Annotated in this window: 74 protein-coding genes, 2 tRNA genes and 2 pseudogenes (2 of these 78 only partly in view); 39 read left to right on the forward strand and 39 right to left on the reverse strand. The window is 43.4% G+C overall.

Features of this window, described 5'->3' with window-relative positions:
- On the forward strand, positions 1-421 hold the 3' portion of the coding sequence (locus NSS79_RS25375) for an SMI1/KNR4 family protein (protein WP_342436646.1). The gene continues 167 nt to the left of window position 1, outside the view; 421 of the gene's 588 nt are visible here — the last part of the coding sequence; the start codon falls outside the window, past its left edge; it ends in the stop codon at positions 419-421.
- Between the two features lie 124 nt (positions 422-545).
- On the opposite strand, the gene NSS79_RS25380 is transcribed toward NSS79_RS25375, so the two are convergent.
- The gene (locus NSS79_RS25380; protein ID WP_342436647.1) at positions 546-1,766 is read right to left on the reverse strand and encodes an IS256 family transposase; all 1,221 of its coding nucleotides are present in this window, start codon (positions 1,764-1,766) and stop codon (positions 546-548) included.
- A gap of 444 nt (positions 1,767-2,210) precedes the next feature.
- A complete protein-coding gene (locus NSS79_RS25385; RefSeq protein ID WP_342436648.1) occupies positions 2,211-2,423 on the reverse strand; it encodes a helix-turn-helix transcriptional regulator in 213 nt (70 codons plus the stop codon).
- A gap of 135 nt (positions 2,424-2,558) precedes the next feature.
- Here NSS79_RS25385 and NSS79_RS25390 point away from each other — a divergent pair, with 135 nt between their 5' ends.
- The gene (locus NSS79_RS25390) at positions 2,559-2,849 is read left to right on the forward strand and encodes a hypothetical protein (protein WP_342436649.1); all 291 of its coding nucleotides are present in this window, start codon (positions 2,559-2,561) and stop codon (positions 2,847-2,849) included.
- A gap of 90 nt (positions 2,850-2,939) precedes the next feature.
- Here NSS79_RS25390 and NSS79_RS25395 read toward each other — a convergent pair.
- The 3 genes from NSS79_RS25395 to NSS79_RS25405 all read right to left on the reverse strand — a co-directional run bounded on the left by NSS79_RS25395 (position 2,940) and on the right by NSS79_RS25405 (position 4,391).
- A tRNA-Leu gene (locus NSS79_RS25395) sits at positions 2,940-3,025 on the reverse strand.
- Between the two features lie 136 nt (positions 3,026-3,161).
- Positions 3,162-3,641, reverse strand: a complete 480-nt coding sequence (locus NSS79_RS25400; protein ID WP_342436650.1) for a WGxxGxxG family protein — start codon at positions 3,639-3,641, stop codon at positions 3,162-3,164.
- 69 nt (positions 3,642-3,710) lie between these two features.
- Complete coding sequence (locus NSS79_RS25405; RefSeq protein WP_342436651.1) at positions 3,711-4,391, reverse strand: M15 family metallopeptidase; 681 nt, start codon at positions 4,389-4,391, stop codon at positions 3,711-3,713.
- 128 nt (positions 4,392-4,519) lie between these two features.
- On the opposite strand from NSS79_RS25405, the gene NSS79_RS25410 reads away from it, so the two are divergent.
- From NSS79_RS25410 to NSS79_RS25420, 3 genes and pseudogenes are all read left to right on the forward strand, one after another.
- Positions 4,520-4,681 (forward strand): hypothetical protein, encoded by a 162-nt coding sequence (locus NSS79_RS25410; protein ID WP_179091674.1) that lies wholly within the window; start codon positions 4,520-4,522, stop codon positions 4,679-4,681.
- A gap of 173 nt (positions 4,682-4,854) precedes the next feature.
- A pseudogene (locus tag NSS79_RS25415) lies at positions 4,855-5,846 on the forward strand (ATP-binding cassette domain-containing protein).
- Positions 5,847-6,081: 235 nt separating this feature from the next.
- Complete coding sequence (locus tag NSS79_RS25420) at positions 6,082-6,666, forward strand: hypothetical protein (protein WP_342436652.1); 585 nt, start codon at positions 6,082-6,084, stop codon at positions 6,664-6,666.
- Positions 6,667-6,692: 26 nt separating this feature from the next.
- Here the strand turns inward: NSS79_RS25420 and NSS79_RS25425 are convergent, their stop codons facing one another.
- On the reverse strand, positions 6,693-7,034 hold the full coding sequence (locus NSS79_RS25425) for a YolD-like family protein (RefSeq protein WP_038595306.1): 342 nt from the start codon (positions 7,032-7,034) through the stop codon (positions 6,693-6,695).
- Between the two features lie 284 nt (positions 7,035-7,318).
- Positions 7,319-7,963 (reverse strand): hypothetical protein, encoded by a 645-nt coding sequence (locus NSS79_RS25430; protein WP_342436653.1) that lies wholly within the window; start codon positions 7,961-7,963, stop codon positions 7,319-7,321.
- Positions 7,964-8,155: 192 nt separating this feature from the next.
- Here NSS79_RS25430 and NSS79_RS25435 point away from each other — a divergent pair, with 192 nt between their 5' ends.
- A complete protein-coding gene (locus NSS79_RS25435; protein ID WP_342436654.1) occupies positions 8,156-8,656 on the forward strand; it encodes a PH domain-containing protein in 501 nt (166 codons plus the stop codon).
- A gap of 17 nt (positions 8,657-8,673) precedes the next feature.
- Here the strand turns inward: NSS79_RS25435 and NSS79_RS25440 are convergent, their stop codons facing one another.
- The 3 genes from NSS79_RS25440 to NSS79_RS25450 all read right to left on the reverse strand — a co-directional run bounded on the left by NSS79_RS25440 (position 8,674) and on the right by NSS79_RS25450 (position 11,074).
- Positions 8,674-9,237 carry a PA14 domain-containing protein gene (locus NSS79_RS25440; RefSeq protein WP_342436655.1) on the reverse strand — a complete coding sequence of 188 codons (564 nt, stop codon included), beginning with the start codon at positions 9,235-9,237 and terminating at the stop codon, positions 8,674-8,676.
- A gap of 51 nt (positions 9,238-9,288) precedes the next feature.
- Positions 9,289-10,149 carry a glycosyl hydrolase gene (locus NSS79_RS25445; protein WP_342436656.1) on the reverse strand — a complete coding sequence of 287 codons (861 nt, stop codon included), beginning with the start codon at positions 10,147-10,149 and terminating at the stop codon, positions 9,289-9,291.
- A 508-nt stretch (positions 10,150-10,657) separates the two neighbouring features.
- On the reverse strand, positions 10,658-11,074 hold the full coding sequence (locus NSS79_RS25450; RefSeq protein WP_038595311.1) for a cytidine deaminase: 417 nt from the start codon (positions 11,072-11,074) through the stop codon (positions 10,658-10,660).
- A 148-nt stretch (positions 11,075-11,222) separates the two neighbouring features.
- Between NSS79_RS25450 and NSS79_RS25455 the strand changes: the two genes are divergently transcribed.
- Positions 11,223-11,660, forward strand: coding sequence for a NucA/NucB deoxyribonuclease domain-containing protein (locus NSS79_RS25455; RefSeq protein WP_340896999.1), 438 nt, complete (start codon positions 11,223-11,225; stop codon positions 11,658-11,660).
- Positions 11,661-11,729: 69 nt separating this feature from the next.
- On the opposite strand, the gene NSS79_RS25460 is transcribed toward NSS79_RS25455, so the two are convergent.
- Both NSS79_RS25460 and NSS79_RS25465 read right to left on the reverse strand, forming a co-directional pair.
- Positions 11,730-11,993 carry a hypothetical protein gene (locus NSS79_RS25460; protein ID WP_342436657.1) on the reverse strand — a complete coding sequence of 88 codons (264 nt, stop codon included), beginning with the start codon at positions 11,991-11,993 and terminating at the stop codon, positions 11,730-11,732.
- A complete protein-coding gene (locus NSS79_RS25465; protein ID WP_342436658.1) occupies positions 11,983-12,195 on the reverse strand; it encodes a hypothetical protein in 213 nt (70 codons plus the stop codon). Before NSS79_RS25465 ends, NSS79_RS25460 begins: the two co-directional genes overlap by 11 nt.
- A 757-nt stretch (positions 12,196-12,952) precedes the next feature.
- Between NSS79_RS25465 and NSS79_RS25470 the strand changes: the two genes are divergently transcribed.
- The 3 genes from NSS79_RS25470 (at position 12,953) to NSS79_RS25480 (ending at position 14,030) form a co-directional block, all read left to right on the forward strand.
- Positions 12,953-13,129 carry a YjfB family protein gene (locus NSS79_RS25470; RefSeq protein WP_076109072.1) on the forward strand — a complete coding sequence of 59 codons (177 nt, stop codon included), beginning with the start codon at positions 12,953-12,955 and terminating at the stop codon, positions 13,127-13,129.
- Positions 13,130-13,240: 111 nt separating this feature from the next.
- Complete coding sequence (locus NSS79_RS25475; RefSeq protein WP_342436659.1) at positions 13,241-13,783, forward strand: ImmA/IrrE family metallo-endopeptidase; 543 nt, start codon at positions 13,241-13,243, stop codon at positions 13,781-13,783.
- 82 nt (positions 13,784-13,865) lie between these two features.
- Positions 13,866-14,030 (forward strand): hypothetical protein, encoded by a 165-nt coding sequence (locus tag NSS79_RS25480; RefSeq protein WP_156130946.1) that lies wholly within the window; start codon positions 13,866-13,868, stop codon positions 14,028-14,030.
- Between the two features lie 241 nt (positions 14,031-14,271).
- Here the strand turns inward: NSS79_RS25480 and NSS79_RS25485 are convergent, their stop codons facing one another.
- A complete protein-coding gene (locus NSS79_RS25485) occupies positions 14,272-14,451 on the reverse strand; it encodes a hypothetical protein (protein ID WP_342436660.1) in 180 nt (59 codons plus the stop codon).
- A 145-nt stretch (positions 14,452-14,596) separates the two neighbouring features.
- On the opposite strand from NSS79_RS25485, the gene NSS79_RS25490 reads away from it, so the two are divergent.
- Positions 14,597-15,292 carry a hypothetical protein gene (locus NSS79_RS25490; RefSeq protein WP_342436661.1) on the forward strand — a complete coding sequence of 232 codons (696 nt, stop codon included), beginning with the start codon at positions 14,597-14,599 and terminating at the stop codon, positions 15,290-15,292.
- A gap of 57 nt (positions 15,293-15,349) precedes the next feature.
- Positions 15,350-15,496 (forward strand): hypothetical protein, encoded by a 147-nt coding sequence (locus NSS79_RS25495; RefSeq protein WP_342436662.1) that lies wholly within the window; start codon positions 15,350-15,352, stop codon positions 15,494-15,496.
- 324 nt (positions 15,497-15,820) lie between these two features.
- On the opposite strand, the gene NSS79_RS25500 is transcribed toward NSS79_RS25495, so the two are convergent.
- The 3 genes from NSS79_RS25500 to NSS79_RS25510 form a co-directional block, all read right to left on the reverse strand.
- Positions 15,821-16,069, reverse strand: coding sequence for a hypothetical protein (locus NSS79_RS25500; protein WP_038595321.1), 249 nt, complete (start codon positions 16,067-16,069; stop codon positions 15,821-15,823).
- Positions 16,070-16,236: 167 nt separating this feature from the next.
- Positions 16,237-16,599 (reverse strand): YmaF family protein, encoded by a 363-nt coding sequence (locus NSS79_RS25505; protein WP_342436663.1) that lies wholly within the window; start codon positions 16,597-16,599, stop codon positions 16,237-16,239.
- A gap of 150 nt (positions 16,600-16,749) precedes the next feature.
- A tRNA-Met gene (locus tag NSS79_RS25510) sits at positions 16,750-16,815 on the reverse strand.
- 182 nt (positions 16,816-16,997) lie between these two features.
- On the opposite strand from NSS79_RS25510, the gene NSS79_RS25515 reads away from it, so the two are divergent.
- The 9 genes from NSS79_RS25515 (at position 16,998) to NSS79_RS25555 (ending at position 20,903) form a co-directional block, all read left to right on the forward strand.
- Positions 16,998-17,192 carry a type II toxin-antitoxin system HicA family toxin gene (locus NSS79_RS25515; RefSeq protein ID WP_340896986.1) on the forward strand — a complete coding sequence of 65 codons (195 nt, stop codon included), beginning with the start codon at positions 16,998-17,000 and terminating at the stop codon, positions 17,190-17,192.
- A gap of 67 nt (positions 17,193-17,259) precedes the next feature.
- Complete coding sequence (locus tag NSS79_RS25520; protein ID WP_342436664.1) at positions 17,260-17,646, forward strand: type II toxin-antitoxin system HicB family antitoxin; 387 nt, start codon at positions 17,260-17,262, stop codon at positions 17,644-17,646.
- Between the two features lie 253 nt (positions 17,647-17,899).
- The gene (locus NSS79_RS25525; RefSeq protein WP_342436665.1) at positions 17,900-18,250 is read left to right on the forward strand and encodes a helix-turn-helix transcriptional regulator; all 351 of its coding nucleotides are present in this window, start codon (positions 17,900-17,902) and stop codon (positions 18,248-18,250) included.
- Between the two features lie 42 nt (positions 18,251-18,292).
- Complete coding sequence (locus NSS79_RS25530; protein WP_342436666.1) at positions 18,293-18,925, forward strand: hypothetical protein; 633 nt, start codon at positions 18,293-18,295, stop codon at positions 18,923-18,925.
- Positions 18,926-19,073: 148 nt separating this feature from the next.
- On the forward strand, positions 19,074-19,688 hold the full coding sequence (locus tag NSS79_RS25535; RefSeq protein WP_342436667.1) for an ImmA/IrrE family metallo-endopeptidase: 615 nt from the start codon (positions 19,074-19,076) through the stop codon (positions 19,686-19,688).
- A 57-nt stretch (positions 19,689-19,745) separates the two neighbouring features.
- Entirely contained in the window at positions 19,746-20,054 is a 309-nt protein-coding gene (locus NSS79_RS25540; protein ID WP_342436668.1) for an Arm DNA-binding domain-containing protein, read from the forward strand.
- A gap of 1 nt (position 20,055) precedes the next feature.
- Complete coding sequence (locus tag NSS79_RS25545) at positions 20,056-20,241, forward strand: hypothetical protein (RefSeq protein WP_342436669.1); 186 nt, start codon at positions 20,056-20,058, stop codon at positions 20,239-20,241.
- Positions 20,226-20,549 carry a site-specific integrase gene (locus NSS79_RS25550; RefSeq protein ID WP_342436670.1) on the forward strand — a complete coding sequence of 108 codons (324 nt, stop codon included), beginning with the start codon at positions 20,226-20,228 and terminating at the stop codon, positions 20,547-20,549. Before NSS79_RS25545 ends, NSS79_RS25550 begins: the two co-directional genes overlap by 16 nt.
- Before the next feature lie 105 nt (positions 20,550-20,654).
- Positions 20,655-20,903, forward strand: coding sequence for a hypothetical protein (locus NSS79_RS25555; RefSeq protein WP_340896980.1), 249 nt, complete (start codon positions 20,655-20,657; stop codon positions 20,901-20,903).
- A 453-nt stretch (positions 20,904-21,356) separates the two neighbouring features.
- Here the strand turns inward: NSS79_RS25555 and NSS79_RS25560 are convergent, their stop codons facing one another.
- Positions 21,357-22,145 (reverse strand): FRG domain-containing protein, encoded by a 789-nt coding sequence (locus tag NSS79_RS25560; RefSeq protein ID WP_342436671.1) that lies wholly within the window; start codon positions 22,143-22,145, stop codon positions 21,357-21,359.
- 339 nt (positions 22,146-22,484) lie between these two features.
- Between NSS79_RS25560 and NSS79_RS25565 the strand changes: the two are divergent.
- The 3 genes and pseudogenes from NSS79_RS25565 to NSS79_RS25575 form a co-directional block, all read left to right on the forward strand.
- Positions 22,485-22,595: pseudogene (locus NSS79_RS25565) on the forward strand (YHYH domain-containing protein); the annotation flags it as partial.
- Between the two features lie 457 nt (positions 22,596-23,052).
- The gene (locus NSS79_RS25570; RefSeq protein WP_342436672.1) at positions 23,053-23,802 is read left to right on the forward strand and encodes a hypothetical protein; all 750 of its coding nucleotides are present in this window, start codon (positions 23,053-23,055) and stop codon (positions 23,800-23,802) included.
- Positions 23,803-23,963: 161 nt separating this feature from the next.
- Positions 23,964-24,170 (forward strand): DUF5316 family protein, encoded by a 207-nt coding sequence (locus tag NSS79_RS25575; RefSeq protein WP_342436673.1) that lies wholly within the window; start codon positions 23,964-23,966, stop codon positions 24,168-24,170.
- A 143-nt stretch (positions 24,171-24,313) separates the two neighbouring features.
- Here the strand turns inward: NSS79_RS25575 and NSS79_RS25580 are convergent, their stop codons facing one another.
- The 3 genes from NSS79_RS25580 to NSS79_RS25590 all read right to left on the reverse strand — a co-directional run bounded on the left by NSS79_RS25580 (position 24,314) and on the right by NSS79_RS25590 (position 24,969).
- Positions 24,314-24,463 carry a hypothetical protein gene (locus tag NSS79_RS25580; protein WP_342436674.1) on the reverse strand — a complete coding sequence of 50 codons (150 nt, stop codon included), beginning with the start codon at positions 24,461-24,463 and terminating at the stop codon, positions 24,314-24,316.
- Between the two features lie 3 nt (positions 24,464-24,466).
- Positions 24,467-24,643, reverse strand: a complete 177-nt coding sequence (locus NSS79_RS25585; protein ID WP_342436675.1) for a hypothetical protein — start codon at positions 24,641-24,643, stop codon at positions 24,467-24,469.
- Between the two features lie 104 nt (positions 24,644-24,747).
- Positions 24,748-24,969 (reverse strand): hypothetical protein, encoded by a 222-nt coding sequence (locus NSS79_RS25590; RefSeq protein WP_342436676.1) that lies wholly within the window; start codon positions 24,967-24,969, stop codon positions 24,748-24,750.
- A 198-nt stretch (positions 24,970-25,167) separates the two neighbouring features.
- Here NSS79_RS25590 and NSS79_RS25595 point away from each other — a divergent pair, with 198 nt between their 5' ends.
- Positions 25,168-25,434: a hypothetical protein gene (locus NSS79_RS25595; protein WP_342436677.1), complete on the forward strand. Its 267-nt coding sequence runs from the start codon at positions 25,168-25,170 to the stop codon at positions 25,432-25,434.
- Positions 25,435-25,688: 254 nt separating this feature from the next.
- Positions 25,689-26,618, forward strand: a complete 930-nt coding sequence (locus NSS79_RS25600; RefSeq protein WP_342436678.1) for a tyrosine-type recombinase/integrase — start codon at positions 25,689-25,691, stop codon at positions 26,616-26,618.
- Positions 26,619-26,926: 308 nt separating this feature from the next.
- Here the strand turns inward: NSS79_RS25600 and NSS79_RS25605 are convergent, their stop codons facing one another.
- Complete coding sequence (locus NSS79_RS25605) at positions 26,927-27,598, reverse strand: hypothetical protein (RefSeq protein ID WP_342436679.1); 672 nt, start codon at positions 27,596-27,598, stop codon at positions 26,927-26,929.
- Between the two features lie 123 nt (positions 27,599-27,721).
- Between NSS79_RS25605 and NSS79_RS25610 the strand changes: the two genes are divergently transcribed.
- From NSS79_RS25610 to NSS79_RS25630, 5 genes are all read left to right on the forward strand, one after another.
- Positions 27,722-27,916, forward strand: coding sequence for a hypothetical protein (locus tag NSS79_RS25610; protein ID WP_342436680.1), 195 nt, complete (start codon positions 27,722-27,724; stop codon positions 27,914-27,916).
- Between the two features lie 224 nt (positions 27,917-28,140).
- The gene (locus NSS79_RS25615) at positions 28,141-29,226 is read left to right on the forward strand and encodes a hypothetical protein (RefSeq protein ID WP_342436681.1); all 1,086 of its coding nucleotides are present in this window, start codon (positions 28,141-28,143) and stop codon (positions 29,224-29,226) included.
- Between the two features lie 173 nt (positions 29,227-29,399).
- On the forward strand, positions 29,400-30,140 hold the full coding sequence (locus NSS79_RS25620; RefSeq protein ID WP_342436682.1) for a thermonuclease family protein: 741 nt from the start codon (positions 29,400-29,402) through the stop codon (positions 30,138-30,140).
- Between the two features lie 99 nt (positions 30,141-30,239).
- Entirely contained in the window at positions 30,240-30,542 is a 303-nt protein-coding gene (locus NSS79_RS25625) for a transposase (protein ID WP_342436683.1), read from the forward strand.
- Entirely contained in the window at positions 30,539-31,405 is an 867-nt protein-coding gene (locus NSS79_RS25630) for an IS3 family transposase (protein ID WP_342436684.1), read from the forward strand. Before NSS79_RS25625 ends, NSS79_RS25630 begins: the two co-directional genes overlap by 4 nt.
- Here the strand turns inward: NSS79_RS25630 and NSS79_RS25635 are convergent.
- Complete coding sequence (locus tag NSS79_RS25635) at positions 31,402-31,806, reverse strand: YolD-like family protein (protein WP_342436685.1); 405 nt, start codon at positions 31,804-31,806, stop codon at positions 31,402-31,404. The genes NSS79_RS25630 and NSS79_RS25635 overlap by 4 nt on opposite strands.
- Before the next feature lie 14 nt (positions 31,807-31,820).
- Positions 31,821-32,120 (reverse strand): hypothetical protein, encoded by a 300-nt coding sequence (locus NSS79_RS25640; protein WP_342436686.1) that lies wholly within the window; start codon positions 32,118-32,120, stop codon positions 31,821-31,823.
- Between the two features lie 212 nt (positions 32,121-32,332).
- On the opposite strand from NSS79_RS25640, the gene NSS79_RS25645 reads away from it, so the two are divergent.
- The 4 genes from NSS79_RS25645 to NSS79_RS25660 all read left to right on the forward strand — a co-directional run bounded on the left by NSS79_RS25645 (position 32,333) and on the right by NSS79_RS25660 (position 36,176).
- Positions 32,333-33,244: a discoidin domain-containing protein gene (locus NSS79_RS25645; protein WP_342436687.1), complete on the forward strand. Its 912-nt coding sequence runs from the start codon at positions 32,333-32,335 to the stop codon at positions 33,242-33,244.
- 343 nt (positions 33,245-33,587) lie between these two features.
- Positions 33,588-34,538, forward strand: coding sequence for a kelch repeat-containing protein (locus NSS79_RS25650; RefSeq protein ID WP_342436688.1), 951 nt, complete (start codon positions 33,588-33,590; stop codon positions 34,536-34,538).
- A 68-nt stretch (positions 34,539-34,606) separates the two neighbouring features.
- Complete coding sequence (locus tag NSS79_RS25655) at positions 34,607-35,467, forward strand: ATP-dependent DNA ligase (protein ID WP_342436689.1); 861 nt, start codon at positions 34,607-34,609, stop codon at positions 35,465-35,467.
- 37 nt (positions 35,468-35,504) lie between these two features.
- A complete protein-coding gene (locus NSS79_RS25660) occupies positions 35,505-36,176 on the forward strand; it encodes an SOS response-associated peptidase (protein WP_342436690.1) in 672 nt (223 codons plus the stop codon).
- Between the two features lie 36 nt (positions 36,177-36,212).
- Here the strand turns inward: NSS79_RS25660 and NSS79_RS25665 are convergent, their stop codons facing one another.
- Both NSS79_RS25665 and NSS79_RS25670 read right to left on the reverse strand, forming a co-directional pair.
- On the reverse strand, positions 36,213-36,431 hold the full coding sequence (locus NSS79_RS25665) for a hypothetical protein (RefSeq protein WP_342436691.1): 219 nt from the start codon (positions 36,429-36,431) through the stop codon (positions 36,213-36,215).
- A 95-nt stretch (positions 36,432-36,526) separates the two neighbouring features.
- Positions 36,527-38,035: a kelch repeat-containing protein gene (locus tag NSS79_RS25670; protein ID WP_342436692.1), complete on the reverse strand. Its 1,509-nt coding sequence runs from the start codon at positions 38,033-38,035 to the stop codon at positions 36,527-36,529.
- 457 nt (positions 38,036-38,492) lie between these two features.
- Between NSS79_RS25670 and NSS79_RS25675 the strand changes: the two genes are divergently transcribed.
- Complete coding sequence (locus NSS79_RS25675; protein ID WP_342436693.1) at positions 38,493-39,191, forward strand: hypothetical protein; 699 nt, start codon at positions 38,493-38,495, stop codon at positions 39,189-39,191.
- Between the two features lie 39 nt (positions 39,192-39,230).
- Here the strand turns inward: NSS79_RS25675 and NSS79_RS25680 are convergent, their stop codons facing one another.
- The gene (locus tag NSS79_RS25680; RefSeq protein ID WP_342436694.1) at positions 39,231-39,491 is read right to left on the reverse strand and encodes a hypothetical protein; all 261 of its coding nucleotides are present in this window, start codon (positions 39,489-39,491) and stop codon (positions 39,231-39,233) included.
- Between the two features lie 303 nt (positions 39,492-39,794).
- On the opposite strand from NSS79_RS25680, the gene NSS79_RS25685 reads away from it, so the two are divergent.
- Positions 39,795-40,568 (forward strand): DUF5677 domain-containing protein, encoded by a 774-nt coding sequence (locus NSS79_RS25685; RefSeq protein WP_342436695.1) that lies wholly within the window; start codon positions 39,795-39,797, stop codon positions 40,566-40,568.
- 126 nt (positions 40,569-40,694) lie between these two features.
- Here NSS79_RS25685 and NSS79_RS25690 read toward each other — a convergent pair whose 3' ends face one another.
- Positions 40,695-41,372: a hypothetical protein gene (locus NSS79_RS25690; protein WP_342436696.1), complete on the reverse strand. Its 678-nt coding sequence runs from the start codon at positions 41,370-41,372 to the stop codon at positions 40,695-40,697.
- Between the two features lie 373 nt (positions 41,373-41,745).
- Between NSS79_RS25690 and NSS79_RS25695 the strand changes: the two genes are divergently transcribed.
- Together NSS79_RS25695 and NSS79_RS25700 are read left to right on the forward strand one after the other, a co-directional pair.
- Positions 41,746-42,180, forward strand: coding sequence for a hypothetical protein (locus tag NSS79_RS25695; protein ID WP_342436697.1), 435 nt, complete (start codon positions 41,746-41,748; stop codon positions 42,178-42,180).
- 18 nt (positions 42,181-42,198) lie between these two features.
- Positions 42,199-42,966, forward strand: a complete 768-nt coding sequence (locus NSS79_RS25700) for a DUF1829 domain-containing protein (protein WP_342436698.1) — start codon at positions 42,199-42,201, stop codon at positions 42,964-42,966.
- Between the two features lie 60 nt (positions 42,967-43,026).
- Here NSS79_RS25700 and NSS79_RS25705 read toward each other — a convergent pair whose 3' ends face one another.
- The 12 genes from NSS79_RS25705 to NSS79_RS25760 form a co-directional block, all read right to left on the reverse strand.
- Positions 43,027-43,278 carry a phage holin, LLH family gene (locus NSS79_RS25705; protein ID WP_342436699.1) on the reverse strand — a complete coding sequence of 84 codons (252 nt, stop codon included), beginning with the start codon at positions 43,276-43,278 and terminating at the stop codon, positions 43,027-43,029.
- A gap of 100 nt (positions 43,279-43,378) precedes the next feature.
- Positions 43,379-43,492: a stalk domain-containing protein gene (locus NSS79_RS25710; protein ID WP_342440437.1), complete on the reverse strand. Its 114-nt coding sequence runs from the start codon at positions 43,490-43,492 to the stop codon at positions 43,379-43,381.
- A 3-nt stretch (positions 43,493-43,495) separates the two neighbouring features.
- Positions 43,496-43,909, reverse strand: a complete 414-nt coding sequence (locus tag NSS79_RS25715) for an A24 family peptidase (protein WP_342436700.1) — start codon at positions 43,907-43,909, stop codon at positions 43,496-43,498.
- A 162-nt stretch (positions 43,910-44,071) separates the two neighbouring features.
- Entirely contained in the window at positions 44,072-46,462 is a 2,391-nt protein-coding gene (locus NSS79_RS25720; RefSeq protein WP_342436701.1) for a CARDB domain-containing protein, read from the reverse strand.
- Positions 46,463-46,547: 85 nt separating this feature from the next.
- Entirely contained in the window at positions 46,548-47,444 is an 897-nt protein-coding gene (locus NSS79_RS25725; protein ID WP_342436702.1) for a copper amine oxidase N-terminal domain-containing protein, read from the reverse strand.
- The gene (locus NSS79_RS25730) at positions 47,428-47,793 is read right to left on the reverse strand and encodes a hypothetical protein (RefSeq protein ID WP_342436703.1); all 366 of its coding nucleotides are present in this window, start codon (positions 47,791-47,793) and stop codon (positions 47,428-47,430) included. The genes NSS79_RS25725 and NSS79_RS25730 overlap by 17 nt, the downstream gene beginning before the upstream one ends.
- A gap of 157 nt (positions 47,794-47,950) precedes the next feature.
- Positions 47,951-48,265: a type II toxin-antitoxin system PemK/MazF family toxin gene (locus NSS79_RS25735; protein WP_341377993.1), complete on the reverse strand. Its 315-nt coding sequence runs from the start codon at positions 48,263-48,265 to the stop codon at positions 47,951-47,953.
- Between the two features lie 29 nt (positions 48,266-48,294).
- The gene (locus NSS79_RS25740) at positions 48,295-48,453 is read right to left on the reverse strand and encodes a hypothetical protein (RefSeq protein ID WP_342436704.1); all 159 of its coding nucleotides are present in this window, start codon (positions 48,451-48,453) and stop codon (positions 48,295-48,297) included.
- A gap of 287 nt (positions 48,454-48,740) precedes the next feature.
- Positions 48,741-51,650, reverse strand: a complete 2,910-nt coding sequence (locus NSS79_RS25745) for a hypothetical protein (RefSeq protein ID WP_342436705.1) — start codon at positions 51,648-51,650, stop codon at positions 48,741-48,743.
- Positions 51,651-51,662: 12 nt separating this feature from the next.
- Complete coding sequence (locus NSS79_RS25750) at positions 51,663-52,250, reverse strand: hypothetical protein (RefSeq protein WP_342436706.1); 588 nt, start codon at positions 52,248-52,250, stop codon at positions 51,663-51,665.
- Between the two features lie 131 nt (positions 52,251-52,381).
- Positions 52,382-53,497, reverse strand: coding sequence for a DUF916 domain-containing protein (locus tag NSS79_RS25755; protein WP_342436707.1), 1,116 nt, complete (start codon positions 53,495-53,497; stop codon positions 52,382-52,384).
- Between the two features lie 21 nt (positions 53,498-53,518).
- Positions 53,519-53,927 carry the 3' portion of a hypothetical protein gene (locus NSS79_RS25760; protein ID WP_342436708.1) on the reverse strand. The gene runs 224 nt beyond the window's last position, so only the last 409 of its 633 coding nucleotides appear in the window; its start codon lies off the right edge, out of view; the stop codon is at positions 53,519-53,521.

Raw genomic sequence — 53,927 nt, forward strand, 5'->3', positions numbered from 1 at the left:
TGGTACATATTGGAGGAAATATGGAGAAAAAGAAATTGCGGTTTGTATTCTTGGCTCAGATGTTGAAGAAGGCAAATATCCATATTATTTACTGTCTACCCAACAGATGCTCGAAAGTTCAAAAGAAGAAGAAGACATCTCCTATCTCTCAGAATACCAAGATGACGAGGATGCCGTTGACCCTAAGATAAATCCAGAGGGACTTCTTCCAGGGAGGTATATTCATTTTTCAGACTGTATGAACAATGGTGGAACATCAAGACTTTATATTGATTTTAACCCTTCTGATGAAGGTGTATGCGGTCAAATAGTTCGCTTTTTGCACGACCCTGACCAATATGAAGTGATCGCGAAGAGCTTTGATGAGTATTTACAGGAGCTTCTTGACGGTGGTTTTGTTTTTCTAGACGAAGAAGAGTAAGATCGATAGTTTGTAGAGAGTTGCACTTAAACTGGTGTTAGTTGAATCAGCACCATCCGGGTCTGTCAATAATTTTGTGTAAACTCTTTTAAGCATAGATTCCCCCGAGGGGGAAGTCGCGAATCTAACGCAAGTGTTGACCGACCCGATCAGGAAAGAAGACGGACAACTGGAGCAGCATTTGCCCCCAGTTTTGTACACGTCCCGTCCATTTCCGAGTGACGTCAACGGTAGCTAAATAGAGCATCTTCAGCAATGCCTCATCCGTAGGAAAGATGCTTTTTCCTTTCGTTACTTTGCGTAGCTGGCGGTGGTAACTCTCGATCATATTGGTGGTGTAGATGAGTTTGCGGATCTCAGGCGGGTACTTGAAAAAGGTAGCAAGTTCGTCCCAATTTGTCCGCCAGGAACGGATAATAAGAGGATATTTAGCGCCCCAGACTTCCTCAAAACGGTCGAGTTCAAGCAAGGCGCCTTCCTCAGTAGCGGCCTTGTATATAGGCTTTAAGTCGGCGGTCACCTTCTTAATGTCCTTGTACGACACGTACCGTGTGGAACTGCGGATCTGGTGAATAATACACTTCTGGATTTCAGTTTGGGGGTAGCAGGCTGCAATCGCTTGAGAGAACCCGGACAGGTTGTCCACGCAGATAATGAGAATGTCCCCCACCCCGCGATTTTTCAGCTCATTGAGCACGCTCAGCCAGAACTTGGAGGACTCGTTCTCCCCGATCCACATGCCCAGCACATCTTTGTTTCCGTCCAAATCAATGCCAATGACCATGTAGGCGGCCTTGTTGATAATGGCCCCGTCTTGTTTGACTTTAAAGTGGATGGCGTCCAGATAGACGACCGCATAGACGCCCTGCAGAGGCCGGTTCTGCCATTCTTTAATGAGAGGAACAATCTTGTTCGTGACATTGGAAATGAGCGTAGGAGAGACTTCAATGCCATACATCTGTCCTAGATGATCCTGGATTTCTCTTGTACTGACGCCTTTGGCATACAGGGCAATGATTTGTTCTTCGATGCCCGTTACGTTCGACTGATGCTTCTTGACGACAAGTGGCTCAAACTCACCCAGACGGTCCCTAGGGATAGCGATTTCCTGTTCACCGTACTCACTGACGACCGTTTTGCGGCTCTTTCCATTGCGACTATTTGGAGTGAGTTTGGCCTTTACTTCATGCTTTCCATAGCCTAAGTGAGTATCCATTTCGGCTTCCAGCATCTCCTGTATCGTCTCTGCAAACAGGTCTTTCAAGGCATTCTGTGCATCTTGAGCGGTGACCAGATTGTTCTCCTTTATGAATTCCCGAAGTTGCTGTTTTGACCAAAGTCCCATGTGTTCTCCCCAACCTTTCTCTTACTTCCATTTTAATGGGTTTGAGAGTTTACACAATATATTTTACAGACTCCACCACCCGTCAAACGGGTGGTTTGCTCTGCGGCTATAAGCCTTTGATACTGACTGCGCCTAAAGGCGCTTGCTCTCCCCTTGGTCGAGTGATCTTGGTCTAGGTCTATAGCCTTCTTTTCCTGTTCTATTATTCCGTTTGTGTACAGCCGTGTAAACGTTCATGAGCACAAACGCCCTCGGCCTTTATGGCAAAAATTTTCATCTTCCCAGTCGTGCTGAAACGAAGGTTTTAAAACTAAACCCTTTTGGGCAATAAGCCTGGACTACACCACCCGCATAGCAGGTGGTTTTTTGTTTCCCACGCTTCGCGTGCTCAACTGGCTAAAGCCATAATAAAAGCACTCTCCCGAGTGCTCCTTTAATAACCATCTATTCTTCTGGCACATACTCAATTAATTCTGACAGCTTGCATTGAAACGTATCACAAAGTTTGAATAGCGTCTCCAACTTAATAGTCTCCAGTTGCGTTTCTTTGTACAGCTTATTGATTGAATTTCGACTTAAACCCGATTTCTCCATTAATTCGGTGATGTCGTCTATGCGATGTTTAGCCATTAGAACTCTTAAATTGCTTTTCAACAAAATGTTCCCCTCCAACTATTATGTATGATAATTGCAGACAACAATTGACCTTATAGAGTTAAAATTTAGCTTTACAATTAACTCCATAAGGTTATATAATGACCTTATGGAGTTAAAAACCTGGAGGTGTCCTGTTTGTTTGAATCTTTAGAAGCTTTAACTGATCCATTGATTCGTATACGGGTTGAAGCGATGTACCGTGAACTGTTGGACACCGATTCTAGCTATAAAGTGCTTTTACTGGAAAGCGATCAGTGCTTTCAGCAACTTAGGAATGCTCTGCCCGAGGAACAGCAGAAAGCTGCATTCCTGTATGAGGACACTCAGTTGTCGCTTCAAGCCATTCTTGAGCGCTCCATCTATTTGCAGGGATTTAAAGATGCTCTTTATCTTTTTAATGAACTACAGATTTCAACACATTCTTAATTCGATTCTCTAATTACATTATCCTTTTTCTAACTTACGTGCAAAGAAAAGGCGCATTCACTTGAATGCGCCTTTTACTGTTGCTATTGATGCCGAGGACGGGGGTCGAACCCGTACGGTACTCACGTACCGCAGGATTTTAAGTCCTGTGCGTCTGCCTGTTCCGCCACCCCGGCATGAAATGTGCGTTGTAACGCGACAAGAAATATAATATCACGTATCCCGCAAACACGCAATCAAAATCCAAAAAAATTATTTGCAAAAAAACATCCCGGCCGGAGCCGGGACGGGTCAAGATCAAGCGTACGGGTGCTAGTGGCGATCGCGTTCACCGCTTCTGCTGCGCATACCGGCCAGCCCCAGGAGTCCCAGGAGTCCGAGCCAGCCCCAGTTGGAGCCTCTGCCGTTGGTTGTGGCAGCTGTAGTGGTGCTGGTCGCCCGGTATCTGGTGCCACGCGAGGTATCCGGATATTGTGTCAAGGTGTCGTTTGTTCCTGTACGGATCTTATCGTTCATGATCGAATCGTTTCTGTGTGTCGTTCCTGTAGTCCGGTTCATCAGGGTATTGTCTTCCTGGTTAAGCATAGGGGCTCCGGTTCTGGTCCCCATGTTACCCATGGTGTTGCCTGTTCTATTCTCTGTTCTGTTCTCTGTCTTCAGTCCGTTCATTCCCGTATCAGGAACTGCCGTGCCCATTCCGCCTGTACCCGCAGCATTCGCTGCGTTACCGGCTCCAAGCAAACTCATCGATAATACTGTACCGCATGCAAGGCTTGTGATCAGCTTCTTCAAGTTGTTATGCCCCCTTCATGGTTTGTCGCTGATAATTTCCCCACAAGGTGCGGCATCTATTCATACAAGTTATTCCTTAACGAGGTTGACCGTCTTGCTTGCGGCATCATAAGTTACCTTGGCGCCAAGCGCTTCCGCAACTGCCCGCACAGGTGCATACGTTGTCCCGTTTTCTACTAGCCCGGTTGTGAGCTTACGCCCATTCAGCATGATGGTGATCCCTTGTTCCTCTGCCGGTTCGTTTGCGCTGATCTTAGCCAAAGCCTCTTGCACCTGTTGTTCGGTCGGACGCTTTCCGGCCAGTAGCTGAGCGGTTGTAAGTCCGAAGGTCATCTGCAGATGGGGATAGTCTTTAAAGGAAGTCCAATCGCCGCCCCATTCAAACCCCAGCTGTTTAGCTACCTCAGCCACTTCCTGCCAATCTGCGACCTTATCGCTGTCTCCGTCCCGGTTCATATCCCAGGACACGTTGCTGCCATCCGGCAGCAGCAGCGCAAAATCAATGGCCAATCCGTAATTATGATAACTGCTGCCTCCCCGGGCATTCGTAACAATCGGTCCCTTCTTGGTTCTGCCCTGCGCATAAAGCGCATTCTGCTCTGCAATTGTGCGCATCCCCTGAGTAATGATGATGGGTACACCCTTGGCATAGCTCCGCTGTATCAACTCATCCGCAGCAGCTTGCAGCACGGGATGAAGTTTGCCCAGCGATCCGGCAGATTTACTCTTAACCTGATCCAATGTCAGCATATAATCACCCCCTGGTATAGTAAATGCCTTCTCATGCTGCATTGCTTGTATACCTGTCTTGATCAAGCTCCCGGTGGATGATTTCCGCAGGAAAAGGCTAAAATAACAATGAAGGGTGGGATAACACAATGGAGATTCACAGCGATAGCTACAAGGTGGCTGTACTTGCCGATCAGGAAGATGCCGTGGAGGTGATCCGCCAGGCCGAAGCGGCAATTGCCCAAATTACAGGCAACAAGGCCGTTACCCTGATCGCTTATGAGAAGACGGAGGCAACCGGCGTAAATTGAAATGAAATACCGGGACAAGCAGTTCATATCAGATGTGAAAAATAATAGATTCACATGGTAAAATTTATTTGTGAAACTATTCACATGTAGATTATTGCCATGACCTTACAGGGCACTTCCACGAGGAGTGCCTTTTGTATTTTGAAAACTTGAACTGGGTTTGGGGGGCAAATGTGAACATCACTATACATAATGTAGAACAAGTATACCGGAATAACTGCCATGCACTGTATCCAGTACATTTGGAATTTCACGAAGGGGTTTACGGTCTGCTGGGACCAAACGGAGCAGGCAAGTCCACCTTGATGAATATTCTGACCATGGCCAAAAGCCGACAAGCGGAACTGTCTACTGCAACGGTGTGGATATCAACACGATTCAGAACAAGTATAAAAGCAGGATCGGCTATTTGCCGCAATCCTTTGGACTGTTCCCGGCCTTGTCAGGTCGAGAATTCCTGATGTATGTTGCAGCGGGCAGAATACAAGAGCTTTTAAGTGCGCTTAACTTGAATGAGGTCGGTGATCAGTATATCGCCAGCTACTCCGGCGGAATGAGGCAGCAGATCGGCATTGCCCAGGCTTTGCTTAATAATCCCAAGTTTCTGCTGCTGGATGAACCCTCGGTGGGACTCGATCCCGACGAACGGGTAAATTTGAAGAATCTCATTACCAAGGCCGCGCAAGACGCAACCGTGATCTACTCCACTCATATTGTGTCCGATATTGAAGCACTGGCTGGAAGCATTATTATCATGAAGCAAGGCAGAATTCTGGCGGCTGGAGCCGTGAACCAATTAACAGAACCTGTAGAAGGCCTGGTATGGAAGATGAACGTGGATTACAGCGGGCTTGCTACCCTTCAAGACAATACATATGCAGTAGCAGCAATAGATCTAGCGACGGAATTGAGGTCCGTGTCCTTTCGTCAACTCCGCCAAGCGCCCGGGCCGAGCCGGTCTATCCCACCCTTGAGGATGTCTACCTCTATCTCATCCACCAGGATGAGATCAAAGGAGAATCACCAGCATGACAAGAACCGCCTCTGCCTTAAATCTCTTGTCTGTATCTCTGGTCCTGGTGAAGGAACGCATACGATGAGCAAGCTTTCTGTGGACAATCGTAGTGTTTGCGTGCTGTACTTATTATTACTTTCTGGCGAGTGATACTACCGGCAGCCTAACCACTGTTATTAAAAACAGTCTCCTTGACGGGCACTACAGAGGGACCTATAACTCCGTATGGATGGGTCTGCTGGTGGTGTTGTTTTTTAACTGTCTGCTGCTATTCGGGGGTATCTTCCTGATCCGAAACTCCATCGGAAGAGATGCGACGCTGCAACTGAAGATGTACTATACTACCTCTCCCTTAAATGTGCATTAATATACGGAATCCAAACGTTTGGCAAATTCCCTCTACCTTGGGCTGGTTGCCCTGGCCGTTGAAGTCATGGCTCTGATCATGCAGCTCAGCAGGGGGGAAAGCTATGCGATTGAGCCTCTTTCCTATATAATGCCTTTTGTACTGCTGATTTTACCCTTTATCTATGTATTATCCAGCGTGACGGTTTGCATGGAGCTACTCCCCCCGCTGCGCAGAAATCCCGGCAATCTGCTGTTGTTTATCCTGTCCTACGCCTATCTCTCGATCGTATTCGCCGGTGCGAACAAAACAGAGATCAATCCGTACTTCGATGTTACCGGTCTGCAGTTTATCGTTAAGAATGTATTCAGCCAGTTCAGGCAGTACTTTGCGCTGTCCCGTCCAAATGATCCTTCCATTTCCTTGTTCAATTTATTCGTAAACGCTCAGTATGCCGGGATACTTTCGCTCATTGTGGGAATTACGTTTGCCGTTGCATCCGCCAGCCTCACCGTTGTTGTTCCCCCTAATCTGTTCAATGTCCTCTACATATTGATGTGGTATATGGGCATCATTCAAAAGATAGAGGTCTTGATGATGGTCTTCTCCTACAAAAAAATATAATCCGCATGCATTCCGGCAACCGATCATCAAACGATGTATACCTCCAAAATATCGTCCACGTTGACCCATTTCCATTCCTCCGCCCACTGCAGCTTGAATTCGCGCGAGTGGGTGTGAATGGAGGTCACAAAGCCGCTCAGCAGCTTGCGCTCAAAAGGATCAAACAGAACAACCGTCACACGGACATGCGCCCGCAGCGACAGAGCCAGCGTACACTCGATCTCTTCCAGCTTCTGTTCATCCAGAATCGGCTTAATCGTGCGCAACGTTTCCCGTTCATCTCTTATAATCCGGCTCTTATGCTCCGGCAGCATCATCCGGCTGCTCTCCCACAGGCCATTGCCTTTCAGCTTCTTGCCGAGTGTCATTGCCATTCCCCTTCCCGATGGTTAATGCATTACTTATGCTTTATATAACACGAACGTATGTTTGTATTATATCTGCAGTTCCGCTTATTAATCAACCAGAAATAAATGACAGAGGGAAGTGCCTGTTTTCCACAAAATAGGTGTATAATTCTATATATTATAAATGGAAAAAACGGCTGCTCCGTTCCAAATAACAAACAAAAAGGCGCACACAGCCTGCAGCTGTGAAGCGCCTTTTACCATTTTGTGTAACTACAGACCTCAACTTTAATTGTGGTTATTCCTTATTTGCCGCCGGTAATGGTCGATGACCCGGAATTTGTGCTATTCTCTGTCGTCGGAGCCAGCTTTACGTCCGTACTGCCCACTGCTGTACCAGACTCCGCATCCGCAGTCCCCGCAGCTTCTGTGCCGATCCCGTCTTCGATCAGCCCTACGGCAGCCCTTGCTTCGTTCAGCTTGGAAATGCCATACAGCATCGCCACATCCGCCTGCTGGTTCATCGCATTGAACTCATCGGCCGTAACGTCGGGAGAAACGGCGCTTTTCGAGGCTTGCTCTTTAATGGAGTACGCGCTTTTAAAAGCGATCATTGATTCACTCAGTAGTTTTCGAACCTCTTCGGGCAGGTTTTTGGAAATCTTCACATCCCCCACCTCATCGGCAATTTCCGATGTCGCATCCTGGAATTGATCAACCGCTTTCTCCAGCTCTTTGTCCGAGGCTTTTCCTGTCGAATAAGAGGTTAAAGTAGTGTTGAAATTATCCAGGGAAGACTTGCCCTTTTCATCGAATTTTGACATCTTGTCGTAGAAGTTTTGTACGGTCTCCTGCGCTTCTTCCTCTGATGCGGGGGCTGAACTATTATTGCTGCAGGCGCTGAGGATAACCACCACCATAAGTAATCCTGTCAGTAAAGCTTTTCTCATTTTTGAATCCCTCCACTTAACAGAATAATGGCGGCTTTTGCAAAGTGCAAATGAAAATATTGTAAAATGCGCCCGAATGAAACATTTTCCTAAAATTAAGCGTATTCATGGGTAAAAAGATCTCCGGCCGTGACCGGAAATCTAATGGTATACTATAATCATTTCATCCGGAATAAGAGAGGAAGATCCCTTATGGCTTATTGCACAGCCTGTGGTGCAGAAAACAAGCAAGGTGCCAAATTTTGCGGAAAATGCGGAGCGCCTGTCGATGGAACGGTTCCAGCGGCACCGCACCAAACGTCAGCTAAAGGAATGACCAGCTCCGGCTCAGGTCCGGAAGTCGAATTGTGGGAGGGTAAACCCGCCGGCATTTCCGACCGCCTCAAAGGCCTCATAGGCCTTAACACAACTACCTACACGATCACCAGTCAGCGGATTATGGTCAAAACCGGACTTATCGGCAAAGATCTCGAAGAAATTGAACTGCTGCGGGTAAATGATTTCTCGGTAGCCCAGTCCATTCCGGACCGTCTGCTTGGAATCGGAACGCTTACTGTCTTCTCCGATGACCCTTCAACACCACAGCTTTTGTTCCGGAAAATCCGCAAGGTGCAGTCTGTGAAGGATGTGCTGCGAGGCGCTGTCCGCAACGAAAAAATTGCCAACAACATCAGCTACCGCGAGCAAATCTAAGTTGTTGCGGCAGCCCGTTACGGAAGATACAACGCTCCGGCCGGAATAACGATTTTAGGCTGGCTGGAGCTTTCCCACATTAACACCGCCTTCGCATCGCCCTGGTTCTCGTAATACTCCACCTTCAGTTCATGCAGCTTGCCGGCAATCAGCCCGATGCTGCCCTTGCGCTCCTGCCCGCTTTGCTTCATCCAGCTGTCAATCACCAGCACTCCGTCAATCCACACCCGGATGCCGTCGTCCGAGGAAGTGTAAATCGTATAATCCTCGCTGTAGCCCGCCTTCAGCCTGCCGCTCCAGCGCACTGAGAATAAATTGGCCGGAACCGCCGGATCGGGAGCACCCTGCTTCCAGATAAAATTAATATTGGTATCGGTGCGGACCAGCACCGGAGTGCCGCTAAGTGACGCATTATTGTAATACTCTCCCCGAAGTCCTGTCAACGAAGTTGCCGGAGGCGCTGAGACTGGTTCCGCAGCCTTGACCGTATACTCTGACCGCGTGAGTACAAAGCTGTCCTTCATAAAAGCCTTAATGACCGCATCGCTGTTATTCTCGTACAGCAATTTGCCCCAGGTCATCTGGTACGACCATTTATTCTGTGAACCTGCCAGCAGGGCCGGGGACGGCAGCTACCCGTTCTCCCCAATGGCTATCAGCTTGCCCCGCCCCAGATCCCAAAGGGTGTCGTGGTGACTCTTTTTGAAATCACCCTCATAAATATCCAGCGCCAGCACATCCACTCTTCCCGCACCGGGATAATACCCCGCAGGCTCGTCACACCACTGATTTTTGGCATTCGGGCTCCACACCCAGAGCAGATTATGCAGCTTATGATAAACCGTATACCGTTCGAACATAAGGTTCCAAAGCTCGGTAAAGCGGCGTTTTTGCCCCCACCAGAACCATCCGCCGTTCATCTCATGGTACGGTCTCCACAACACAGGCACACCGGCATCCCTCAGTTTTTTTAAAGAAAGGGCCGTCTTGTCCAGATCCTTCATTAACGCATTGTATTGAGCGGTACCGGGAGTGAGGTATTTGGCAAAATCAACTTCGCTAAGGCTCACGGAGACATTGGACCAGGCCGGAGCCGTACCCGGTAAATGGGCATGGTAGCTCATCGTCACAATTCCGCCCGCCTTATGCCAGCGCACCGCACTGTCCACCACCGCCTGACGCTGACTCCCTATAACTGTCTCTGTCTGATTGTTGATCGCACCCAGCTCATAGCCGTGGAGCGCGGCATATTGTCCGCAGGTATTCTTCAGCTTGTTGCTGAATTCATCCGGACTCTCCAGATAATCATGCTGCCCGCTGAGGATTGCTGTGCCTTGCAGCGAATATAACGTATTCAGCACCTTCAAGGCCGGAAGCGCCAGTTCGGTGTCCGCCGGAGTTCTAAGCAGACTGCTGAATGCTGCCTGCCACTGGGCATCATTCACCAGCCTTGAAGCCGAATCGAGCTTATCCTGGAGTATACGCTGTTCCATCCTTGTTCACCCTCCCTTGGTTTTATTCCATGTTATGACAAGGTTTGGGACAAAGTGGCGGCGGATGGACAACAAACGGACAAAATTATCGGTTCCCGCAAAGAAACGGCTCCGCTCTCCTTTTCCAGGGACGAAGCCATTTATGCGGAAAGATCAGGACGAAATAAAGTATGATGTGGTGCAGTCAAATGCACTTTTACCTCTCATTTCACCAAATTGACCACATACAGCGGATTCAATTGTATATTTACCTCTCATTGCACCATATAGCCCGCATGCGGCGAATTCAATTGTATATTTACCTCTCATTGCACCATATAGCCCGCATGCGGCGAATTCAAATGCACTTTTACTTCTCATTTCACCATATAGCCGCATGCTGCATCTGCCAGCAAAAAGGAGCCCGAAGGCTCTTGGTTTGTGTCTCCAACCTGGGTTAATATCCCCATGCATGGCCTGCCGATCTCATCGACTCTTGACGTATGTATAATGCCGGGACGGCTGCCTCTTACCTTGCATACCGCAAAGGCAGCAAATCAATAATGTCGACCTTGGTCAAATTGTCATCCTCGATTAGAATGACCTTGCAATCCTTGCCATAGTCAGCGATCAGCTCCCGGCACATGCCGCAAGGTGAGACAACCTTGATCTCTCTGTCCTCGCTGTCCGGGTCCGGGTGCCTCACCGCAACGATGGTATCGAACTCCTTGTACCCCTCGGAAATTGCCTTGCCGATCACCATCGCTTCCGCGCACACAGTAACCCGGGAGAGGCTGGCCTCGAGGTGAACCGCCGTGAAGATCTCTCCCGTCTTGGTGCGCAGGGCCGCACTGACATGATGCCGCTCCCACTCATACCGTTTCTTGATAATCTCCACCGCAGAGGCGATAAGCGTCTGGTCTTCAATTGAAATCTCTTTTCCCATCTCTCTGTCCCCCCCTTTATTTTCCTAACTTAGTATACTAAAGGACACTGAACTTACGCTATACTAATTAAGCCTATGCTTCCGATGCCAGTTTTGTACGAACCGAATCCATGAAGCTAGGCTCACAAAACTTTTAGGAGGAGCAGATGTGAAAAAGAAGAAATTCATCCCCAGTCTTATCATCATTGCACTGTTGGTCCTGGCGGCTTACTGGTTTGAAGATAATGGCCAGAACGTCACGACGCCTTCTTCGGAAGACTCCGAGGTAGTCCAGCTCGAATTCCCGGCAGATCGTTACCCGGAGACAGCCGGACATATCCAGGAGGCAATCAGCAGCGGGGAATCGGCGATCTGCACCATCAACCGGGGGGAAGCCGAAGCGAACCGCAAGGAATCCTTAAAAGGGGTGCCGACCAAAAAAGGCTACGACCGTGATGAATGGCCGATGGCCATGTGTGACGAAGGCGGCGCCGGAGCCGACATTGAATACATAACGCCAAGCGATAACCGCGGGGCAGGAAGCTGGGTAGGCAACCAGCTGGAGGATTTTGCCGACGGAACAAAGGTAGAATTCATGTTCAAATAACAAAGAAACGGATACCGTCCTCCCGGAAGGTATCCGTTTCTTTGTGTACATAGCGCTACGCAGATTGCCTCAGTCGTTCCAGTGGCCGCTGATCGAAGTATGCGTCCCAGGCTCGGGAGTTTCCCAAGCGACCAAAATAACCGCTAATTCTATAGGCTGTGGCGGCTGCCATTGGATATGACCCTCCAGCACCAGCTCGCGAAATCCGGAATAGATTCCCGCCGGTGTCCGCCCGCTGAGCCTTGCAAGCTCAGGCAGTGTTGGCATCCTCCGGAAGTGGTTGCTGAAATGGTACATGATCCTCAGCAGCTTGCGCGCTGTATCATCCAGCATAACGGGCCTTTGCCTGGCGCCAGGCAAGGATGTTAGCAGTCCGGAATACTCTTGGACCGCCCGTGGTCAGGCAGGTGGCCCGGAGCAGCCCACCTTTAATCCCATGAACCTCAACTCTGCGCTGGGTGATGTTTCCCGACTTGTCCTCATATATAATCTCAATAACCTGCCCGATCAGCTTCTCCATTTCTTTTACACTCATGTAAACCGCCTCCTTTAGAAAGCCCAGGAATATTTGTATGTATTATATGCGAACAAATGTTCTTTATGCAATCTTCCGTCAATTAGGCGTAATATAAAGTGGGATAATATTCCACGCGCGGAGAGCCAAGGTGTTCTATATTTGTTATCGGGGAAAAAGGCTTTACGGGCCCATGCCTGAGGAAGAAGCCTTCAAGGAATGGTTTGCACTTGCAGGCACGGTAAAAGAACTCTATATCATTGAAGTCGACGAAACCACGGGAAGAATCAAACGTCAGATAGGACCCACAGCCCGTAAAAAAAAGAAATAGCCCCATCTGGCATATGCCTGACGGGGCAGCATTCGATTGAGTCTGATTTAGAATATACAGGCTTTTGTAATAATTACCAGAAGAATAAAGAGAACCAGAATGGAGGTTGTCGATGTCCATGGACTTACTACCGGCATAACTGCCGGAGGACCTTGGTTTACTCCACCAACGTTAGTACCGCAACCGCAACCATAATCTACACCCATTATTTAAATTCCTCCTCGTGAATATTGAATACAGCACAGAATATGTCAAAGGCTGATCTACCGTATGGGCCAAACGGCAAAGAAATGTCATTCACCTAAAGTATCGGCCCATCATTGTCGATATACAGTATGTAAATTCAAAGCTGTGAAGCTTCAAAAAACTTAGCGTATGCTTTCGATGTGAGTTTTGTACGAAGAACTTTCAGGAAGCATTGCTCACAAAACTTTCAGGAGGTGCAACATGGACATTGCTGCATTATCAATGGCGATGAGTCAGGCGTCCCTACACCAGGCTGCAGGGCTGCAAGTCATGAATATTGCCACAAAAACGACTGAGATCCAAAGCCAGAATCTGGTCCAAATGCTCCAGCAGAGCCCACACCCCAACTTGGGAAAAACACTTGATATTGTAGTTTGATTGATTTATGCTTACATACATAAGAACATGAGTTCCGGTTACCCTTGAGCCCTTTGGGCTTTTCTTTTGGCCATTAATACGAACATACGATCCTATATCGAGGTGATTCCCATGCAATCCTACTATCAAATGACCGCCCTGGAGAAATGGACTGAAGATTTATATCAGCGGTTGAACGTGCAACAGCCGTCGCAAATCTCCATTGAGTACATATCGGAGCGGCTGAATATCTGGATTCATTATCTGGATGTAAGAAGCAAGAGCATTGAAGCCTCTGCAGGCATGTACAGCATGTTTATTGACAGCAGCCTTCCACCCGAGCTGCAGCGTCTCGAGTTCCTCCATGAGCTCTGCCATTTGCTTCGCCATGCCGGTAACCACACGCTGATGCCCGAACAGTTCACACAGGCACAGGAGGATGAATCCGAGCGTTTTATCCTTTATGCGGCGATGCCCTACTCCATGATTTCCGCCAGAACGTTGCCTGAACTCCGTGAAGATGCCGTCCAATATATCGCTTCAACCTTTCAGGTTCCTGCTGAGCTAGCCATGCAGCGGATTGACCAGATTCAGAGACGAGTGTTCCAAGGGCAATTGATGGCTGTGATGGAAAGGAACGAAGACAGAAATTTAATCCACCGACATATTCGGTAAACACTGCGGGGATAATAGCCTATGCATAATGAAATGCAGAGACCTTATGTATAGGGTGAATTTACCCGTAAGGGGGAGCGAAATGGACGCCATTCAAGTCATCCAGTTATTAATGACCCATCCGGATTACAGCGTGGATGCCGTGCATCCTGATATCCCGGATTTTGTTGGCATTGAGACCATTGAGGTCGATCATGAAACCCAGACCTTCTCCATTCTGCTGCAAGAACCGAAGGAAGAAGATTAGGGGGACCCATGGACAAAAAAGTGACCCCGCCGGCGTCCGGCAGGGTCCATATCTATTAATAAGGGGGGTATGTGTTTACTATAATCCCGTTAGCTTAAGCCCTAATGAAATCCCGCTGAAGATGAACTGAATCTTTTCCGGCACTACCGTCTTTCTGCTGCAGCATGTATTCTTCTTCATCCTGATAGCGCTTGTCTGCACTACACTGCTCGTTCATGAGAAGAGCGAATGAACAATCTGGCTAGCCTGAGCTCACAAACTGCATTACGCCTATTGCCGTCAGCAGGAAAAACACGATCAGAATCCCCCATATTACCCTGCGCAATATTTTTCCGGAGTCATGGCCGGGTGGATGCCCGCCTTGATTCTCCAGCGTAGCTATCCGGCGCTCAAGCTCCTGAATTTTCTTTTGCTCAGACATATTCTCCATCTCCTTTTTTTGTATATACTCAATAAAACGCTTCCAAATCTAAAAAGTTTCATAAAAGGAAATTAACCTTTCTTTCATCTCTCTGTAACCTATCTCCCAATTTATTCCTTTACTATGGGAGGAGGAGGGGATTTCCATGAAAACACTCTGGGTTCTTATGTCCGTAATCCAGCTTATGTTCGCATACAGCCCGCAAGCCGGTAACATAGATGAAGATAATAACATCCGTACATTCCAATATTCTTTGGAAGCCGGGTACAGCTGGAAGGCAACTTCAGCAGGTTCAGGAATGTATCAGGCAGACAACCGTATCTATATGAGCAATGACAGAGGCATATCCTGGCATAAGCTGAGCGATTCCTTGAGCGGCACTTTGCCAAGCGGCCCCATTGGAGACCTCAAGTTTAAGACGAAGGACACCGGCTGGATTACGATCCATTCTCCACGACAAGGCGATATTGGACTATATAAGACAACCGATGGCGGAATTCACTGGGCCAAAGAGCAGCTTGAAGTACCTTCAAAATACGCTTCCGTTCAGTTTAACCCTTCCTCTCCTATATTTTTCACCTCTACAAATTATGGAATCGTCCTACTGAATGAGATCGGGCTGCTGAACGAGGAAGGCCAGACTGAAACCTCTCTACTCTTCTATGCAACGCAAGACAATGGACGTCATTGGACCCCCATCATGGATAGACCTGAGGGACAATGGAACGGTTTATCCTGGAAGGCCTCTTTGGATCAGAAATCTGCAAGCTACTCATGGAGTATTACTATCGGTGATAGAACCTGGACTTCATCCAATGGGGAAATATGGTCTATGAATTAAGATCCTTAGCATTTATAAAATGGGTGTCTTGAAGGATGGGCACAGCACTTTCCGCCAATGGGCTGGCATTTTACAATTCATTATGAAGAAGGCCTGCTGTATGTAGACCGGCTGTTCAATCAGGAGTTCAAAAAAAAGAAGTTCCAGCAGGTAACCTACAGTTTCGATACCTTGAACCTGCCCTATGAGAGATCCGGGGGATAAACCGGTAAACAATAAAGCAGCGGAAGCCTGAGCAGAAACAACACTCTTGGTAGCCGCTGCGTTTTTTTGTGTGTAACTTAAGAAACTGGATAAGCCGAAGTTACAGCCAGAATGATTTGGTAATAATGACGAGCAAAATAAACAATACCAGAATTGCCGCAGTCGATGTGCCAATACCGCCAACAGGACCTACATTTTCTCCGCATCCACATGAACCCATTTCCCATTCCTCCTTCAAAAGTGAGTACAGCATAGAATATGCAGAATGCCCTTCACTGCTTGGGTGAAATGGAAATGTGTTATTGTGCATTCAGCCGGTCTGGTTTATTTATCTGCCATGAATGTTACGTATGTTGCTGCTGCAAACACAACAACCAGCACCAAAGAAATAACGCCCATAATCCGTTCATTTTTCCAGGCACGAATTGTGTTAGCAATATATAGGATCATGAGCCCTGCCATCATTAGCGACAGGTTGATGCCCGTTATAAACAACACAACAAACCCAATCATTACACAACCCCAAATAATCATGAACCACAAAGGATAATTTTTAAAGATCGTTTTAAGCATTTTCCGCCTGCCTCTATTCCATCTCAAATTTATACTTCCCTATAATCTCACAATCCAGTCTCGCTAGCAACGGAGGAAGTTTGTCCGGCAGCCGTAAACCAAAAAAGGATAAGCTTTTAGAGCCTCTCCTGATCCATTTAAACTACATAATTCCATATTAATCCGATTTATACGAGTGGCGCTTGAATCAATGTTGCGAAATTGAACTTGTGTACGTGACCATCATTTAAAGTAGTTTGACCCGTAACAAAATGGACGTGTTTGCCGTTACCTACTGAAATAGCTGGCCCTGTTCTAATCTTCTTCAAATTATGAAAATGATTCAAGAAATCAGTTCTTTCCAAATCAATCTCGTGGACATGACTTGCTCCTGCCCGAATCGCCTGTCCTGTAACACCTGCGAACCGGTGATTGTGCCGATCTGCACCTTCTTCAGCCAGTTTAGTGCTCCCTTCAAATTCATGTAAGTGTCTCTGTGCCTGAGTTGAGCCTGTTCTTATCTTCTTTATTGTAGGCCGTTTCTTCTTCATCCGTTGTCTGCCTCCCTAAAATTATGCAACTTCACAACATCTTATTAAGGCAAACTCGGATAGGTGCACAGCCATTGTCAGGTCTTTTCTGGATTCAAAAAAAACCACAACATAGCAAAAACCCCTTGCTAGGCAAGGGGTTTAGTGAAGTGGGCCCTACAGGACTCGAACCTGTGACCAATCGGTTATGAGCCGACCGCTCTAACCAACTGAGCTTGGGGAAAGGTTAAAATAGGTTTAATTCTGTTCTTATATATGAAGAATACTGGTTTTTTGACCAATGTGTTTAACTCTATTTTCCTTTGTTCGTTTACAAATTTGTAGCATTATTTCTGCGTACATTAATTTGCAATGCGCATCAATGCGCGTTATAATATTAATAGGAGGTGAGAGAGAGGATGAAGAGTTATTCTTCAAGAGAGGTGTTGGCGATACTGAAAGCAAACGGATGGTACAAAGTACACACCGTTGGCGATCACTACCAATATAAACACCCGACTATAAAGGGGAAGGTTACCATAACCCATCCAGTCAAAGACGTTGCAATACATATCCTAAAGGATATAGAGAAGAAGACGGGGCTAAAGTTTTAGCCCCTCCCTTCTTCCCTTTCAATATAATATTGAGAAACGAATCTCAAAAAAAAGGAAGGTGTAAGCATTGAAAAAAAGTTATACGTACCCGGCCATTTTGAACTTCACAGATAAGCACATTGAAATTTCATTTCCCGATTTGGAGGAAGCTTTGTCCCAAGCTGAGAACATTGACGAGGCTGTTAGACGGGCGAATGAGGTACTGAAACTTACTATTGAAAGTCGCCTTGAGGACAAAGAATCCATTCCAGCTGCTACCCCGCTGAATGATCTTGAACTTACTGGTAACCAGCGTACCATTATTGCAACGGCGGTCCTGAATGAAAAGATCACTTATGTTAAAAAGAATCTAACATTGCCGCAAGACCTGAGCGAAGCGGCCGAAATTGCTGGGTTGAATTTTTCTCAGGTTTTGCAACGCGCACTCCGAGAAGAACTGGAACAGAATAGTTAAAATAGTAATACCGTTGCCTTTAAAACTGGATTAAAATATGGCATAACATTGTATTACACTATATACAACAATCGCCTGAAGATGGCCGGATTAGAACCGGCCGAAACGGACTCCTTGATTATTGGGAGTCCGTTATTTTGTTCTTAGTAAAATACATAGAATGGTTTTTGTTGTTTTAGCAAAATTGTTTTTTCTGTTTTAAAAAAGTGTTACTATCATATTGCTGAAACAGAAAGAAGGGCGGTATGAGAATTTGTCTATTTCAGGTGATCGAATTAAGAAACTTAGAGAAGCTCGAGGAATAAGCCAAATTGAGCTTGCCGATAGGATCGGAATAAATAACAGTGTTCTCTCTAGAATCGAATCTGGAAAGAGACCTGTTGAAGATACTGAAATTAATGCATTTGCAGATTTTTTTGAAGTTTCAGGAGACTATATTCTGGGACGTTCGGACAAAAAAACTTCTATTGAGACAAACATGTCCTTTTATGGTGGACCAGAAAAATACTCTCAAGCTGAAATCGAAGTAATGGAAGATGCTTTGAAGCAGTATAGAAAGAATAAAGAAAGAATGCTTAAGGAAATAGAAGACACAAAAAAATAAGCAAATCCCTCAGCCGATGAGGATAATTTAAGGAAGAATTTTATGGAAGAACCCAACGAACCCGTTTTATTACAGAAACAACAACCACGCCAAGTTACTAATGGAACAAAGATTTTTCTCATTTCAACGCTTCTTCTAATAACTGTAGCTTCTGTCACCTTTTCGATTTTCTCTTTTATGAAAAGTCGTTCTATAGAAGAAAAATTTACTGAACTATCAAACAAGTTTGAATTAGCCAATAGTGAATTTAAGACCCAAAATCAAGCTTTTCAATCACAAGATATAACAAATAAACAATTTATTAATGCGCTAGTTTTTAACGCTCTCCAACATGATATGGAAGATGGTGTCGTTACTGATAATTTTGTAATCAATAAAATAACTTTCCGGAAGACTCTTTCAGCTATGGGTACCAGCGGATCTGATATTGACTTATCAACCCAACCATTAATTGATGCGAAGTATGAGGGGCAAGGGCATTTTGATTTAACGGATAGAGAATTAAAAGTAATGATTGAGGATTTATTGAAGGATACAGAAACTTATTTTGAATCAATTCGTGAAATTTATATAGATTACCTACCTGAATGGAAAAGCCTTTCCCATACCGTCAGCATACAAAATTACGAATTAGGTACATATTCAGATGGTGTATTCAAACTAAAGGGCGAATGAAAAATATTAAAAAAGCCAGCAATGGCTTTTATTTTTACCTCAAAACAGAACATACGTACGTATCCAGGAGGGCACATATGGATTTTCATCAATATTTTAAAACTCCACTCGAACAATGGATCGAAGAGAAGTACAAGGAGCACAACATTTGGACAGCTCAAAATCTTCAAATAGAGAAGATAGCCAAAATTTCGAAGTAGACCTTATTTATTATGACAACAGCCCCTTTAGTGATAATGAGGAACGTGTTGTATTTTTAAATCGCCACGAAGAAAAGGTTTCTCAGCGAATGATTTTTTTTCAAGAGTTATGCCACGTTATACGTCACTCAGGAGATCAACGATGGATGCCCTCACTCTTTAAAGAGGCCCAAGAATATGATGCAGATCGTTTTGCTCTCTATTCAGCCCTTCCTTTCTTTATCCTCAAATCAATTACACTTCCCGAGCGTAGGGGTGAATCAATCGGTTATATAGCACATACTTTCAGGGTGCCGTTATATTTCGCTAAAAAGAGAATTGAGCAAATTGAAGAAAGAATCACACAAAACAAACTGTTATTCGCACTAGATGCCGCAGTATCAACTTCTTCTGAGCTTATTCAACCCGAAACAGATCGAGGTATATTTACTGGAAGTGATCAAGCTGAAGCCCGCATCCGAGCTCATTACAGATGTGAAGAAGACTTCGAACGCCCTCATGGATTAATAATTGAGCCACTACTGGAATGGTTATCTCAATGTACCAGTGAATCGAAATTATAAAACGTACGATATGCCCTGTAGCTTGGCAAAAAGTATTGTTTCTTTCCTGCGATAATTATGAAAGGCCATGTTTATCCAAGAGGAAAAACGTACACGTATGTTTTCGATCTCCCCCCGGACGCATTAACCGGTGAACGAAACCAAAAAACAAAGGGAGGCTTCAAAACTGAGGCTTTAGCTTGGTCAGCCTGCAGAAAGGCAATGACCGATGCCGAGAAAGGATTAGATGTTAAGACAACAAACATTACCCTGGAAAAGTATCTGAACGAATATCTGGAGACTCACGCAAAGCCTAACTTCAAACCAACATCCTACGACACTGAAAAAAACTATTATCGAAGCCAGAATTATTCCGGTGCTTGGTAAAGTGAAATTGCAGGCACTTACCCCGCGTACCATCAAAGGCTTTTATGCTGAACTTCGGAAAAAATATTCCAAGGATTACGTGAAGAACATTCACGGTGTGCTGAAACGCGCCCTTCGGCTTGCATACACTGAATCTGGATTACTGGCTGAAGACATCATAGTAAGGTATCTATGCGTAGCAAGGTAAATGCAAACGAACAGAAAGAAATGCAGTTCTGGACAATTGAAGAATTCACTAAATTTCTGCAATCCTCAAAGCATCATGTTCATTACATTGCTTTTTCATTAGCGGTTTATACGGGAATGCGGCGAGGCGAAATTCTGGGGCTGCGGTGGAAAGATATCGACTTTGAAAAGAAAGAGTTGAAGGTTATTCAAACAGCGAATTGGACACGGGATGGCTTGGTGATTCAGCGGCCCAAGACGAATGATTCGATTCGGCGGGTCAAGCTCTTTCAGAATATTATTGATGATCTTCAGGAGCGCTATTTATAAATCGAAGCTTACAGGAATGAATATGGAGAAGCTTACGAGGACAATGACCTAGTGTGCTGTTATCCCGGGGGAGGTTATATTAAGCCGAAACGAATCACAGAGGGTATGGATGTTCTTGTTCGCAAAGCCGGGGTCAAGAAGATCCGGTTCCATGATCAGCGTCATACCCATGCATCATTTTTACTAGCGATTGGAATAAATCCGAAGGTTGCCGCCGAACGACTGGGCATGACTCCGGCGATGTTCAATGAGAGGTACTCACATCTGTTGCCGATCATGCAGGAAGAGGCCGTTGACAGAATTGAAAATGAACTCAATAAATTCGCAGAAAAGCAGCTTGAACCTGTTGAATAAAAGACTCCGTTAGCAAATCCGTTAGCAAGCTTATAAATATGGCCTTTCCCCACTCAAGCAAATTCGCTCCGACGAGCCTATAAATAGCAAAAACCCCTTGCTAGGCAAGGGGTTTAGTGAAGTGGGCCCTACAGGACTCGAACCTGTGACCAATCGGTTATGAGCCGACCGCTCTAACCAACTGATATAGAGGAAAGGGATAAATGCCTTAAACTCTGTTCGCGAATCGTTGGTTTTATTGGGGTTCGGGACTACAAGGTAAATTGGATTATAAAGAGTTCGTGACCAAATATGTGACCAATAAATCCTGGAGAAATCCAGGGTTTATTCACTGTTCAGGCAACTCTAACCAACTGAGCTTGGGGAAAGGTTAATCTATATTAAACTTTGTTTCATTAAGTTCGTTTACAAATATGTTAGCAAACTACCTTAATAGATGATTTGTAAAATAATTTAATATCTCGCGATTTCTAATGAAGTATTACAAAATTGAGATGCGCCTATTAGATCTGGAAATAAAGTTAAATGGTTAATATTCATACGATTGAGAGATAGTAGAATACTTACTCTTTCAGATTCTGGGATTGTTATTTTAATTAATCTGGCCATTTTGTCATCTTTATAATACCGTCGAACCCAGTTTTCAATATCAATACTAGTTGGAGCTTTAGAAAATAATCCATTTTGACTCACAATTCGAGAATTTTCATCTGACATTGGTCTGTAAAATTCAATTGCGTAATCTTTACCAATTTGGCTATTTAATAACTCCTTAGATTTCTTCTCTATTGAAGATTGATCGAGTGCGAAAATCGCTCTGTTTGGATCAAGATCCCCCGAATCTTTTTCTTCAAAAAAGGCAAAAAAAGCAGCTACAAAAGGAGAGTTAGTCCAATCAAGTAGAGGTGTTGCTAGTCCGAAGTGCTGCCCCAATGCCCACCATTCATTGTCATCTTCGATTCTAGTAGGGTTTGATCCTCTTCGACCTCTGGCAGCAAATTTGAATTTATTTAATAATGCATCAGTTGCTGACTTTTCGTCTCGATATTTTTTTTTAGTAAATGCTCTGGCAAGAGTAGATTGTAATAACCAACTTGTCGACTTGTGCCCACGCCAAATAAACTCAGTTCTGTCTAACAATTCTTCAACTAAGAAATGGTTGAATTCTAACCATGTTTCACAATGTATATGGGTACAACCATGTTCCATTTTTTCATTCGCCTCATCTGAAAACTTGCTCACTGTGCCTCATCCCCTCAGTTCTTGATAAAACGTTCCAATCAAACACGATTTTACAAAAGCACCCCGTTAGCCGAAGCCAATGGGGTATTTCGGGAATAATATATCTTTTTTTCATCTGTAAATCACAATATCATTTTTGAGGTGATTATGTAAATGATGTTAATCTGCAACTTCAGAGTAAAAATAATAAATGCTAACGCATAAGATTGGCAGTTACATATCCCGGCCTACGCATTACGAGTGCGACCCAGCTAGTATTTACTAAGGAGTATAAGGGCTTGTAAGTATTAATTTCACACTGGGAATGCTGTGTAGATATTTTAAAGGGTTCGTAGATATTTGGTCGCTGTTAGAAGTTTGGTTAGAAGAAATGCTAATGCACATCCGGGTCGCACCGATGCAAAGGGTGGTCATTATTGCCGTACAAATTGTGCTAAAAGGGGACTGAAGCACGTAAACAGGAAATCTCCGATTTAATGGATGAACTTTTTGAAGCCTAAAACAAAATCCTGGGATCCCCTGGGTTTTCTCTATTTATCATTAGAATCTTCAGTATTAACCATATTTCAAATTGTTCGGCCGCTTGAAAGTAAAGTTATTACTGATACCTTTCCCCAGCAATAAAAACCGTTATTAGTTAATCTTTCTACTGAGAGCGACAACGTTAGAGAATATTTGAATGCTGAAATGACATGCATCGACAAAATTTGTTGAGGAATGACATTTATTTTAATTGAAATTGTCTTACATACAAAATATGTAATTTTAAATAAGTATAAAGACACTTAAAGTAAAAACATAACAACATTATACTAAGAAAGTATTTTAATATAAATAAAACCAGGAGGTGGAAAATTTTTAGATTTTCTTATCATATTTTGACTAAATAAACTGGAGGCGATTAAATTTGAAACGACTTTTGAAATCTGTAACATCTTTGTCTATTCTTCTGTTAGTATTTGGTAATGTCAGTTACGCAGAAACTGCTGCCCTGCCGGATAAAGATGAAGTTGTTTTATATGAGGCAACTCCAATCACTGATATGGAAGTGCTTTTTGAAAGAGCTAAGAACGGTATTACAGATTTACCATTATCAAAATCAGCAGAAGAGCCTAGTATTAAGCAAATTCTAAATAATAACAAATCACAAATTCAAGCTGAACCAGAAATAGGAGTAGTTGAATACTTTTCAACTACACAAAAAGTTAAGGCAGTAAAAATAGACGAGAAGATAGTAGATACATTTAGTACAACAAGTTTTGCGATTTTAGCAGATGGAAGTAAAAATGAAACAAAATGGGATTCTAGTGGCGGTGTGGTAGCGTACTCCACTGTGAATTATGATACTTTAACTCAAAATAATATTAAACATTATAAACTTGTTTCAGTGACAGGTGGTTGGAACATACACGATTCTTCAATTAATTTATCTAATCGAACTGTTACTTATGGAGCCACAGGAAATTCCTTGGGTGGTGGACCTTATTTAAGCCAGATTGGAGGCCCTCATTCTATATCTGTCAACGCCTTTAGTTTCGCCGCTCCGACTAGTTGGTATTATATAGCGCAGCCTAGTTCCACAATAGGCGTAACATCCCAGGTGACCTTATCTCGTAATTCTTCAACATGGCAATTACTATTCCCATTAAATTTATAAAATGAATAAAAGGATCAAGCATAAGAATTTGCTTGATCCTTTTATTTTACATGAATTAAACTTTTTCCTATATCCTTGATAATGAGGTATAATAAAGGTGGTAATTATTTTATGGCTAAAAATGCTTAATGTTGAATCTGCTCAGAGAGGGGAATAAAACGATGAGTTTTTTTATTTACTTGGGATTGGCTCTAGCTTTTATTTCTGGAATTAGTGTTGGAGCGTTTACTACTGGATATCAACAGAGAGGAAATTTCTATTCAGAACAAAAAAACGAACGTAAACCTAAAAGGGTAATATCTACTTGGACAGCAATTGGAGCCCTTATTTCATTTGCTATTGCCTTAATAATTTATTTGGTTAAGTGAGTTTTTAATCCTTCAAGGCTCTTGGTATTGTTATGGAAGTTGACCGGCAGACACAGTGCATAAACTTCGACTGGAAAACAAGAGGATATTAGAGGTGTGATTACATAAAAAGACCCCGGGGATAATCCCAGGGTTTGGTTTTGTTATGTAATCACCTTTACAACATCGTCTATTTTTATCCAGTCATAATCCTCTTCCAACTGAAATTTAATTTGTCTTAGTTGCTGCTCCACCTTGAGTACCATGCCCCGCACCTTAACATCTTGCGCAGGTTCAAACAGTACAAGCGTCACCTGCTACCGCTCCTGCAGCGAGTACCCTAGTGCCCGGTCAATCAGTTCCCATTCCTGAACGTCCAGAACTGGCCTCTTGCGATCCCTCCACTCCTGCTCCTGCTCATCATTGATAATCCGCTGCTTGTGCTCTGGTGTCATCATACGGCTGCAGTCAAATATACTCTCAAGTTTCTTCATGATGTCTGCCCACCTCCTAATAATACTGCCAATAATCCGTATTGCCCTGCTCATTTCCTCGCCCTGACCGCTGTACGCCTACCTGTGGCGCGTCATGTGATGGGTTATCCCGCTTCCCACCCTTCTATAATCACTGCCCTCTCTGGCGGCATGTCCGGCTGCCACTGGATATAGTTTTCCTTAGCCAAAACCGCAAGCCCTTTTTTGATTAGCACAGGGGTTCTCCCGCTCAACCTTTCCAACTCCGGCAATCCCGGCAACGTCCCAAAGTGACGCTGATAGTGCGTTAAGATCAATAACAGTTTGCGCGGTGTATCATCAAGCATCGCCCACACCCCCAAAATAAGAACGTTTGTTTGTATTATATGCGATGATTGGATTTTTAAACAATGGAAAATTAATCTTTTGTTCTCATTTTTGTTCGGTTGCATTAGGTAACCATTTGGTGTATATTTAAAATACAGCAAGGGACGACGGATACCAACAAGCCGGATAGACCGGATGAGGTCGAAAGGATGATTATCATGGCAACAGTTGATTACGGTACAGTAAGTTTTGAAGGAACTACATACACTTTGAAAAATCAAGCCGAGTTTACTGGACGCGTATTGTTGGAATGGCAACAAGAAGAAGGATTCGAAGAGTTCTCAGCTCCTGCAGTTGACGCTAAAGGTAACGAAGGAACTGTTTACTGGGTGCTGAATGTCCGGGATGATAACGGCGAAACATTGGAGGATTTGGACGGATTAGATTGGGATGACGTTGATCGGGTAATTGTCTCGGGAAAGTAGCAGCGCCCCTTCAATACGTTGGCGCTGCGTGGATTGCCGAACAGATTGGCACCACGCGGCAGAACGTAACTAAAACGGCTCTGGCAATGTTAGAGCCTGGGTATCGCGGTCGGGAAAAGCGATTCACGCGTCCCGACGCCTTATTTGAGGGGCGGCCACTCTGGCTGAAGGAGCGATGGAACTAAACTCTTATGTAACCAAAACACCGCTGGCGTTATGCTAGCGGTGTTTAGATTGATTAAAGGAGAATTACTTTGGAACTAGAAGAAGACTTCATACAATGGCTTCGTTCAGAAAATGCAGCCACGAGCACACTCCCTTACTGGTCTTCTCGATTTCGGGAGTTCGCAAAATATTGTCGGACAGAAAGAATTGAATTTATTGATTTGAATGTGGCTATTTCTAGGAAGTACATGATTTTTTTGCTTGAGCGCCCCAATTATCAAACCGGAGGATCGCTATCCAGCGCGACCAGAGCAAAGCACTATGACTTCTTGACCTCCTTCTCACGGTTTTTAAATGAGCACGGGATTATTAATTGTAATCTCACAGAAGGCATAAAACGTCCCAAACCCAGATATAAGGTAATCAATAGCTTGAGTCAAGAACAATTACACGCCATACTGCAAACCGTCAAGGAAGTGCGTTCAACTAAGAAAGCTCAAGAGAGAACAGCTCTTTTGATTTACCTCATTGCAAGTACCGGGCTTCGAGTGGGCGAAGCATTACCATTGAGACCATCTGAATTCGATTTTCATCGGCGTATTATTACCGTTAACGGAAAAGGTGATCGCGAGCGCGAGGTTCCATTTGGTTTTGAACTTTCTTATCTCATCCAAAAATACATAGAAGAAAACGGAATGAAATTAGATTCGTATTTATGGGCCACATACACCGGAAAGCCAATGACTCAATCTTCATTCAGGGGAACGTTAACAACCATTAAAAAATACATCGGTACTTCTTTGGGGATTGATCGAATCCGTTTAAGCCCGCACACATTCCGACATACATTTGCCAAGATGTGGGTCGTTAAGGGAGGAAACACTATAGCTCTATCTCGGATTTTGGGTCATTCATCTACCAGCATGACGGACAAATATGTAAAACTTTGGGGAATAGACATGAGTTCTGCATATGATATATGCAATCCGTGCGAAGGCTTACGGATGCCAACCTTTTAAAAACTCGCCTACAAACAAGGTAACTGGTGAGGGTATGGAGTTTTTACACCTGGAGTCCCGGCTATATGCCAAGGTAAGAATGTGTAACTGGACCAAATCCGGAATGCTGCGGAGTCAGTCTTTACGGAGTTTATTGTTTAAAAAAGAAATCCCGTAAGAAAAGCGGGATTTCTTTTTTCTAAGCTTTTACTGTCTCCGGTCGTTTGATTTGTAATGGTGGAGGAATAAGTCAACCCTTTCACCTCTTAGGATTTACGGAATTTTTTGTTCAAATAATAAGAAATCCACCTAGACCGGCGGAGATTTTTCTATTTATAGTACGATGTTGGCAATATTACTACATCTGCTCCCTTTTTATCTGAAAAACTCTCGAGTGAGACCACTTCAACTTCGATTTCATTTACTCCAGCAACATTTATCTCAGTGGATGTCACTCCGGTATCTGGCTCAAGCAGAATCCCCTTCAACTCTTCTTTTGTATTCTTGTTTACAAAATGAATTTCAGCCTTATATCCTAATGTAAAAGCATCTACCACTAAGACTTGATGTTTCTTATTCGGATACAGGACAGCATTTGCTGATCCGTATAGTTTCGAAGCAGCAATAACTTCTTTGTAATCCTTACCTTGGAAGTTTGAGTAAGCTACATTCTTAGAAAAGCCTATATTATGTTTGAATAACGATTTTTCCTTAAACAAAGGAACTGACTTAGCTTTTTCACCAATCTGGATTGTGTTTGTTGATTTATCTACGATTATGTTTATTTTTGTAGCTTCTGTAACTACACTTATCGGTATGTACTGTTGTCCGTTAATAACGACAGGTTTAGCTGTGTTTGCACTAGGAGCCCAATCTATTCCATTTAGCTTGTACTTCAGGCTAGAAATAGTGCCTTTCACTTCGTTTGAAGCTGCAAGCGCAACTGTACTTCCTAACATCAATGAAGCAATAGCGATTAATCCCACTTTTTTAAATTTCATAAAAATCCTCCTATTAACTTTTTTTCCCTTTCTATTAAATTATCGGTTGAATAACCGAAATAGTCAATATGGCCTATACTTATTAAACATCCTGAACTCAACTATATTATCGGAGGTAATCATATGCTTAAAGAACTAAAAATAGCAATTGAAAAGTGTCAGGTTGTGAGTATTCATACAAAGAACGGTACAGTAGTAATGGGGACTCCAGAGAAAACACCTATGCTATCAAAGGTGAAATTGAGGAATGAGACAGGAGTAACATATATACCTTACGAGGATATAGTTCACGTGATGAGATTGATTGCATTTCCTTAAGGTCTGAACAACACATAACCCAAAGGCACAATGAAATGAGCCCCATAGAATCGATATTGGCTCCCCCCGATTTATCCGATGAAATCTAAGGTAGGCATTTTAATGTCATGCAAATGCAGTGTCTCGTATGATTCTCGGTTACCTCGATATATCCAAAGAGGAAATGTATGTATTTTTTCTAATTATTAATCTTTTATTATTTGAGTTCCTTGAGGAGAGAAATTATGTCCATTATTGAACTTTTACAAGTCCTACTTAAAGGTTTTTTAGTTACGCTGGGAATCTCACTAATATTGTTCCTTATCTTTTTGCCAACTATTAACCGCTTTTCTTCAGTGAGAGCTCTTTTTCGGTTAGGTCATCGAATAACAACTATGTTCATACCTGTCCTTGTTTATCTGTTTGTTCTATATGTAATTGTTATTATTGGTTACATGATTGCGGCTATGTTTTTTGATTTGCCGAACGACACCTTTACACTCGCTTATACTTTCGTTACGAAAATCTTTTTATACATTCTTCTTCTGGAATTAGGTCTTCATGGAATATCTTTCCATTTGGTTATGCATATCCATAAAGCGACTCATAAAATCCAGTACGAACGATTTGGCAGTTTATCTCAATGGGGAACAAAAACTAGGGAATATAAAAAGGAACTTAATTGGGTGCCGATAGTTGCATCACAATTAACTCCTATAATAAAGCCTTTAGCAGCGAATCGTTCAACTTTGCAGATCCTGGCCCCAGCTGCCAACAACGGAACGGAAGAATTAGAGATTGCTGAATCACTCACTGAGCTACTTCAACGTAAAATTCGGATGCGAACCAGTGACAGTACTCCGATGAGACATCAAAAATCGGTGAATACTTCAGCAGTTGAATTCACTTACGAGCAAAGCGATGCTTTCGAGCTTACCGGTAAGATTAAGGAGTTGCAAGATATCATCTATGATCCTAAAGGCATCCTTTGGTTCACTTTTGGTAAAGAAAAAAAATTGCTACCTGCGCTTAAACTCTTTTATGATTTACTCTCTTCTGATGGGATTGTTATCATTGATGCTCCAGAAAAACAAAAGAAAAAGCAGAGAAAAAATCGGCATCGCCTTTATTTTGGATTGAAGCTCCATTATTATTGTGAGTCTTCCACCTATACTCATATTGAAAAAAGCTTTAAACCTGGATCAACTGCAAGTAAATTATTCACCTTGGAACGAGTTGAAGGTCTATCTGGCGCATATGGTATGGCTATACTTCGGAAGATTCCAGCCGAGATATTAACCAAAATGATAGCAGAAGATAACGTGGGATGATCTGGAAAAGGGGGATAATTTTCTTCTAATGGGTCCTATCTGTCATAACAAAGCCCGCTAACCAAACTTTGAACTGACGGGGTTATTTGTCGCCATTCAACAAATATATAGTATCATTTTCCTAATCCTGTTAATATATTCTTATAATCTAACAAAGGAGCAATACGAAAAAAATGTTCAAAACTAAGAGATTACTCTTTTTGCTGGTAGTTGTTTGTTTCTTATCTTCAATACCATTTAAAAATGTAATAACAGCTGAGGGAACGAAGATTGAAGCAGAGGTCACTGCGGTGACGGACGGTGACACCTTTACCGTTAAAATGCCCGATGGCAAAAAGGAAAAAATCCGACTGCTGCTCGTTGATACTCCGGAGACTAAGCACCCTGACAAACCGGTTCAGCCGTACGGCCCTGAGGCGAGTGCTTATACTGCAAAGATCCTCAAGGATAAGACCGTTGAACTTGAATTTGATGTCGCGGAAAGAGACAAATACGGCCGTCTGCTGGCATACGTGTACATAGGCGACAAAATGCTAAATGAAATGCTTTTGGAAAAGGGCTATGCAAGAGTCGTAATTTATCAACCAAATGTTAAATATGTAGATGAGTTCAGAGCCATCCAGAAAAAAGCACAAGCTGCGAAATTGGGGATTTGGAGTCTCGAAGATTACGCAACTGATAAACCAAAAGCTACGCCAAAACCGACAACTAAGCCAAAGGCAACAACTAAACCAAAAGCAACAACAAAGCCATCGGCCACCAAAAAGCCAGCAGCAACACAGAAACCGACTGAAGATGTGTATTACAAAAATTGTTCTGCTGTGAGAGCAGCTGGAGCAGATCCGATCTACGCTGGCGATCCTGGTTATTCCAGAAAGCTAGATAGAGACGGCGATGGAATCGGATGCGAATAAAAAATACCCTGTCAGTTTAATTGAAGTGCACCCCTTAGAATAGACATTGGAAAAACCCTCTGGTTAATCCGATGAAATTCTAGGGGGTGCATTTTAATTATGCCAGCGAAGAAAGGTCAGAAATTTAAGCATTATCCTGAGTCTCTTAAGTTGGAGGCTATACGGTTACATGTTGATGAGGGGTGGAGCTACAGCAAGATTACAGATCACCTCGAATTGCATGATAAGGATCGAGTTAAAGTCTGGATGAGGAAGTACCGGGAAAAGGGAGCAGCGGCATTCGAGGATAGGCGTGGAGATCCACACAGGGTTGAAACTGAACAAGAACGTGAACTGCGTCGTCTGTACCTGGAGGTAGATGTCCTAAAAAAGTGGTTACAAATCTTGAATCGGGAGGGTTGAAGAGCAAGCATACTGTCATTGATGAACTGAAGCCAAAGAGAACAGTAAAGGAACTATGTGGCTATCTGGGAATCAGTCGAAGCGGTTACTACGCCTATCTAAAGCGCAAGGATAACGATCCTGATGAGGAGTTAAAACTTAAGATCCGAGCAATCTATGAGCAACGTGACAAAACCGTAGGGTATCGCCGCATACAGGATGAACTGTACCGTCAGTACAGCCTTGTAGTGAATCATAAGAAGGTTCTACGGTTAATGCAGCAACTTGGTATTAAAGCGATTATACGCCGTAAGTATGCCCACAGAACAAGCTATGAAGCCGCTGTATCCGATGGAAGAATCGCTGAGAATAAGCTGCAAAGGGATTTCACAGCTGCTAAACCCAATCAGAAGTGGGTTACAGACGTTACGCAATATCGCGTATTTGATGAGAAGATTTACTTATCTGCTATTAAGGATCTGTGGAATAACGAAATCGTCGGATACCATATCAGCAGACGCAACGACAACCCTCTTGTCTTAGAAACATTTAGAAAGGCATTTGAAACGCATAAGGACGTGACTGGACTGATCGTTCACAGCGATCAGGGATACCAGTACACGTCCCATGCATACCATGATATGCTGCCACAGGTTGGAGCCCAAATCAGCATGTCACGCCGAGGAAATTGTTATGACAACGCCTCAATTGAGAGCTTTTTCTCACATCTTAAAGTCGAAGCACTCTATCCTTATGATATACGAAGTATCGATGAGGCACAAAGAAGAATTGAGGAATATATACGTTTTTACAACGAAGATAGAGCACAGCGAAAACTAAACAAGCTGACTCCTGTTGAATACAGGAACCAGCTTGTAGCCTAGGTGTTTTTTAAATGTCTACTAAACGGGGTCTTGACCATAATCACTGACGGGGTATTTTTTATGTAGTCACATTCTATAATATCTTCTATTTTAATCCAATCCCAATCTTCTTCTGAGGTCCGTAATTTAATTCGGCGTGTTCCCCGGTCAACTTTCATAACGATCCCGTGGATTTGCTCGTCGTTTCTTGGGTGGAATACTATCACTGTTATAGGTCCATGATCCTCTATAGACTGGGCAAATATTTGTTCAAACTCTTCGATCCGTTGTTCATCCAGTTCTGGCTTTTTGCGATCCCTAAACTCCTGTCCCTGCTCATCACTGATTATCCGCAGCTTGTGCTCCGGCAACATCATCCGGCTACCCTCCCATAATCCATTACCTTCAAGTTTTTTCCCCATAGCAATGCCTCCAATCAATAATACTGCCAGTAATCCGTATTGCCGGGCGCTGATGGCTGCTGAGGCTTCCGTGGGCCTCCCTCCGGCTCCTCATCGTTTCTTTCCCAGCCCTCGATGATAATAGCCGTCTCAACAGGGAGAGCATGGTTCCAGGTAATGTAATTCTGATCGGCCAGTTGCTGCATGCCTGCTTTGATTGGACCCGGTAACCGGCCACTCAGCCTCTCCAGCTCCGGCAGCGTTGGCATTCTACGAAAGTGGCCACTAAAGTGATAAATAATTCTGAGCAGCTTACGTGGCGTATCATCAAGCACACTCTGCACCTCCAAAAAATAAGAACGTTTGTTTGTATTATATGCAAACAAACGTTCTTTATTCAACCAGTAAGATATTCTTAGTCTGGGATAAAAAAGAAAACCATCGTATTCGCTCACTAAATTCCATATATAGTCATATTTGTTTAGACGTGTATTTATCATAGCTGTATTCTAGGATTTGCAAATACTATTTAAGGAGAAGAATACATATGAAGAAAATCTTTTTGCCTGTCCTTTTTTCATTCTTATTAGTTTTTAGTTTTTCATCCAGTATTGTAGCTGAAGGAACTTCTGCTCAAAACAATCTCATTCCCAGCATGACCTCGAATGATGCTCCATTGGGTCATGCAACTGCTAGTAGTGTTTGGATCAGTGGTGATGGAAAAGCTCACCACCAACCGTTTAGACTTTTTAATGGAGATATGACCGACGTTGGCTGGTCAAGTAAAAAGGATGCTACTTCTGGATGGGTTGCCTATGAATTTAATAGCCCTGTCGTAGTCAATGAATATGCTTTATTACCTCGCCAAACCATTGATTATAATGATCCTCTAGTTAACTATAAAGGAGAGACACCTAAAGACTTTACTTTCGAAGCATGGGACGGAACAAACTGGATTATTCTCGATTCTGAAGCAAACATTATCGACTGGAAAACAAATGTGAAAAAAGTATTTTCTTTCACCAATGAAAAGCCCTATAAAAAGTACAGACTAAATATTATTAAAAACAATGGATTAAGTATGTTCACAGCATTAGGAGCACTGGAAATGTACAATACTGTTAAAGCAACCCCTGAACCCACTGCTACCCCTACGCCGAGTGCAACACCAACAGCAACTCCTACACCTACACCTACCTCGACACCAACACCAGAAGTCCCATCGGGTGATCATGCAATTTTGACCATCACACTAACAACTGGAGTTGATAAAGAATTCGATCTTCCGATGTCTGAAGTAAATGCATTCCTTGATTGGTATGATACGACTACAGGCTCAGCACGATATGGCATTAATAAACACGACAACAACAAAGGTCCATTTAGCAAGCGTACCGACTACGTAATTCATGATAAAATCCTTACCTTTAAAGTAAGTGAGTATACAACAACCGAATAGAAAAAACCCGTCAGGCACACAAGCCCGGCGGGTTATTTTATGTATGTTATTCAAATCGTTCACGCATGAACCAACTGCCGCTTAACAATCGATTTCGGGGTGTATCCTGAGGATAGTACGGCTGTGAATTACAACACAAGCTTGTCGGATACACTTCTTTATAACAATATAATGTATGGAAACGCCTACTGGTCAAGTTCGCAAATAATTCATTCACCAATTGGGATAAAAAAGAAAATATCCGCATTCGCTCACTTTATGCATATATAGACATATATGTTTATACAATCCTTGTTAAGTTTTGTAAAGTGTCTATCTATAATACATATGAGGGGTGTAATAATTGAGAAGGTTAAAACTATTGTTAGTGTTAGTGTTAATGTTTGCGGCTTTACCTGTACAGGGTGCGTTTGCAAGTGTTGGTCCAGGTGTGGTTTATATTGATTTTGGTCCGAATGGTCAAAACGTAAACACATTCAAGTTAGTGGGTACTGGGACTGATTCATGGGTTGAAAAAAAACCCATGCCCAAAGCAATACATGGTGCAGGGATAGTTTCAAATAATAATAAGATATATCTGGTCGGTGGAAGGTATATAGGCGCTAATGTAAATGTATCTGTAAATTCATTTCAAGAATATGATCCCATTAATGATTCGTGGAGCAATAAAACTGTATTACCTGAGTCAAGGGGATTACTCTCCTCTGTTATTTATGATAATAAGATTATCGCAATTGGTGGTAACACCCCCAACCGAGAAACAACATCTGTAATCGCATATGATTTTACAAAAGATTCTTGGGTCCCTTTTCCTAGTTTAAACGAAGCAAGATCAGGACCAGCAACTACTGTTTTCAATAATAAGATCTATGTATTTGGAGGAGGGCGGTCTACTACCTCCAATTCACCTGTAGGTAGTGTTGAGATTTTTGGTGGCGTGGATCCATTGCCAACATCAACACCTATACCTACCGTTGATCCAACCGCTACGCCCGTTCCTACTGCAACAGCGACACCAAAACCTACACCGACCCCTACTCCAGAACAACCAACGGGAAATCGAGCGATTGTTGTTGTGACCATGAACACTGGCCTAGAAAAAGAATTTGATCTTAGCATGGAAGAAGTAAACTCCTTCATAGCTTGGTATGAGAATAAACAGTCTGGTACAGGAACTGCATCTTACGCCATTGATAAGCATGGCAATAACAAGGGGCCGTTCACCAGCAGAAAAGAATACGTCATTTTTGATAAAATTCTTACCTTTGAAGTCAGTGAGTACACAGCAAAATAATCCATCCCAACACTTACCTTCTCCATCCCTTGTAGCTAAACACTATAATTGGATAGAGGAGGTTTTTTATGTTTATTTCCCCTATGTTATTACAAACTGCTGCTGGCCCATTTAGCCACAGTGATTATATATTTGAACCAAAGATAGACGGACACCGGCTGATTTTCTCCCAGCAGGCCGGGAAGGTCCGGTTATATACACGACACGACAATGACTGCACCCGGCAATACCCTGAGCTGCAGCTACCGTTTGATGATGATATTATCCTGGACGGTGAGGTCGCCTGCGTCGATCCGGCAACCGGAGTATCAGATTTCGAGTCGGTCATGAGCCGCTTCCAGTCGCGCCGGGCAGACAAGATTCAGCAGCTCACAGCCGCACTGCCGGCCTATTACGCTATCTTTGATATCCTGCAATACAAAGGTAAGGATCTGCGCAGATTGCCGCTGCTGCACCGCAAGGAGATTCTGGCGGGATTATCACTACCATCTGGAAGTTTTGGAGTGGTGCCACATGTTGACGGCGCTGGCGTGGCCTTGTTTGAACAGATTGAGACGCGAGGTATGGAGGGTGTAGTCGGCAAGCGGAAGGATAGTCTGTATGAGACGGGACGCCGATCCCACGCATGGCAGAAGGTCATTAACTGGACCTATGCCGATGTATATATAACAGCTTATCGCAAGCAGGAATTCGGCTGGTTAGCAGCAGTGCCCGGTAGATCCGGTAAACTGCGCCCGGCTGGAGTAATTGAGCTTGGCGTGTCACCGCTCCATAAGCAAGCCTTCCGAGGTGTAGCCCCGCAGCTCGTGACTGGTGAGGATAAGGAGTTTGTACATCTGGAGCCCCGGCTACGTGCCAAAGTAAGAATGAGGAACTGGACCAAATCTGGCATGCTACGTACGCCAGTGTTTGAAAAATTCCTAATTTGATTATTATAAAGACATCCTTGTTTTGGAGGTTGATTATATGTGTGGACGCTTTACAATCACGGTCACGTTAGAAGAGCTAATAACTCATTATCTAATTGATGACAGCAAAATAGCCGTTATGAAGCCAAACTATAATGTAGCGCCTATGCATAATATCCCGGCTGTAATCGGCAGCGATGACGGAAAACACCTGGGGGAACTTCGTTGGGGGCTAGTTCCGTTTTGGGCCAAGGACGAGAAAATCGGAAATAAGATGATTAATGCACGCGCTGAGACAGTGGCTGAAAAGCCCGCCTTTAAACGACTACTCAAATCCAAGCGCTGTATCATTCCGGCTGACGGGTTTTATGAGTGGAAAAAGGACGGATCCATCAAACAGCCGTATCGTATTCTCTTGAGTGATGGGGGTATATTTTCTTTTGCGGGGTTGTACGACACATGGGAAGACTCTGAAGGAAAGAAACTGAGCACCTGTACTATCATAACCACTACACCGAACAGCTTGATGGAAGACATACATGACCGAATGCCGGTAATTCTGCGACCTGAAGATGAGGCTGATTGGCTAGGGAGAGACAATGACGATGTGGAGTCCCTATTAAAACTGCTAAAACCTTATGATGCTTCAAAAATGCGGGCTTATAAAGTCCCTTCTGCTGTCGGCAATGTACGTAATAATTCTAAGGATTTACTTGAAGATATCGGATAAAAACAAACCCGTCAGGCACTTCACGCGCCGGGCGGGTTATTTTATGTATGCTCTAAATTCAAATCGTTCACGCATAAACCAACTGCCAGCAATCTTGATTGTCTCTGGGGAATACACCTCAACGATGCCGCCATAATCCATCAAATGGCCTGTTGGGTCCGGATCTTCCCGGTACCAGACTGACACCATGGATTGTGCTAAGGCCGCCGTGAAGAATTCTATATCGCTCTCCAGCAGTTTATAAGTAGTCCCCAAACAATCACTCCTTATGTAAAATACCCCGCCATTAATGGCAGGGCACAGTGCTTCTGTCAAATCTATTTTATCGTGACTGGAACAATGTGTAAATACTACTTCTTGGCAGAATATTCGCTTACTTCAAAGGTTAATATCTTATCGAAGATCACATATTCAGTACGCTTAGCAAATGGACCTTTGTTATTATTATGTTTATCAATCGCGAACTTGGCTGGGCCTGAATCGGCATCTTTAGTATCGTACCATTTTAGAAAGGCGTTCACTTCTTCAATAGAGAGATCAAATTCCTTCTCTATACCATTTGTTAAAGTGATGGTAAGGACAGCACGATCACCAGGTGGTTCTGGATTAGGAGTTGAATCACTCTGTGGTGTAGCAAATGCCTCGTTAGAAGTTCCATTTTCTCCGGATGACGTATTAACGGTGACCACATAATAATACGTCTTCCCATTTTCAACATCTTTATCTGCAAATGTAGTTCCTTGTACATTAGATGCAATAGTTGTATACGGACCTCTAGTAGTTGTTGAGCGCTTAACTTCGTAACCAGTTGCTACATCTGCTGCACTCCAATTGAGATTAACTGTTTGTTCTTCGCCTATTGCAGTTAGAGCAATTTGAGTTGGCACATTGGAAGGAGTATACTCCTCAAGAATAGGAAAGTGATGTCCTACGGGTGTTTCTCCCCCCATTACATATATTTTTCCGTTTACAGAAATGGCTCCACCTCCAATTCTAATCGTCGGCATATTTTTCCTCTTTGTCCACTTATCCGTTACTGGATCATATTCATTCATATTAGATGAATAATCTTTCGGTTCAACTCCTCCCATTACATATATTTTCCCATAAAGCGTTGCTATTTGAGTCCCTGCTGCTCCTGTAGGCATTTCTGTTTTTTTAGACCATGTATTTGTTTTTGGATCATATACTTCCACATTAGCTAATCTCGTGGTATGGTTCGGACTATCTCCACCAATTGCATATAATACTCCATTCACAGCTATAACTGAAGGAGCGAGGCGTGGTGTTGGCATATCTGCTTTTCTTGACCATGTATTTGTTGATGGATCATATTCTTCTAGTATGGAACTGTCTCCACCAACAATATAAATTTTATTATTAATCACTGCCGCCCCCGTAAACATTCTTGGAGTCAGCATAGGTGCCTTTGTTGCCCATGTTTTAGTTAAAGGGTCGAACTCCTCAACTAAACCAATATTGCCTGAGTAACCGGTTGAGCCTATAACATAAACTTTTCCATTAACAGTAATAGCTCCACATCTTTGAGGTGTTCTATTTTGAGTAGCCATATCTGCTACCTCTGACCATTTATCTGTCGTTGGGTCATAGCTAATTACTTTGTTGTTATAAACATTATCTTTTCCATTATTGGAATAACCCCCAAAGATGTATATTTTCCCGCCAACTTCTGTGATTCCAAACTCTCTTATACCAAATGGCATATTTGCTTTTTCAACCCAAGTATCTGCTTTTGTATTTGCTGACACTAATGGTGTAACTGTAGTTGCTGATGCAAAATTCGGTTTTAAAACAAGGCATAAAAAAATAATTAATACGACAGATTTTAAGTATTTCATTGTTAAAGCTCCTTTATGTAGTATGTTGTGAACACAATATATAATTGCATATTTTTCCATCTAACGGCAAAACAATTATATCTATATTTTCAATTTTGTGTTTATATAGATATATTTCTTTTTTATTCCATCAAATAAGTCCTATTATTTTTGGATAATGCTGGTGGGGCAAATAAATGAAGAGTAGTTGCGAGTAAATAAATCGTAGGTTTAAACTCTATATCACTGGTAAGGAAAATTTTCCTGAGCCCTAAGACTCACCCCGCCATTGCTGGCCGAAAGGGAACCGGCCGAAACTCACTCCCCGATTTTGGAGAGTGAGTCTCGGGAACCCGCTACGAGCCGGTCGTGCATGGCTGGCCTTTATATATAATGTCCTTTGCAAAATACATAGTAAATATTACCCATTTCTGATAGACTGTTTTTGTAATTTATTATCAGATTTAGGGGGAACAACATGAAAAAGCCCGTTTATAAGAACTGGTGGTTTTGGGTCATATTAATAATTGTTATTGGAGCTATCGGAAGCATGGGGGACGATAAGGAAACAACAGATCAAGCAGCTCCCTCTGCTACAATAGAGCCCGTGAAGGAAGTGGTCGCAGAGCCTTCAACGGAACCTACAACGGAACCTACAGAAACTCCCACGGTGAAGCCTACGGTCGCGCCAACAGTAGCACCAACACAAGCCGTCGCTGCTGATCAAGTACCTTTATCGAAGGATGAGGTCCTTAAATACACAGCAAACCTTACTGGAAAAACTTTTATTAAAGAGGTAACTGTAGGTACTGATAGCATAAGCGTGAATTTTTTTTCGGATTTCAAGGAATATAAAGATGCCAATCCAAGTTCAGGCATCACAAACGAAGATTATGTGGACTATTTTTCTACTGGAGATCAGATCAATAAGCTACTTATGCAGGAAACAAGTCGTTTATTCAAACAATTCCCTGGTGCGGCTTCAGTTCATATGACACTTCCATATGAGGGAAGAACTTATTCTGTCGCATTGACAAAGGGAGAGGTGGAGAGTTTTTATAATGTTGATTTCAACACGCTCACTTCAAATGAAATATGGAGAGCTAAGATCAGTGATCCACACTTCAATAAGCAGGACAGACAAAAATTCGTCGACAAATTTGTTAAGGTAAAATAAAAATTACCCCGGGATCTCCCCGGGGTTTTGTTATGTCTATCAGTCTTTTGCTTTGGTAGACGCCTCTTTTAAGGTATCTCCCAGCTCGGCTGTATACTTGGTCAGCCTCAAGCTAGTCTCCGTCCGCATAACATCACGAGTTATGCCAAAACGTTCCTGATAGCCTCTATAATAGATCATACTGTACGTGATGAAATCGTCCTGAGTATCCTCCACGACTTTAATGTTCCGTTGCTTCAGGGCTTGCCGCAGCTGGTAAACATCCTGTACGACCCGTTTTTGAACATAACGGCCAGCCAATAGGTATTATCTGCTGAGTACGTTATGCGAGTGCTGTATTTCCTTTCATACTCTTGCTGACCATCGTATCTATGTAAGGGAGCAGTATAAGATCCCGGACCATTTCCTTTTCTTCATTAGTGAACATTTTTGATCCATCGCTCATTCCTAATTAGTTTATTCACAACAAACTCCTCCGCAATAAGAACGTTTTTTTGTATTATATGCAACAAATGAGATTTTAATCAATGGAATTTAGAGGTATATGATTTGGAACCCAGAATAAGAATATTGAGATAATCTTATTTAAAAGGAGTTATACAAATGGATACTGAAAAAAACGATGAATTGCTCACAATTGAGGAAGGTGAACTGCTCGCTGAAAAAGAACTTGAGGAAGAAATAGGACCTTATTTTATAGGTATTAATAAAACAATTAATGCTATATCTAATGCAGTTGGATTGATCCCTGAAATGGCTTTGAAAGATGTATCAATTTCATTGAAAGTCGTCAACTCATTATTAATGAAATCTATAAACGATCTACGTACAATGTTGATTTTAGCCAAAAAGGGTTATTCTGTTCAATGTGCTACTGTGGCATCATCTTTGTATGAATCAACATTTATGTTGGCGTATATTGGCAATAACGACGAGTTAGCTCACAAGTGGAATACACATGCCAACCCTAAAAACTCACCATTTGGTTCAATTAAAACTGTAACTACCGAAGCTTTAAGAAAACAGTTTCCGATTGATTTTAAAGCCATTGCGGATAAAGAGTATGAAAAATATACTCATTTATGTATGGCTAAACATGGTAATCCCTTAAATCAAAAAAGCCATGTGTACAAATATGAAAATCATACAATCGTCGCAGACTCCGGTCCTGAAACTAGCGAGCATTCAAAGCGGTTAACATGTTATGCGATTTCAATGTCAATAGGTTTTGCTGGCTATGCAATAGTCTCCTATGTAAATGAACATGTTGTTGCAAACACTACACCTGAATGTATTGCGGAGTTCGAAGAACTTAAAAACTACAATCTTTCTTTAATTGATCAATATGAAACTAAATGGAATGAACAAACAATTTGAGTTTCTAATTAATTCACTACTGGAACAAATCCGGCATGCTGCAGAGTCCAGTGTTTACTGAATTTATTTATATAAAAGGAATCTTGACATTATATTGAGAATGTCAGGATTCCCTTTTTAAATTATTTATGGATCGATATCTGAGAGTTCTTTTTTCATAAGTATCTTCAAATCAGCAAATACACCTTTTATTCCCTCGCTAAGCTTATCCCTTTCAATGTAGTCACCTGGAGACGGAAACTCAATGAAGACTAATATCGTGTTAAGAGTCCTAAACAATTCGTCACTTTTTAGCGATACAGATTCGGATAAAAATAAATCTGAAAGTAACAAATAATTTTTAGCCTCTATTAAGCTCCTTCTTGCATCCTGTATTTCCAATACCCTTAAATAAGCTTCAAGCTCGTCGATTGCATCTTCCTTATGTTCATCCCAAAGATTCAATACTTCATTTTGCTTACCTTCAGAAACTTTCCTAGCTTGCATAAAAATTTTTATGTCGTCTTTATTAAATTCCTTAAATGATAATGTTCGTCTGAAACCATATAAACTATGGACATTTCCATCAGCTAGCAAAAGTAACTTGAATAATTCAGGGTAAATCTCGTGTCTCTTGACTGAGTAAAGACCGTAATCATGAATTTTTTTTTGAAGATCGAACTTTAGATTTTCTGTATGTATATTTAATTTCTGCTTATGATTTTCCAAGTTCTTTTCAGCATTGTTTTTAATTAACCATTGGGATAGCCCTGTTATTAATGCTGCAACGGCTCCCGATAATAGCAAATTCAACCCATAGTTCATATAACCTCCTGTAATGTGAAATCCCCCCATCAGCTACAGCTAATAGGGGGAGATTTGCCGATGCTTTCGGACTGCACAACACGCACGGTGCTTCCGATCCATGTAATGATACATTATCACATTTGGAACATTATGCATATGACTCCATAACTGGTAAGGAAAAATTATACTAAGCGCAAAGAAATACCCCGCCAATGCTGGCAGGGTATGGTACTTCCGTTACTTCTATTTTATCGTTATTGGAACAACCTATAAATGATTCATGGCCTAAGCGAACATATATTCCATATATCGGTAAATGATAGATTTGTAGTAAGATATCACTAAATAAAAGAATGGTGTACTTTCCCACAATTTAAGGCGGTGTCATTAAATGCTAACACAGCAAGAAGCTGATATTTTATTAGGTCTGTTAAAAAAATTAAAGAAAAGATACATAACATTTCCATCTTTAGGGAATGAATTAAAGTTAGACGTTGATAGCTTAAATGGAGACGAGAATTTCACTATTAATGTAAACAGAAAAGGCAAATTAAAGCCAAATAAATGTACATATTTAACAATCTGTCACAGATCAACTATTTTACTTAGGGTTGATATTGAGGGGCCCCCTCACAGAAATCCGGACGGTTTGTTAATCCCTTGTCCTCATATCCATATTTATCAGGAAGGCTTTGATGATAAGTGGGCGTTTCCACTTGAGCAAGAAATCGATGCAGATTCTAATGATTTGGTTGATGTTCTTATTAAATTTTTATCGTATAATAATATCCAGAACATACCGTTAATTGAAACTAAAATGTTTTAGAAGGTAGGAGGTATATCCTTGAACTCACTTAAGGACCAGTTGAAAAGATCTTACTTGGAATGGATAAAAGAAAACACCATTTTAACTGATCTTAATGGAGTCATTGAAATCACTACTCCACTTATGGATAGACACAATGATCTTCTTCAATTCTATGTCATCCCTAATAATAAAAAGTTACTCTTGACTGATGATGGATATATAATTAATGATTTGATCTCCTCAGGTTTCGAATTACGCGGGCCTCGCAGAAAGTCAATTCTACAAACTTTATTGAACTCGTATGGAGTTCAGTTATCTAATGATAACGAACTCATTAGCGAAGCCACTATTGACAATTTCCCTCAAAAGAAGCACATGTTCTTACAGGCTATGATTACTATTAATGACATGTTCGTGGCATCTCAATCTAATGTGCAGAGTATGTTTCTAGATGATGTTGAGAATTTCTTTGATAAAAATGATATACGTTATAGTGAACAGATCATTCTTACAGGGAAAAGTGGACTTTCTCACAAGTTTGACTTTCTTATACCTAAATCTAAAAATTCTCCTGAACGTTTGATTTCAGCAATGAACAGGCCTAATATTGATAAAACGAAAAGCATGTTATTCGCCTGGGAAGATTCAAAAGACACACGAAAACATGAATCAGTATTGTATGCTTTTATTAACGATTCTGATAAACGTATTAAACCTGATATAATGAATGCCTTTTTTGAGTACAATGCAACTCCCATCCTCTGGTCTCAAAGAGAGGACTATATCGAACACTTATCTGCATAAAGCTTATAAAATACCCTGTCATAATTTATGACAGGGTATTTTATCTTCAAGCTAAATCTATCAGAGTTGTTTTTTATACTTAAGATAAACCTGTTCAATCGCTGCCCGAATCTCCGCAGGTGTAACCTCGATCCCATTGCGGGACAGTTGCTCCGTGGCGTAATCCAAAGCCTGTTCCAGTTTAGCCTGCCCCTCAGCACTTTTATAAACCGTCTCCGCATAAGCATATGCCTCCCCGGCTACCTTGTGCAGCAACTCCCACTGAGTCGCGTCCAGCTTACTGTCCAGATAAGAAACAGCCTTGTTCTTCACAATGCTACAGCAGCCAACAGAACGGCAGCCAGAACACCTACAATGGCTGTAACAATTGTGGTAACATACGGCTGAGCCGCTTCAACGATTGGTTGCATTATTATTCGCCCTCCTTGCTGGTAATTCTCACTGTCTTGGTCTTAGCATCATTGTTCACTGTAGCCCCTAAAGCCTCAGCTACGGCCCTTGCTGGCGTATAGATTGGTTTTTGAATACGTCACAGGATAACAACAATTAACCCCAGGCTGAGAAACGGTGCCAACGGCACGGAACGCTGAACCACTAAAGACAGCAGCCTTCTTCCCCCCAGGTATAGAAACACAAAAATGCACATCAAAAATAATACTACTACCTCTCGTTCCACCCCGATACCCAATCCAATCAGTGTCACCAGTTTCACATCACCAGCTCCCAGAGATGAGGGGCTGATCATAAAGATCAGGAATAACACAATTCCTGGGATTAACCCCCATAAATATTCTGGACTACACAGAGTCCTGAATATAAACAAAAATAAAATAGCAGGATAAGTTAGTTTATTAGAAATCCGCCGCTCCGTAATATCGGTGTAACTGAACCAGCAACAAAGGATGAGTAGACTTGTTGTCAGTAGCATGTTTACTATGACCATCTTTTATACCCCTAGCTCAGGAAACATCAGTTGCAAGCCACAGAGAATTATCGCTTCCAATAACGTGAATAAATTAGATATCATGATTTCCTCCTTTATGAGAGCCCTCACAGTGCCCATAAGCAAAACCCCACCGCGAACGATGGGGTTAGCTACTTTATTTTAATCTGTCCGTCTCAAATTCTGCACATCATCATACATACTGCCGAAAATTTCTACTTGCTTGGTGATGCAAGTGACCAGGTTATTCATGCCAGACGGATCGGTGGAGATCTTAATTCGATAGTATCCATCGGTAGCATTGACCGAGGTCATATACTTTCTGCCTTGATAAGTCTTTCCAGAATCTGATGTGATCGTCTGCAGAGGCAACTCCCAGGTAGCTGTGTTACGATTCCCGCTGGTTTTCTCCAGTTTAATTTTACGTTCCATCTTCCAGTTCGGGTCGTAGAATGTGGCATAGACCTCTGCTGGACCGTAATACTGTCCTCCAATCGGATAGGCCGTCCCTTCCAGACCGGCCGGGACTTTGGTTTCCCAATTCGTGTTATACACAGTATTCACTTTTAGCTCAATCCCGTAACCGGCACGAGTAATTTCATTTGCATTCTTCCCTGTTCTATTCGCATAAGGAATGATCTCCCAAGACCCCCGGCTCTCCCGATCTGATTCTTTTGCCCTCTTCAGATCTGTAGCAATACCTTGCTTCGTGTTTACTTCCGCCGAGATGGTCAGCTTCTCATTGTAAGTAACTGGTTTATTCTCCCAGATCGGATCGCTGTAATCTGTGTAATACTCCGTATAGAACTGAGTGAGTCCATCTGCTCTGGTGTAGCTTGCAGTGTACGATTTAGTGGGATAGCCTGTAATGACCGGATAAGTTACGTTCCAATCAGCTGCTGCTTCGGGCTGGTTGCATTCGCTGCCGTTTCCGGATGCGCTGGAGGTCACGGTGCAGCCGGTAGTCGCCACATTATTACTCCGGTTCTGATCAACCTTCTCCTTTTCTGGATCTACAGAAACGGTAAGATTATGCGCTCCTGTTGAATGGCCTGTCCACTGAAAAGGCCCAACGGTCAAGCTCTGGCCAGCGGCAAAAGATTTTCTCGTTTCATAGATTTTGTTCGCATTATCGAAAAAACGAATGAGCACATTACTCTGACCATCCGCACTATTATTCTTCACTGCAGCTGTAATACTGCTCTGTCCACCCTTCTGAATCGCCGATGGAGAAGCCGTGATCGATACCGCGATCAAATCCGCTTCCGGAGCTTTGCGTTCAACGGTCCAATAACCCTGAATGGTATTATTCTGGTATGCTGCAGACGGCGATTCAAGTGTTCGGTCCGGATGATTCGGGTTGTTGACGATACCATCCACTTTGATATAGTACTTGCCCGGAGCTTGTCCAATATCAATTTTACCCAGCATGTAATTATATTCTTGGCCATTCTTAAGATTTGACGGTAAGTTCGTGAACATAGAGGGCAACGCAAACTCAGCCGTCAGCGGTCCGCCGATCTTAACGCTCGCCGTCATTGGCATTCCCCGGTTGTTTGTATAATCCGATGTAAACCCGTCAGCACCGTCATAACGGAACCTCATCCACAACTGCCCAGCTTCGGTCAGCGTCAGCTTCATAGGAACATAATCCATTGGCTCATCCACGGCAAGCTTAACGGGTTGGATCGCTGTCCGTCCATAGCCATCATCCATGATAATGTCCACGTTCTCCCCAAGCACATCGGCAATTTCCTTGGCACTAACAGAGATCGATCCCGCCTCTTTCTCCTGAGACGCATTTGCCCGGATATATTTCCCATCAGTCAGACTGACAACACTGCTCAGATCGGGAAAAGCCCCTTTGGGCGCAGCGATCAGGCGGATGTCCCTGTCTGTGTATCCATAACCGGTATATGAAATCGTGAGGTTCTGTCCATTCGTGACCTTAAGTTCCGGCCAGGCGCTGACCACATACATCGCCCGGTTCACACCCTCTCTGACCTTCTGGGTCTTGTCGAACTTGATGCCCATTCGCGGAACAATCCCCGAAGTTCGCAGGAAGGGATGCCACTGCTCCAATAGGTAAAAAAATTCATGCCCTATTTTGAACACAGGATCGTTAGCATTATCACTAAAGCGTTCTTTGAAAAAGGCTCTCTGGCCAGCCGTAAGAGATTGACCACCCCACACGGCATCGAATAATCCACCCAATGATTCCTTGCTTTTATAAACTAAACCAAACCCATTCTCCTTGTTGAAATCCTCGTCAGCAGGAGTCTGCTTAACGCTGAAAGCATCGTAGTTAGAAACAATCCGAGTCTGTCCGTTTGAAAATGTGTACAACCCGGCCCATTGATGTAACTTCCATGGATTTCCTAATACATTCTTCTCTAGAGCCGGGACATAGCCATTAAATTTCCCCCCTTCTTTTCCGTAATCCCAATTAACATATTTGTTTAACATCGGTTGGCTTGAATCTGCTGCTGCAACTACTGCCAGCAGAAGTGATAAACCAAAACAAAGTACCGTTGACCACATTTTTCTCCTCATTTATTCCTCTCCTTTCATATTATAGACAACAAAAAGAGCCTGCACATGCAGACTCTTTTTGTTGTCTAACGGGGTTTTATCCTGATCAGTCCAACCCCAGTGCTAACTTTTGTATCTCCGATAAAGTAGCTGACGAATTATTTACTGGGCCAATAACGATAGCATCATTGGTTACATCTCCAAACAATTGTCCCAGATCCTTGTTACCATTACTATCTAAAGCCACTACATACCCTTCCTGTTCATCACGACCCGGATATATTTGATCAATAGAGAGAAACCCTCTACCCTTGCCAATCGCATAAGTGTAGCTCTTGCCAGGCACAAGAATAACGGAAGAACCATCAGCTTCATAATACTGACCATAGGCTTCCTTCGGCAGGGTAAAGGATAGTTTCCCGTTCTCTACCTTCATATTGTTCACAAACAAGGTCTTAGCCAGCTTGGTATAACCCGGCTTCCAGGCAAAATCAGTACTGTACATGTTATTCCCGTTTGCGGTTCCCGAAGTTGGTGATGGACTAGGCGAAGGAGAGACCGTGCCGCCACTTGCTGTCGTAATGGTCACAAGCTTCGTCTGTTGGTTCCAGTCCACTGCTGCCCCCAGAGCCTCGGAGACAAACCGCAACGGAACATAGGTCCGATTTTGCTGTGCTCTTGCTGGTACATCCAGCTTATGAATGACCGTATCCACGGTCACGGTATCACTGTTCACTTTCATTACAATGTTCTTGCTGTCTTGCTTAATGGTCACGATCCGATTGCTGTACCCTACAGTAGCTCCCAGCGCCTCACTCACAAAGCGAATCGGGATCATTACCCGGTTGCCTTCATCATATGGCCGGGCATCCGGAAATTGAACGGTTTTACCGTTCACCTGGACCGATACAGCCACTTGAGCCGCACTGCCTACACTGGCCACCATGCCGAGCATGATCACTGCTGTGAGCACACTACTTAACACTTTATGACTCCGTTTCATTCTGATCACTCCCCGTTTTCGAATTCATTCTTGCGGACATACCTTGAATTAATTGCAATAAATCCTGTACGATCCGGTGCATCTCTGCTTCGCCATTGCGGAGACCTTGCTCCTTATCGAGTAGCAGCTGCCGCCACTCCGGACTCCAGAAATACTGATGCTCGTCCTGATCCAGTCGGTGAATCGCCTCGCGGATCGCCTCCGACCTGCTGGTCTTATGCTTCTCGCAATAACGCTCCAGGATATCTTCTGTCGTTTCATCCAGTCGTGTGGGAATGGGTTTACTTTTGGGATTAAGGGATTTGGGACGGCCCATCTGTTTGTGATCCGATGTGGAAGAAGATTGCAAGAGATCGCCTCCGACTTTTTTTATACATCAAATATACTGTTATGTATATTAAAAGTAAAGAAATATTTTCCAAATCCCTCTCCCCCACTCCCGCCTCTCCCTCTCTACTGAAAAAAAGACAAAATAAAAAGCCCCATCTCGGCGCTTGTGAACTTGCTTATTCGTAAAACTTACTCAATACATTTAATAAATCTTCATCATGCAGCGTTCCCAGATATTTGCCGATTTTATCGTGATGCAAAGGAACAAACTGCGAGCAGCGTGCGACGGATGGTTGACTAAGCCCGGCCCTTTGCCAATACTTAAGTACTAAATCCTTCGGATCACCTGCCCGCTCAGCATGTGATGTCACCTTAATGACGATGGATTGATTCTCCCGGGTATCCAGCACAATGCCGGGCCGCAATTTCTCAATCTCTCCATCATCAAAAGGGTACAGGACAAGATACACGTCTCCACGGTTATGATTCATCAGCAGCTAAACTAATATGGTATATTAGCCTATTTCTCTCCTTTTTCACGTTTAAAATCCGCTTCAGCTTTTTGAAGGTTCGCTTCAGCAGCTGCCCACAATTCCGGGCGCATTTTATCCACTTTACGATTTGCTTCTTTCAATGGGTTAGGACTATTCATAATCAAATCGTTCTCCTCCTCATTCATTCAACATACCTCCAATCTTTGTAGAGATTATGAGTATGCTGTTAGATCAAGATTTTATACCTTATTGTCTGCATGTGTATCTATTATAACACACTGTCTAAGGTGTGAAGCGCATGTCTAGCATGTTCTCCCCTCCTTCCTATTCATTTCTCACAAGACAAGCATATCCCAATTCTCCAATCCAAACGTATTAAAAAAGTATGGATTTTGATTACCTGGTACAAAGAGAATAATAAAAAAAGCCGTCCGGTTATTACACCAGGCGGCTGAAATTTATTGTACTCTCATTAAATCCCCGATGCCAGCGTAAAGGTAAACTGCGAACGATACGTCCCTACACGAAGCCCTGTCTTTGCCCCTGCTTGATACGTACTGTTAGCCCCCGCCGAAACCACTTCTACCTTATCCGGCACGGAAAGCATATAACTCATTGGAATCTGGTATTGTCCCATGCCCTCAAACTCTCCGGCTTTGGCGATCACCACCGGCTCGGCATTGAAGACATATTTCCCGTTTTGGCTGAGACTTGCCTCCTGCCCGGCCAGTGTCTTTGAATCGGTAATATCTACACTGAGTGAACTAGCTGGCATTTTTACAACCAAGTCACTCGTGCCCTTGCTATTGTCTACTACAGGATCGCTCACAAAATCGGTGATCTTCAGACTGTAGTTCCACCCCGCGCCTGTTCCCCGACTGTCTTCAATCACTGAATTTGTCACTGAATTAATGACTTGATATTGATTCGTCGTACTGATGGTTACCGTGTCCAGCAATAATCCACTAAAGTGCGAGGAAAAGGCCCCGGACAATACAGTAAACGTGACATCCTCTGACCCTATCGGACTTCCCCAGCTTGGGTCCAACGTAGGTTGTGGAGTCGCTGACGGCGTTGGTGTCACCGTAGGTGTAGGTGTTGGCGCTACTGTCGGTGTTGGTGTTGGTGCTACCGTCGGTGTTGGTGTTGGCTCTACCGTCGGTACCGGTGTTGGCTCTACCGTCGGTACCGGCGTTGGCTCTACCGTCGGTACCGGCGTTGGCGCTACCGTTGGTGTTGGCGTTGGTGCTACCGTTGGTAGCGGTGTCGGACCATTCAACGTTGCACTTGCATCTGCCAACTCTTCACCGCTTGCATTTACTATTCTGACATCAATGTTATGGCTCCCCGTATTCAAGGTAACAGGTCCAGTATAAGTAGACCATGTGCCATTATCAATTCTCACTTCGATTTTCACACCAGGATGTAAAGTTCCACTTTCGACGCTAAAGGTGCCATCTGCTTGATCGATGATTTTGGGATAGCCTGGAGTTATTGTAATTGGATCATTTAGAAGTTCCATCTCTAGCAGAGGGCTGAGTACTCCACCGTTTGCGCCCGAACGAGCCTTAAACAAAACTGTACCTGCTGTTTCCAAGGTTACAGGAGTCGTGTACGGAGACCAAGTCGTGCCACCGTCCACTGAAAACTCTCGCGTTGTAATAGCTGTTTCACTTCCGAAGTCAACTTTGACTACTTGTTGATTTAATTTATTCGTGGTTACGGTGCTTGTAGGTTTTTCAAGGACGACTGGGGCTACATATCCTGTAGGTGCAACAGCTGGTATTCCTGCTACCTGCACGAGATACATCACGCCACTTAATTGATGATTTATCCAAAACATGCGACCTTTGTCATCGATTACATAGGTGCTGTATCTACCTAAAGTACCCACGGTAGGAACTTCCACAAAGCCTATGAACTTGTCGCCAAAGGAACTTTTTTGTTCTGTCATGGAAGGACCGTTTGTCCAACTATAAAGCTGACCATTCGTATTTATTGCTAAGATTGAGGGTTGGTTGGAAATAGTTCCACCGTCAGCTATCGCAATATCCTTAACTTCTGCAACTTGGTCGGAAGAACCACGGATACGGGATGGAGTCGTTAATACTGCAGAACCGGTACCAGATATTCCTTTGTTATTCGCTCCAACGGCGTACAACTTATCGTCTTTGATAAACCAGTATGTGTTCTCTTTGCTACTAAACATTGCTTTAGTAACACCAGTTGCTATTTCAACCTTTGTTGCAAATGTTTTAGCATTAGCAGATGCATTCCATACAGGAATATTCGTTCCTAGAGTATCCCACGTAGACAGTACTCCATTATCCAAATACAATCCTGTGTAGGTGTTCAGCTCTGTATTCTTATTTGGATAAAATTTAGCTTTTGATTTGTCTAGAGGAAGAGCAGTTAATCCAGACAATGCTGTTATTTGTTTATCATTTGCAATTGCTGTGTCAATGGATGAGAAGGTGTATGATTTGTCATCAACCTTTAGCACGTAACGTCTGAAATTACCTTCATACCAGCCGTACTTAACCGGTGGATTAGAGTTTGCTATATACTGTTTGGCATAGTTAGCTCCGGCCTCCGAGGTGTTACCAAGATAGGAGACATCAACGTTCATAGGATCACTATACGCTGGGAAATTATCAATTGCTACCGGCTTCGCTGAGTCCAGAGACGATAATCCAAAAGAAGAACCTACTAGATAAGCTTTATTACTAGTAAGTAATACAACACCTTTCTCTGGTGCTGGAATTATTTTCTTCACGCCTAATATTGGGTCGCCTGTAGCTGGATCAACTACCTCTATGGGAATAGCTCTATCCAGCTTCTCTCCACTACCTAACTGACCTCCTGATCCTGTTCCCCAAGCCCATGTCATACCATCTTCCCCAAGTGCAAAGTAACTGGTCCCCGACTGAAGATTAGATGAATTAGCTCCTACTACGGCAGTCTTAACTTTTATTTCGGATATTTTAGTTGTCGGGTACTTTGTACTCTTGTAAATATAGCCATCCGCACCTACAAAAGGATAAGAGTCAATCTCTGTTCTACTAGGATATGGAGGGAACAGTGCAGTTGCTCCGGGTGGCATCTTCAAGAATATAAAATCACCGTCTAGATAGTACGTACTACCGTCTCTAAGGGTTATTTTGTTATAAAATGAGACGATATTAGTGTTATACGCAGCTTCATAATTCGTATTGTTACTTGAGAAGTTTTCCACCTTTACAATTTCATTGTACGCAGCACCTTCGACTTTGGTAGTCTCGCCGGAAATGAATAATCCGGGAACTAGCAGAACCAAAGATAAAGCTAACGCTCCCCATCGTTTGTGCTTTTTGGTTGACTCTTGTGTCGATCTCGTAGTCATGCTTTCGCCTCCTTATAATCCTACCGTTGCCGTATAGGTAAATGTTGATGTATACGTACCCTGGAGTAGACCCACGTTCTGGCCGTTACTGCCCTCAATAATTTTGGGTACGTTAAGCACGTACGACACCCCGAACTGATGCGTTCCTGCCCCCTCCGAAGGGATCACCCCTACGATCCGACTGTCTTCCGAAGAGAGTACCTGATGATTTGCCAGTTCTCCCTTTGCGGACTTAAAATCAATAGGTGTTCCAACAACAGCATTCTTGTACTGGGTAGAGAAGGATACCGAAGATGCAGGAATGACAAAGTCGATAGCTTGTCCACTAACCATCTTCGTCAGTTTAAAATCGGTGGCCCGTAGCACAATCCCCCAACCCGCTGCAGTCCCTCTCGCATCCAATACGTTCAAATTACTGGTCGCTGCTGACGTTTGGTTTTGCTTTATGTCCAGTGTGATATCGGTAAAGATCGGCTTCGTCTGAGTCATTTGCAGACCTGCACCAGTGACCACAACCTCCGATTCATCTGCAGCAAAGGCAGAGGAGAACGGGAGCGTTACGAGCATGGCCATCAGCATCGACATTATCCATTTTTTCATGTTTTGCTATTCCTCCTTATTTATTGTTCTGAGTCAATCAACCAAGTGAACAGGCTCCGGACAACCACCCCCCTTCAAACGTTCTGAAAATAAGAAACAAAAAAGCAAACTCCAGGATTGGAATTTGCTCTCTAGAGGTTGACCTCTTTGTCACCCGGATCTGCGCTGGATGGTACAGGGGCTGTCTTCTGCTCTTCCTTTTCTTTTTTGCGTTTCCACAGCAGGAGCAGGAGCCAGAACAAGAAGACGAAAATGAAAATAATGACGACTAACACGATCACCACAACCCATACGTGCAGCTCTAGCCAATCCCAGAAGGTCTGAGTCACTTCAATCTTTCCGGCTTCTGTCAATGACGCCTGGGAAGCTCTGGACTGTTCAGGAGTGACTGAGAACGAAAAGGTGCGGCTAATGGTCTGCCCAGAGAACGTTGCATTATAAGTAACCTCGTATGTATCCGGCAGCAGTAACTTGTTATCCAAAATATAGACCATATCTGCGGTTGTACCCGCATAAATGGAATCTGCACGATAGGCCTGCTGATACATAACTTGGCCTTGGCTATCCTTTACCGTGATATTTCCAGTCGGTTTCTCTAAAATGGTGCCCCGATCTCTTAATTTAAGGGTCAGTCTGGAATATCCGGTGCTGATATAATCGTGGCGGAAGTCGTCGATGCTCATCGCATGCACCGCCTGTTCAGGCTTGTATTCCAGTACCATCTGCACACCGCTACGATTGACCACATCAATGGCCACCGAAGCCTGCTGACCTTGCACATTCGATTCATTATTTTCTGCCTGGATCAATTCCTCAGCAGCAATCACACCTACATACTGTCCGGGCGTGATCTCTTCCGGAACAGAGACCCGGTACTTAAAGCTGCGTTCCTCCTTCGGCTTCAGTGTGAAGCGCTGGACCCCTTGCGGGTCCAGCCATGCCCCGACATGAGAAAGCTTCTGTTCTTTCTCCGAGAAACTTCGCCCTCCATTCTGAGCCGGGAGTGCGTCAGCTGGGTACAGTTTAATCTCTACAGGTTCGTTTTTCGTGTTCCGCACAAAAAAGGTATATTCTCTGGAATCACCCGGCTTCACCTGATCTTTATAATACCCTCGGCCCTCTTCTACCGCCTTGACCGGAGACAATACAAATGAACTATCTGCACTGACCACGCCAGACAGCCCTAAACAGCAAATCAACAGCAAACTGAACTGGATCAGGGTCTTTCTAACCTTTTTTCTCTCCATGACATAACCTCTATTCTATTCTTATAGCCCAGTAACCAGGGTATAGGTTAAGCTTGCGCGGTACTCTCCGGCCAGTAGGCCCACCCTTTCTCCAGGGGAAATCCGATCCGTGTCATTCACTTCAGCCACCTCTAGAAGATCGGGAAGATCCACCTGCAGGATCAGATCCGCACTGAAACGACCGCGTCCGGAACCTTCAGCAGCTTCGAGCATCACTTGAGAACTTCCAGAGGCAAATACCCCCGCACCGGTTATCATCCCGTTTGTCTCGTTCTCCGAGGTAATCCCCGATACTTGATATGAAGCATATCCTGCAGGAATCTTCGCCCGAATATTGCCTTGCGCAAGCGTATGCCGGACCGTGAATTCATCCAAACGCACGGCATATTGCCATCCCGTGTCTCCCTCATGTTCAACCTCCAGCTTCAGA

It is taken from the genome of Paenibacillus sp. FSL L8-0436, assembly GCF_038593025.1.
GTDB lineage: Bacteria > Bacillota > Bacilli > Paenibacillales > Paenibacillaceae > Paenibacillus_AQ.

Excerpts from the sequence above, each read along its gene's own strand:
- NSS79_RS25380 (WP_342436647.1), bottom strand. The coding sequence starts at position 1,766 with ATGGGACTTTGGTCAAAACAGCAACTTCGGGAATTCATAAAGGAGAAC.
- NSS79_RS25405 (WP_342436651.1), bottom strand. The coding sequence starts at position 4,391 with ATGCTGACATTGGATCAGGTTAAGAGTAAATCTGCCGGATCGCTGGGC.
- NSS79_RS25410 (WP_179091674.1), top strand. The coding sequence starts at position 4,520 with ATGGAGATTCACAGCGATAGCTACAAGGTGGCTGTACTTGCCGATCAG.
- NSS79_RS25425 (WP_038595306.1), bottom strand. The coding sequence starts at position 7,034 with ATGACACTCGGCAAGAAGCTGAAAGGCAATGGCCTGTGGGAGAGCAGC.
- NSS79_RS25430 (WP_342436653.1), bottom strand. The coding sequence starts at position 7,963 with ATGAGAAAAGCTTTACTGACAGGATTACTTATGGTGGTGGTTATCCTC.
- NSS79_RS25435 (WP_342436654.1), top strand. The coding sequence starts at position 8,156 with ATGGCTTATTGCACAGCCTGTGGTGCAGAAAACAAGCAAGGTGCCAAA.
- NSS79_RS25440 (WP_342436655.1), bottom strand. The coding sequence starts at position 9,237 with ATGACCTGGGGCAAATTGCTGTACGAGAATAACAGCGATGCGGTCATT.
- NSS79_RS25445 (WP_342436656.1), bottom strand. The coding sequence starts at position 10,149 with ATGGAACAGCGTATACTCCAGGATAAGCTCGATTCGGCTTCAAGGCTG.
- NSS79_RS25450 (WP_038595311.1), bottom strand. The coding sequence starts at position 11,074 with ATGGGAAAAGAGATTTCAATTGAAGACCAGACGCTTATCGCCTCTGCG.
- NSS79_RS25460 (WP_342436657.1), bottom strand. The coding sequence starts at position 11,993 with ATGCTGGATGATACAGCGCGCAAGCTGCTGAGGATCATGTACCATTTC.
- NSS79_RS25465 (WP_342436658.1), bottom strand. The coding sequence starts at position 12,195 with ATGAGTGTAAAAGAAATGGAGAAGCTGATCGGGCAGGTTATTGAGATT.
- NSS79_RS25470 (WP_076109072.1), top strand. The coding sequence starts at position 12,953 with ATGGACATTGCTGCATTATCAATGGCGATGAGTCAGGCGTCCCTACAC.
- NSS79_RS25475 (WP_342436659.1), top strand. The coding sequence starts at position 13,241 with ATGCAATCCTACTATCAAATGACCGCCCTGGAGAAATGGACTGAAGAT.
- NSS79_RS25480 (WP_156130946.1), top strand. The coding sequence starts at position 13,866 with ATGGACGCCATTCAAGTCATCCAGTTATTAATGACCCATCCGGATTAC.
- NSS79_RS25485 (WP_342436660.1), bottom strand. The coding sequence starts at position 14,451 with ATGTCTGAGCAAAAGAAAATTCAGGAGCTTGAGCGCCGGATAGCTACG.
- NSS79_RS25490 (WP_342436661.1), top strand. The coding sequence starts at position 14,597 with ATGAAAACACTCTGGGTTCTTATGTCCGTAATCCAGCTTATGTTCGCA.
- NSS79_RS25495 (WP_342436662.1), top strand. The coding sequence starts at position 15,350 with ATGGGCTGGCATTTTACAATTCATTATGAAGAAGGCCTGCTGTATGTA.
- NSS79_RS25500 (WP_038595321.1), bottom strand. The coding sequence starts at position 16,069 with ATGCTTAAAACGATCTTTAAAAATTATCCTTTGTGGTTCATGATTATT.
- NSS79_RS25505 (WP_342436663.1), bottom strand. The coding sequence starts at position 16,599 with ATGAAGAAGAAACGGCCTACAATAAAGAAGATAAGAACAGGCTCAACT.
- NSS79_RS25515 (WP_340896986.1), top strand. The coding sequence starts at position 16,998 with ATGAAGAGTTATTCTTCAAGAGAGGTGTTGGCGATACTGAAAGCAAAC.
- NSS79_RS25530 (WP_342436666.1), top strand. The coding sequence starts at position 18,293 with ATGGAAGAACCCAACGAACCCGTTTTATTACAGAAACAACAACCACGC.
- NSS79_RS25540 (WP_342436668.1), top strand. The coding sequence starts at position 19,746 with ATGAAAGGCCATGTTTATCCAAGAGGAAAAACGTACACGTATGTTTTC.
- NSS79_RS25550 (WP_342436670.1), top strand. The coding sequence starts at position 20,226 with ATGCGTAGCAAGGTAAATGCAAACGAACAGAAAGAAATGCAGTTCTGG.
- NSS79_RS25555 (WP_340896980.1), top strand. The coding sequence starts at position 20,655 with ATGGATGTTCTTGTTCGCAAAGCCGGGGTCAAGAAGATCCGGTTCCAT.
- NSS79_RS25575 (WP_342436673.1), top strand. The coding sequence starts at position 23,964 with ATGAGTTTTTTTATTTACTTGGGATTGGCTCTAGCTTTTATTTCTGGA.
- NSS79_RS25585 (WP_342436675.1), bottom strand. The coding sequence starts at position 24,643 with ATGAAGAAACTTGAGAGTATATTTGACTGCAGCCGTATGATGACACCA.
- NSS79_RS25590 (WP_342436676.1), bottom strand. The coding sequence starts at position 24,969 with ATGCTTGATGATACACCGCGCAAACTGTTATTGATCTTAACGCACTAT.
- NSS79_RS25595 (WP_342436677.1), top strand. The coding sequence starts at position 25,168 with ATGGCAACAGTTGATTACGGTACAGTAAGTTTTGAAGGAACTACATAC.
- NSS79_RS25605 (WP_342436679.1), bottom strand. The coding sequence starts at position 27,598 with ATGAAATTTAAAAAAGTGGGATTAATCGCTATTGCTTCATTGATGTTA.
- NSS79_RS25610 (WP_342436680.1), top strand. The coding sequence starts at position 27,722 with ATGCTTAAAGAACTAAAAATAGCAATTGAAAAGTGTCAGGTTGTGAGT.
- NSS79_RS25615 (WP_342436681.1), top strand. The coding sequence starts at position 28,141 with ATGTCCATTATTGAACTTTTACAAGTCCTACTTAAAGGTTTTTTAGTT.
- NSS79_RS25620 (WP_342436682.1), top strand. The coding sequence starts at position 29,400 with ATGTTCAAAACTAAGAGATTACTCTTTTTGCTGGTAGTTGTTTGTTTC.
- NSS79_RS25625 (WP_342436683.1), top strand. The coding sequence starts at position 30,240 with ATGCCAGCGAAGAAAGGTCAGAAATTTAAGCATTATCCTGAGTCTCTT.
- NSS79_RS25635 (WP_342436685.1), bottom strand. The coding sequence starts at position 31,806 with ATGGGGAAAAAACTTGAAGGTAATGGATTATGGGAGGGTAGCCGGATG.
- NSS79_RS25645 (WP_342436687.1), top strand. The coding sequence starts at position 32,333 with ATGAAGAAAATCTTTTTGCCTGTCCTTTTTTCATTCTTATTAGTTTTT.
- NSS79_RS25655 (WP_342436689.1), top strand. The coding sequence starts at position 34,607 with ATGTTTATTTCCCCTATGTTATTACAAACTGCTGCTGGCCCATTTAGC.
- NSS79_RS25660 (WP_342436690.1), top strand. The coding sequence starts at position 35,505 with ATGTGTGGACGCTTTACAATCACGGTCACGTTAGAAGAGCTAATAACT.
- NSS79_RS25670 (WP_342436692.1), bottom strand. The coding sequence starts at position 38,035 with ATGAAATACTTAAAATCTGTCGTATTAATTATTTTTTTATGCCTTGTT.
- NSS79_RS25675 (WP_342436693.1), top strand. The coding sequence starts at position 38,493 with ATGAAAAAGCCCGTTTATAAGAACTGGTGGTTTTGGGTCATATTAATA.
- NSS79_RS25685 (WP_342436695.1), top strand. The coding sequence starts at position 39,795 with ATGGATACTGAAAAAAACGATGAATTGCTCACAATTGAGGAAGGTGAA.
- NSS79_RS25690 (WP_342436696.1), bottom strand. The coding sequence starts at position 41,372 with ATGAACTATGGGTTGAATTTGCTATTATCGGGAGCCGTTGCAGCATTA.
- NSS79_RS25695 (WP_342436697.1), top strand. The coding sequence starts at position 41,746 with ATGCTAACACAGCAAGAAGCTGATATTTTATTAGGTCTGTTAAAAAAA.
- NSS79_RS25715 (WP_342436700.1), bottom strand. The coding sequence starts at position 43,909 with ATGGTCATAGTAAACATGCTACTGACAACAAGTCTACTCATCCTTTGT.
- NSS79_RS25720 (WP_342436701.1), bottom strand. The coding sequence starts at position 46,462 with ATGAGGAGAAAAATGTGGTCAACGGTACTTTGTTTTGGTTTATCACTT.
- NSS79_RS25725 (WP_342436702.1), bottom strand. The coding sequence starts at position 47,444 with ATGAAACGGAGTCATAAAGTGTTAAGTAGTGTGCTCACAGCAGTGATC.
- NSS79_RS25735 (WP_341377993.1), bottom strand. The coding sequence starts at position 48,265 with ATGAATCATAACCGTGGAGACGTGTATCTTGTCCTGTACCCTTTTGAT.
- NSS79_RS25740 (WP_342436704.1), bottom strand. The coding sequence starts at position 48,453 with ATGAATGAGGAGGAGAACGATTTGATTATGAATAGTCCTAACCCATTG.
- NSS79_RS25745 (WP_342436705.1), bottom strand. The coding sequence starts at position 51,650 with ATGACTACGAGATCGACACAAGAGTCAACCAAAAAGCACAAACGATGG.
- NSS79_RS25750 (WP_342436706.1), bottom strand. The coding sequence starts at position 52,250 with ATGAAAAAATGGATAATGTCGATGCTGATGGCCATGCTCGTAACGCTC.
- NSS79_RS25755 (WP_342436707.1), bottom strand. The coding sequence starts at position 53,497 with ATGGAGAGAAAAAAGGTTAGAAAGACCCTGATCCAGTTCAGTTTGCTG.